The sequence below is a fragment of the Polyangium sp. 15x6 genome (genome assembly GCF_029960785.1).
In the GTDB taxonomy this organism is placed as follows: Bacteria; Myxococcota_A; Polyangia; order Polyangiales; family Polyangiaceae; genus Polyangium.
The window spans coordinates 1-57,671 of the sequence record NZ_JASBQE010000050.1 but is presented as its reverse complement, the minus strand read 5'-3'; the positions used below and the strand labels follow the sequence as shown (position 1 = coordinate 57,671).

Genomic DNA, 57,671 nt, shown 5'->3' with positions numbered 1-57,671 from the left:
GGCCGAAGCGCGCGACGCGGCCCGTCGGGCGGCCGCCCATGTACGCGCGCCAGGTGACGACGGGCTCGACCACCGGCACGTTTCCCGCCGATGCGCCGGTACGCGCGGCGTCATGGCGCGAGACGGGCCAGGTATCGGCTTCGGCGCGGCCAGGCGAAAGTCCCCCCGCGAGAACGACGAGCGCGCCGAGCAAGGCAGCACGAGACGAGCAGCGCATGACTCCTCCCTTCAAATGGGTGGATCTTGGTTGTTTGGCGGGCCTTCCACATTCAAGCGCGCCGTGCGAGGGCACTTCAACGCGGCGGGGCTCCGTGCTAGGCCTCGCGCGTGCCGTTTTCGCGCATCCTCGGCCAGGACGAGGCCATCCGGACCCTCGTGCGGGCCCTCGAGAGCGGGCGTGTCCACCACGCCTACCGCTTCGAAGGGCCCGACGGCGTGGGCAAGGAGATGGCCGCCTTCGCGCTGGCGCAGGCGCTCGTGTGCACCGGCGGCGACAAGCTCGGCTGCGGGCGATGCGACGCCTGCCAGCGCGCCGTGACGCTCGGGGCCGACCGCCCCGAGGTGCCGAAGCACCCGGACGTGATCCTCGTCGAGCGCGGGCTCTACCCGGCGGCGACGCTCGGCAAGAGCTCCGAGGAGGTGCAAGGGATCTCGGTGGAGCAGGTGCGCCGCATCGTGCTCCCCCACGCCTCCTACCCGCCCCACGAGGGCCGCGCGCGGATCTTCATCATCCGAAGGGCCGAGGAGATCACGGTGCAAGCCGCGAACGCGCTGCTCAAGACGCTGGAAGAGCCGCGGCAAGGGACGCACTTCGTGCTGCTCACGTCGCGGCCGGATCGCATGCTCGACACGATCCGATCCCGCACGCTGAAGATCCGCTTCGGGCCGCTCTCGGACGCCGTGCTGCACAAGATCCTCGATGCGAACGGGATGCCCGCGGGCCAGCAGGATCTCGCGATCGAGCTCGCCGCCGGGAGCGCGGCCGCGGCGCTCGCTCTCGCCGACGCCGAGCGCACGGCGGCGCGCGACGAGTTCGTCACGTCGATGCTCTCGGCCGTGGCGGCGCCGGATCTCGGGCCGGCGGTGGCGCTCGCGGAGGCGCTCGACACGAAGGACAAGGAGCGGCTGCGCGACGACCTGCGCGCCCTCGGCGCGGCGCTCGCCCGTTCGGCGCGTGGTCGCGCGGCGAGTGATCCGCGCGCGTCCGTGATCGACGCCCGGCGCTACGAGTTCGTGCTCCGCACGATCGGCTACCTCGAGCGGAACGCGTCGCCGAACCTGTCGATCATCCAGCTCGTGTCGGAGCTGCGCGACGCGATGCCTTGATCAGCCCTCGTCGCCCACGCGGCCCATGCGGTCGTACTCGCCTTCGTCGAGGCGGCGACCGGCCCACGCGAGGGACTTGCCTTCGCTCGTGACGACGAGCGCGACCTCGCGGCCGCCTGCCTCGTACATGGCGAGGATGCCCGACGGGCCGACCGTCGGCGCGCCCTGGCCGAGACGCTCGAACGTCACGGGCAAACGGCTCCGGCGTTGCATCGCCATGCCTCGGATTTCGAGCGTCCCCGGCGGCTCGGGCGGGGTGTCCACGGCCTCCGGGCTGAGCCAGAGGGCCGTGCGCGCGGCCGCCGGGAAGAGCGCCACGGCGTGGTGCGCGAGGCCCTCGGGCGCCACGAAGATCACGGCGGCGAGCGCTTGCTCCCGCGCCACGATCGCGCCCGCGAGCCAGCGCTCGTCGCCCTCCGCGGAGACGACGTCGCCGAGCGCGAACGCGAGCCCCTCGAGCGGATCGGCGGGCGCGGGCGCCTTCAGCGCGCGAGGCTTCTTCTTGTCGCCCAGCGCCTTGGTCTCGTCCGGACCTTCGAGTTCGCGCGCGCTCTCGCGGCGCCGGCTCGCGAGGTAGCCGAGGGACGCGGCCACGGCGGCCGTGAGGGCGATGGCGACGAGGCTCATGCGTTCTCCGTTCGGGGCGTCGTGCCGAGGATCGCCTCGTGCAGCGTCCGCGCGCGCCCCGTCGCCTCGGCGAGCCCCGCGTCCCCGCTCGCGATCGGCAAGAGCGCGCCGATGACCGCCGCGCCGTCGACGACGGCGCCCACCGCGGCCGCGTTCTCCAGCGTGATCCCGCCGATCGCTACGAGCGGACGCGCATACCCGAGCGAGCGCGCGTGCTCGGCGAGGGCCGCGAGGCGCGAAAGGCCGATCGGCGGCTCGGCGTCGTCTTTGTTTTGTGTCCCAAAGACTGGACCGATGCCGAGGTAGTCCGCGCCGTCGGCGATGCCGGCTTCGATTTGAGCCTCGTCGTACGTCGACAGTCCCACGGTGAACGACGCGCCCGTCCGCGCCGCGAGCGCGCGCACGAGCGGTACGGGCAGATCCGTTTGACCTACATGGATCCCCGGGCAGCCCGTGAGCAGCGCGAGGTCGGGCCGATCGTTCGCGTAGAGCGGGACGGAGGCGCGCGCGGCGAGCTTCGTGAGCTCGGCGAGGAGCGCGAGCGTGCGCCGCACGCCCGAGGTTTTGTCGCGGAGCTGGATCGCGGCGGGGCGGGCGGCGAGCACCGCCTCGGCGAAGGCGACGACGTCGATTCCGCGCCGGTCGAGCGCGGCGGTGTCCACGATGGCGTACAGACCTCGCATGCGGGCGCTCATTTGTACGCTAAGGTTGACGCCCTCGGAAGGAAAGCGGAAAGCCGCCTCTCGACCGACGCCGGAGCTCCCGTTGATACGACCCTCGCGCGCTTCCCTCCTCGCCTCGCTGTTCTGCCTCTCGAGCCTCGTCTTGCCGAGCGCCCACGCGGCGCCGCCCGCGAAGCCCGCGAAGGCCCAGAAAGCGCCCGAGCCGCCGCCGCTCCCGCCCGCGCAAGCGCGCCTCTGGATCGTCGCGCCGACGATGACGGGGCCGTGGACGATGCGGATCGACAACGAGGGCACGGTCCCCTTGCGCGTGCCCGCCGATCCGCGGCTGCTCCGGTTCGAGATCGAGATCGAAGGCGAGAAGAAGCCCACGACGTGCGAGCTGCCGAAGGCGCTCAAGCCGTCGAGCTTCCCCGAGAGCCGCGCGCTTCTGCTCGGCCCGGGGCAGTCGTACGTCGAGCCCTTCGAGCCGCGGCTCTTCTGCTTCGGCAAGGCCGCGGACGCGCTCCGGCCGGGCGTCACGTTGCACGCGCGCCTCGGCTGGGATCCGCCGAAGAAGACCTCGAAGAAGCCGCCCGAGCCGCCCTTCGCCGCCGAGAGCACCGAGCGCGAGCCCACGGTCGCTCCGCAGCCGCAGATCGTCGCGCCCGCGATCGTGCTCGGCGAGAGCCCGCCTCCGCCGCTGCAGGCCACGAACGGCAGCACGAACGGAACGAAGCCTGCGGACGGCAAGCCGGCCGCGACCGCGCCGATCGTCGACGAGCGCGCCGGCAAGCTCGAAATCACGGCCGACGCGTGGAAGGACGTGGCCGCGCCGAACGGGGTCTCGCTGACGGTGACCGCGAAAAACGCGGGGCTCCGGCCGATCTTCGTGGCGCTGCGGCCGTGGATGCTCTCGTTCCGCGTCGACGGGCCTTACGGGCACACGAAGAGTTGCCTCGGCGATCCGCCGCGCGGGCTGCCGCGCGACGCGTTCCGGAGCTTGAAGCCCGGCGCCTCGACCTCGTTCACCATCCTGCTCCACGAGGTCTGCCCGCGCGGCACGTTCCCGCGCCCGGGCCTCTACCGCGTGCACACCACGCTGAACGCCGGCGAGACCGTCGAGGGCGCCGAGGCCTACACGGCCGAGGTCTTCACGAAGACGCCCACGCTCCTCCGCCTCGCGTCCGCGCCCGAGCCCTTCTTCGCCGAGCCGCCCAAGGCCCTGCCCCCGCCTCCGCCGCCGCCCGCGGATACCTCCGCGTCCCCCGACGCGCCGCAATCCCCCGAGACGACGCCGTCCGCTGCGCCTGCCGCGCCTTCGGCGCCGGCTCCGGCCGATAAGTAAAACCCCCCCGCTCGGCCCCCCCGGCCGAGGCGTTACTTGTTCACGGGAATGCGGATCACGAGGCCACCCATGAGATCGCCTTCCTTGAAGTCCTTGCGCGGGCTGTCGGCGTGCTCGTTGTGGCAATTCGCGCACGCGGCGGCGACGGCCTTGTCCGGATAAACCGCGGTGAAATAGGTCTTGTCCGCGATTTTCTCCTCCGTGTAGTAGTTCTTGCCCGGGTTCTCCGCGACGAACTTGAGGCCCGCCTTCTCGGCGTCCGTCTTGGCCTTGTTCTGCTGGTTGATCGGCCACATCGAGAGGAGCGCGTAGGAGAAGTTCGAGTTCGTCTTCTGCGCGTGCTCGGCTCCCATGCGCAGCATCTGCGCCGGCAGCGGGAGCGTCTTCTCTTCCTTGAACCGCTCGGTCGCCTTGATCGCGTTCTCCTTCACGAGGCGATCGACGACCTGGCCCGCGTAGGTCGCGCGATCGGCCGCGATGACGGCGTAGAGCGCGTCCGCCATCTGCTGCGGCTGGATGCCCCCGCCGCCGCCACCACCCTGGCTACCGCAGCCGAACGCCGTCACGCCGGCGAGGGCCACGGCGCCGCACAACATCGCGCCCGCCTTCGAGTGTCCCATCTTCACGTCGTCCTTCTCCTTGCTCAGCGCTTCCCCGGCGCTGCGCGCTTCTCGACCATGTCCACGCTCGCCACGTGTTTCTTCGGGCGACCGGCGAAGTTGTGCCGGACGAGCTCCGGGTCCGCGACCGCGTCGAGCGAGAAGCCCACGCCGTGGCAGCTCGCGCAGACGTTGCGGACCATCTTCTCGCTCGGCCTCAAGTTGTCGTTCTGGTTGTGCTGCACCACGACAGCTCCACTCGACGACTTCTCGCGGGGCATGTGGCACGTTGCACACGATACACCCGTCCCGGGCGGAGCCGTGCGGTTTATCTCGGCCTCCCACAACTTGAAGTGCGGCGACCGCTGGTAGGACCGGCTGTGTTCGTCGTCGTGGCATCCGAGGCACGAGTCCACGGCCGCTTTCCGGGCATTCACGGAGTGCCCGCCGTGGCAGCTCTCACAGCCGACCTCGAGCTCCTTGGCCTCGGCCCGCATGGGCAAACGCGCGAGGGCCGGGCTCATCGGGCCGAGGCCCGCGGCGACGCGCATTCCGTGCTTCCCCAGGCCAAACCCCTTGTTTTGTTCGGCATGGCAGCCCGCGCAGATCGTCAGCGGGGGTTTGTTCACCCAGGCGAGGCCCTGCGTTCCGCCGTGACAACCGGAGCAGTTGATGCCCGCGCGCGCGTGCGCCGACTCCTCCCACTCCGAGACGAGCGCCGCCGAGAACGCCACCGTGCGCGGCGCGTCCTGATCCTTGCCGGCGAGCGACTTCGGCCCCTTCGCGACCGTCGCGACCCCGCGCGGCAAGACCTTCGCCGACGCGAGCAAGAAGGGCTCGCCGAGGTGCTTCTTCAGGTAGTCTTCCCAGAGCACGCGGTTGTCGTGGTAGTTGTGGCAGCCCGCGTCGCTGCACGTGGTAAACGACATCCCCGCGTGGCTCGGCCGCTCGGTGCCGACGTCTTCGTGGCACGTGACGCAGAAATCCACGGGGAGCGTGTAGCCCTCGCGGTGCGTCCCCTCGGGCCAGTGCTCGACGTGGCACGTGACGCAGCGGCGCGCGTCGATCTTTTCGAGGTTGCCGGCGTTGCGCGGGTCGTTGAACTTCGAGGCCGGATGCGAGTCGGCCGCGGTGCGCTGTTCGCCGTGGCAATTCGTGCAAGCGTCGTCCTTCACGCCGCCGAACGGGGTATGGCAGGACGCACACGCCATTTCGATTTGATGATGCCCGTGGGACGTCTGATCGGGCAAATAGAGCGTCTGGTCCTTTGAGGTGAACCGGAAGGCCCCGAAGCCGCCCACGAGCCCCGTGAGCAGGAGCCAGGCCAAGATCGAGGTACGCGTGCTCATCAGCAGGCCCGCCTCTCAGTAGTAGTACACGGCAAGCACATGGAGGGCGATCAGGATCGGCAACGGCCAGGTCAGGAGGAGGTGAACGTAGGAAGCCCGCAAACGACGGTCCCGCGCGACGAGGGGGCTCCACCGGGAGCTCACCGCGAACACGCCCCCCGCGAGCGCCCCGAGGAGCACCACGGCGAGAAAGTCGATCGCCAGGACGAGGTTGATCCGGGTCCCCGCGGAGAGGCCCGTGTGCAGGAAAAACAAGAGCATGGTCGCCGCGCCGAGGACCGCGTGGACCGTGCGCCAGACGGGCACGTCCGCGGACCGGAACCGCTTCCAGCGCTTGCGCAGCGAGACGCCGAGGCTCGCCACCGCGAGCCCGACGAGGGCGTAGCCGCTCACCTGCTTCGCGATCCCCGGACGCAGGAGCACGTCCAGGAAGACGCCCGTCCGGACGGAGCGCGAGGGGGTGAGCGAGGGGGCGAGGACCAGCACGAGGACCCAGGATAAAGCGACGACCGACGCAACGAGGAGAATCTTGCGACCGCGCTCCGGCGGAGCCTGGATCGAAGGCGCGATCGAGGGCCGCACCGGCGGCACCGAGGGGGTCTGGAGCGCGCCCGGCGGTATGCTGAGGCGCTTCGGAGGCACCCAGCTCCGCCGGGACATCGGCGCCCGATCCACGGCGGCGAGGCCCGGCGTGACGCTCGGCGTGAGCCCGTCACGCGAGACCGCGAGGACCCCGGCGATCTCGCCCTCGTCGACGCTCGCGAGGAGCGAGATGCGCGAGTAGCGGGTCGAGGAGCTCTCCTTGCGCTCGTCGATGTCGATGAGGCCCTCCATCGCGGAGAGCCGGCGCGCCGAGGAGGGCGGCACGTCCGAGGAGGCCGCGAAGAGGGGCGGCTCGATGATGGGCAAGGGGGCGAGCCTCGGCAAGGGCTCGTCGACCGAGATGATGGCCACGTCCGAGGGCGGGAGGATGACGCCGCTGGAGATCGGGCGCGACGAGGTCGGCGGCGCGGACGAGGGCGGGACCGCGTGGGAAGAAGGCGGCGGCAAGATGGACATGACGCGCACCGAGCCGGCCGGCGGGGTCGATCTGCGGATCGGGCCCTCGGCGGTGGCGCGCGCGGCGAGGCCGAGGACGAGGCCGGTCGCGGGCGTCTCGGGGAGCGAAGGCGGGAGCGCCTCGCCGCCGAGCCCGATGAGCGCGATGCCCGCCGGCGGGGTCGAGGTGCGGCGCGGGGTGCGCGGCGTGATCGCGATGCCCGAGGGCGGCGTGATCGAGGACGCGCGGACCGAAGGAGGCGCTTGGGCCTCCAAGGAACGCGGTGATCGCGGCACGACCGCAATGCCCGTGGGCGGCGTCGGCGCGGCGTCGTCCCGGCGAACCGGATCGAGCGCGAGGCGCGGCGAGCGCGGCGCGAGCTCGGTGCCCGTCGGCGGCGTCTTCACGGCCTCGCGGAGCGTGGTCTCCCCGAGTGTCGGTTTCGAGCGCGGCGCGATCTCGGTGCCGGCCGGCGGCGTCTCCGACGCGAGCGCGACGCCACGACGCGCGACGGGCGCTTCCTCCGGCGCTTCGAGCGCCTCGAAGGAAGCGGCGACGAAGTTCGCGGCTTGGATCGCCTCGGCCGGCGAAGACGGCGGGATCGACGAACGGAGCGTGCTCGGCGGCGGCAGGTCCACGGCGACGCGCGAGGAGGAGAGCGTCGCGCTGCGCATCGACACGGGGCCCGCGTCGCCTTCGTCCTCGGCCGGCGCGTGGATCATGCGGCCCCGCACGGACATCGGCGCCGGCTCGATGTCCTCGTCGTCCTCGACCACCACGGGCGCGAGGGGCGTCACGCTCCAGAGGCCGAGGCCCTGCGCGCTCGCGAGCTCCGGCGGCCGATCCGTGATGGTGATCGAGAAGCGGCGCGAGGCCGGCGCGATGTCGCGGACCGAGGGCTGTGCGAGCTCGAGCCCCGCGAGGGCCTCGAGCGACGACGGGATGCCATCGCGGCGCGAGCGCGGCGCGTCGCTGCCCGTCGACGACGGCACGGTGGCGAGCGACGAAGGCGGGATGACGCTCGTGCGTCTCGACGACTCGAGCCGCGACGAGGGCGAGAGCTCGCCGCGACGGCTCCGCGGCCCCTCCCCGCGCCGCGACCGGGGCCCGCCGTCGCCGCGACGGCTCCGCGGCCCCTCACGCCACGACGTGGGCATCGGCTCGAAGACGCTCACGGGTCCGTCCTGGCCGAGCAGCTCCGCGAGCAGCGGCTTGCACGAACCGCAGAGCGTGCCCGCGCCCGTCTTCGTCCCGAGCGCCTCGACCGACGCACACCCGCCCTCGATCGCCAGCGCGAGCGCGCCGCGCGTCACCCGCACGCAGCCGCAGACGATCGCCTCGGCCGGCCACTCCGTGACGGGCGAGGACTCGGACTTCGGCCACAGGTTGCCCGTGCCGCGGAACCTGCGCATGTCCCAGAACGAGAGCGGCAGCGGCGCCTTGAGCAGCTCCCGGATGCGGTCGAGGTTCTCCCACTCGCCCACGGTCACCGCGCCGATGAGCCGCCCGTCGCGGATCACGAGCTTGCGGTAGACGCCGCCGCCGCTGAACACGAGCGCGTTGCCGCCGAGGCGCTGATCGCCATCGTGCTCGCCGAGCGCCGCGACGGTCTCGCCCATCAGCTTGAGCTTCGCCGAGGTGTCGGCGCCCTCGAACTTGCGCTCGGCGCCGAGCAGGTTCGCCGCGGCCACGTCGACCATCTGGTAGCCCGGCAAGACGAGCCCGTACGTCGTGCCCTGGTGCGACGCGCACTCGCCGACGGCGAAGATCTGCTCATCGGGCATGCGCGTCTTCCGATCGATCGCCTGCAGCCGGTCATCGACCACGATCCCGCCGTCGCCGGCCATCTGCAGGCCCGCCGCTTTCGCGAGCTCGCCCCGCGGGCGCACGCCGGCCGCGAAGATCACCATGCCGACGATGAGCGTCTCGCCGTCGTCGAAGTGCAGGCGCAGCGCCATCGCAGGGGCGACGTCCTCGCCCTCGGCCTCGGGCTCGTCCGGGGAGCGCGGGGCAAGGGGACGGGACACGCCGTCGTCGCCGTACGCGCCGCCGGGTGGATCGAGCGAGACCTGCTCGATCCGGAGCAGCTTCTTCCCGCACCGGACCTTCACGCCCATCCGCTCGACCTTGTCGCGCAGGACCGCGCCGCCGTCGGCGTCGAGCTGCCGCGGCATGAGGTAGGGCGAGACCTCGACGACGTGCACGTCGAGCTCGAGATCGTAGACCGCCTTCGCCGCTTCCAGCCCGAGCAGGCCTCCGCCGATCACGGCGGCGCTCGTCGTCGGCGCGAAATCGCACGCGTACTCCTCGATGTCGGCGACGTCGTCGAGCGTGCGGTAGACGAAGACGCCTGGCAGATCGGCGCCCTCGATCGGCGGGACGAACGGGCGCGACCCGGTGGCGAAGACGAGGCGGTTGTACTCGACGCGCAGGCCCGAGCGTGAGCGCACCACGCTCTGCTCGCGATCGACCTCGACGATCGGATCGCCGAGGTAGAGCTCGATCCCGTTTTGCTGGTACCAGCTCTCGGGCGAGAGCGAGAACGTCGAGAGCGGGCGCCCGGCGAAGTACTCCGTGAGGTGCACGCGGTCGTAGGCCGGCACCGCTTCCTCGCCGAACACGAGGATGCGGATCTCGTCGTTCGCGCCGTACTCCACCATTCGCTGGCAGAGCTTCCAGCCGACCATCCCGTTGCCGATGATCACCAGGGTCTGGGACTGGTCGCTCAGATCCACCGTCGGTCTCCGCTCACCTCTACCCTCGGTCCTCGTGGCGGCGCTCGGCCCTTATACTCCATCCCCGTATTTCCCGGACGGAAGCGAAGGCTCGAAAAGACCACGCAAGCCGAATGGACAAGCGATGCGGCCCACGAAAATGGACCGCATTCCGCGCTCCCCTCCCTTGCCCGCGCCGCGAGGCATCGAGCCAGGCTGGGCTCGCCGCGCCGGTCATGCAACCCGAACCGCAAGCGCCCGGCGTGGGAGCAAGTTCCGGCATCGAGGCGTCAATCAATCGACGGACGGAACCGTGGCGTTCACCCAGGTGGCGACGCCCCGCGCGGCCGCGGGCGCCCGGAACGCCGCTGCCGACAGCTCGCGTTGCATGCAGTTTGCCGCGGCCTCGTAGCGCGCCTCCGTGCCGCTCGCGCTGATCGACGAGGGCACGATGTAGCCGTCCACGTCGATCTTGAAACGAAGCACGATCGTGTCGGGCGGCAGGATCTTGCCATCGGCGCCGCGGCAACGCGTGACGAGCGGGTAATAAAGCTGCGCGCGCGCTGCGCGCTCCACGGCCGGCGACGGGATCCCCTCGTGCACGTCGGGGCTCCCCTCCTGGATCTGGATTCGTTTGGCCATCCGCGGCGCGGCTACCTCGAGGCGACTGCCTGGGCCTTCGGGCGCGCCTTCCGTCTCGTCGCGGACGCCCGTCTCCGTACCGACGAGCGTCCCTCCGTCCGGCCCCGTCGGCGGAGCGGACGACTTCGGCGCGGCGGCGAGGATCTCCTCGAGCACGCCCGGCACGGGCGCCTTCGCGACGGGCGCGCCGCCGTCCTCGGGCTCGGCGAGCGGCAGGCGCGCGGCGACCTCGGGCGAGAACACGGACGAGGCAGCGCGTGGCGGAGGCGCGGGCGCGGGCGCGGGCTCGCTCGTGCACGCGACGAGCGAGGCGCACAGCAGGGCCGTGAGCACGAGGCCTCCGTTCTGCTCTCTTCGCACCACGCGTAGGGTCTACCGAAAGCGCGCGGCTTGCAACGGGCGCCCTTGCTCGTCCGTCTTCGGGTAGCATCCGCGGCCCGTGCGCGATCTCTGGAGGATCCTCCGCGTCGTCCGTCGCTCCTTGCGAGGCGGCCCGCTCGTCGGCTTCGTCCTCGCGGCGGGCCTCGCGTCGCTCGCGGGCGTCATGGCCGGCGTCCTGCCGGGCCTCGTCGGCGTCGCGATCGGCGCGATCCAGGGGCGCCCCGCCTCGCCGAGCCCTGGCCTCGCGGGCCTGTTCGCGCGCCTCGTGTCGGGACAGAGCCCGTGGCTCGTCATCGTGGCGACGCTCGCGGCCGTGACGATCAGCGTGGGCGTCACGATGGCGCAGAGCCGCAAAGGCTCCGAGCTCTCGGCCGAGCTCACGGCGGCGCTCCGCGTGGAGCTCGTGCGCGCGGCGCTCTGGGCCTCTCCGCGCGACGTCGACGCGGCCGGTGCGCGCGCGCTCGCGCCCAAAGGCGGTCCGCCGGCGCCGCCCGGCGTGAAAGCGCCGGCCGTTCGTGGCTTCGAGGCCGTGAAGCTCGTCATCGCGCGCGACGCGGCGGCCGTATCGGATTTTGCCGTCGCGGTCATCACGGGCTTGCCCCAGGCGATCGTCACGCTCCTCGTCCTCGCGTTCGAGCTCGCGACGGGCGGCGCGTGGCCCGTGCTCGTGGGCACGGCGCTGCTCTTCGTGCTCTCGCGCGTGCTCTCCGATCGCGCCTCGCGCCGCGTGGGCGAGCGCATGCAGGCCATGCAGCGATCGGACACGGCGGTCTTCGGCTCGCTCGGCGAGATGCTCGCGGGCACCGAGGAGCTGCGCCTGCTCGGCGCGCGGCAAACGGCGCTCACCGAAGTCCAAGACGCGGCACATCGCGCGGCCGACGCGCGCCGGAGCTTTGCCGCTGCGCTCGCGGCGTCGGGGCAGATCAAGAGCGTGCTCACGGCGATGTCGCCGCTCGTCATCCTCATCGCGCTCCGCCTCTCGGGCCGCGTGTACGAGGCCGGCGACGTCGCGAAGCTCCTGCTCGTCACGCCGCTCCTGCTCGCGCGCTTCGAGGCGCTCGACGGCCTCCGCTCGGGCCTGCTCGAGCGCGCGCCGCTGCTCGCCTCGCTCCGTGATCTGCTCGCCTTGCCCCCGCACCCGCCCGAGCCCGAGAGCCCGCTCCCGCTCGCGGCGATCGCGAGCGACGAGGTCGTCCTCGATCACGTCGGCTACCGGCCCGAGGGCGCGAAGGACGACGTGCTCTGCGACCTCTCGCTTCGCATCCCCGCGGGCGCGGTGGTCGCGATCTGCGGCGCTTCGGGCTCGGGCAAGTCCACGCTCGTGCGCTTGCTCTTGCGGCTCGACGATCCGACGCGTGGCAAGATCGAGGTCGGCGGCGTCGACCTCACGCGCCTCTCGCCGCAAGGCCTCTCGCGCCTCTTCGCGGTGCTCGGCCAGGCGTCATTGCTCTTCGAGCGCAGCGTCGCGGAAAACCTCGCGCTCGGCCTCGCCGATCCGCCGGACGAGGCGGCGATGCGGCGCATCCTCGCGCGCGTGCGGCTCGACGATCTGGCCGAGGACAAGGGCGGCCGGGGGCTCGAGGCGGTCGTGCGCAAGGTGCCGCCGAACTTCTCGGGCGGCGAGCAGCGTCGAATCATGCTGGCGCGAATGCTCCTCCGCGACGCTCGCCTGCTCGTGCTCGACGAGCCGGAAGCGGGGCTGCCGGCGGCCACGGCGGAGGAGCTGCTCGGCAGCGTGGTCGAGCTCTCGGCCGGGCGGACGACGATTATCGTCACGCATGCGCCGCACCTCGTGAAATCGACGTTCAATGTGGTGCTCGACAAGGGCCGCATTGCGGCAATGGGCACACACGAGGAGCTCGTTCGGACTTCGGAGACCTATCGGGCGCTGCTTTCGGAGGGACAACGAAAACAAGCGGCGCCGCCGGGACCCGGCGGCCCAATGCCGGCCCCGCCTCCTCGCCCGCCGCATTGACGCACGCCTTTGCGGCGTGGTCCGCTTTGGCATGACCTCTGCGCGTGCGCAAACCCTCCTCTCCCTTGGGCTCCTCGGTTGCGCGACGACGGCGCTCGTGCCGCTCGGCTGCGGGGCCACGGTCCGACAACTGACGCAGCAGGACGACCGCCCGCGCGTCCCCGATGCCACCGCGGAGCGCCTACGCGAATGCGTGGATGAGTTCGGTGGTGACCTTTCGTGGGGATGGCAAATGGCCCGACGGATTTTTATGAATACCACCTCGGCCCCCTGCGGAAGCTGCGTGACGAGCTCCTGGCCCAACGAAGGGGCGAACCAATCCCGGGGAAGAGGACGCGGCGGATCGACGAGGCGCGCCGCAGTACCCCGGACGAAGACCAAACCCCTTGAACTCCGCGACAAGCTCGAAGCCCAGCGAAAGGGCCCATGACCACGCCCCGCGCAGGCCCTCCCGCCACAGGCCACCGTCAACCTCTTGACACCCTCCCCCACCCCCCGTAGCCTCGGCCGCCGTTCAAAAGGAGAAAGGGTCCCCTCTATGCGCCTCCCCGACGAAGATGCCGCTTTCAGCCACAACGTCCATTACGGCCGTTACGTCTCGCGGCGCCTCCGCCGGGCCCAGCGGGCCGCGCTCGCGGCCGACGTCGAGGCGGCGACACTCCTCGTCCTCCAGCGCGGTCGTGAATGGGAAGACGCGAAGGGCCCCGTGCAGGACGCGCGCGCCGATCGCGACGCGGCCGACGACGAGCTCGATTCCGTCGCGCAAGACGCACGAGCGAACCTCGCCGGGCGCAGCGCCGACGCCGTCAAGAAGGCGCCGTATACGCTCATCTTTCCCGATGGAATCGGATATTATACCGCCGCCCCCATCGATGAAGAAAAGAAGCGGTACGACGAGCTCCAGAAACGATTGACCGAGCACCTCCCCGCGAATGACGAGGTCCGAAAGGACGCCGTCCTGAAGATCGCCGCCGGCCTCGCCGCCTTCGACGCCTCCGAGAAAGCACTCGCCACGTCCCTGACCGCGGAGTCGCTCGCCTCGACCCGGCTCGACGCCGCCGAGGAGGCTTTTCGGCGCATCATGACCAAGGTGTATGGTCTGCTCGTCAGCGAGCTCGGAAAACCCGCCGCGGAGAAGTTCTTCCCCAAGCCGAGCGGCGCGAGGCGGAGGAAGGGCGGCGGCTCGGAGGGCTGAAGAACGAGCGTCCCCACCCGTCGGGATGACGCGCAAGAGCTCCGGAGGACGATCCGAACGCGTCGGGATGGCGCGCGAGAGCTCCGGAGGACGATCCGGACACGTCGGAATGGCGCGCGAGAGCTCCGGAGGGCGCTCCGGATGCGTCGGAATCGGGCGGGCGACCCCTGGAGACACATCCCCCCGGTTCGGAAGATAGCGTCCTGCCTTGGCATGCCTCCTGTACCCATGGGTGCTACGCCCCGCGTCCCCCAGACGATCGAGGCGAGAAGGCAAGTCCATGCAACAGACGTTCGTCCGCAAGCTCCGATTCTTCCTGATGATCCTCTCCCTGCTCCTCCTGATCCCCGCGGGCTCGGCGCTGGCCCTGCCGAGCGTGGGGCAATCGGCGCGGCGGGTCGTGGTCGAGGATCCGGACGGGCGCGTCATGGATCTCGCGTTTCCCCGGAAAAAGCCGATGCTCATTCTCTACGAGGATCGCAAGTCGGCGACGCAAAACCGGGCGCTCAAGGACGAGCTCAACAAGCTCTCGGACACGAAAGCCGAGGCGAAGCAGATCCAGTTCGTGGCCATTGCCGACACGAGCGATTACCGCTCCTGGCCGCTGCGCGGCTTCGCCGAGCGCTCCGTGCGCAAGAAGGCCGTGGAGGTCGGGCAGCCGATCTATTGCGACTGGGATGGCCAATTCCGGAGCGCGTATGGCCTGCGGCGCGGCGTGAGCAGCGTGATCCTCGTCGGCAAGGACGGGCGGGTCGAATATGCGGCGGAGGGAAAGCTCGACGCCCCGGCGCGGAGCAAGCTTTTCGCGCTCCTCTGGGCGCAAGTTCGCTGAGGCTTGCAGCGCATCCGCGGCTGTGAGATCAACGCCGGTATGAAAACGGCGCCTCCCTCCCGCCTTCCCCGCCGCACCTGGCTCTTGCTCTCGCTCGGGATCCTCGCGACCGCCGCGGGGTGCAAGGGCTCCGCGGAGGGCGGGGGCGCGGCGGCGGGCAAGGTCAAGCTCACGCTCAACTGGGTGCCCGAGCCGGAGTTCGGAGGGTTTTATGCCGCCCGCGAGGCGGGCGCGTACAAGCGCGCCGGTCTCGACGTGGACATCATGCCCGGCGGCGCGGGCGTGCCCGTCCTGCAGATGGTCGCGAACGGCCAGAGCGACTTCGGCGTCGTCGGCGCGGACGAGCTCATCATCGCCCGCGCCCGCGGCGCCGACGTGATCCCGGTCTTCGCCACGTACCAGACATTCCCGCAAGCCATCATGGTCCACGCGTCGCGCGGCGCGAAGAGCATGGCCGACGTCTTCCAATCCGGCACCCTCGCGATCGAGCCCGGCACCGCGTACGCCGCTTATCTCAAGAAGAAATACGGATTCGACAAGGTGAAGGTCGTTCCTTACGACGGCGGCGTCGCCCGGTTCGTGCTGGACAAGGAATACGCCCAGCAATGCTTCATCACGTCGGAGCCGATCGCGGCGCGGAAGAAGGGCGCGGAGCCGAAGGTCTTTCTCGTCGCCGACGAGGGATTCGACCCGTATGGCACGGTCATCATCACGCGCAAGGCGCTCTGGAAGGAGAACCCGGACAAGGTCCGCGCGTTCGTGCGCGCCTCGCGGGAAGGCTTGCGCGCCTACCTCGACGACCCGGCCCCCGCGAATGCGGTGATGCAAAAGCTCAATACGACCATGGACGCCGAGACGTTCGCCGCGGCGGCCGCGGCGCAGAAGCCGCTCGTCGAGAACCCGCAAACGAAGAAGCTCGGGATGATGACGCGCGAGCGCTGGGACACGCTCGGCAAGCAGCTGCTCGACCTCGGCATCATCGACAAGGTGCCGCCGCTCGACGAATACCTCGTCGCGCTCGAAGACTGATCCATCGAAAACAGGACGCCGGTGCCCGAGGGCGGGACGTCGCTCCCCCCGTGAGGGGGCATCCGCGCGTCGCGCATACGACGCCCCATGCGCGCCAAAGAAGACGCGTTCCGTCCGAACAGCACTCGTGCGCTGGATTGGTTGCGCGGGGCGACATTACGGATCACACACGCATACGTGGTTCCGCGAAAATCGATCGTGGAATGAAACACGCCGTCTGGGCTTGGTCGCTCGCCGGTCCTCTGGTAATGTCGGCGCTGGGATAGGGGGTGGATGAGGAGCGGGGGGCGATGCCCGAATTGTCTGCGCAAGATTTTTTCCGAGCAGCCGAGATTCCCGAAGGCGCCATCCTCTCCGGCAAGGAGCTGGAGACGGCGTTCTGGCAGATCAAAAAAATGCAGCGGGAGTCACAGCAGCAGCAAGCGTTCTGGAAATCGGTGAACGACTCGCTCTCGGACGCGTACCAAAAACTCGCTTCGTTCCAGAAGGAGCTCGAGTCGTCCCGGGAAGCGCTGCGTCAGGCCAACGAACGGCTCGAAGAAAAGGTGCGGGAGCGGACGCTGGAGCTCACCGACAAGCTCGCCAAGATCGAGGAGCAACAAGAGACCATCCGCGCGCTCTTCACGCCCGTCATCCAGGTCTGGGACCACATCCTCGTATTGCCCATCGTGGGCGGGCTCGACGCGCGTCGGGCCTCCGACATGATGGGCAGCTTGCTCGAAGCGGTCGTCGACACGCAAAGCACGTTCGTCGTTCTCGACCTCACCGGCGTCGACGACATGGACACCGAGACCGCCGATCACCTCGTCAAAATGAGCCGCGCCGCCCGCCTGCTCGGCACCTCTTGCCTGCTCTCGGGGCTCTCGCCGCGCGTCGCGAGCGCCCTCGTCGGGCTCGACGTCGGGCTCGGCGAGCTCCTCTCGTTCGGCAAGCTGCAGGCCGCGCTGCAATTCGCGCTCCGACGCCTCTCCAAACCCACCGGCCAGAGCGCCTAGCGCTTCGAAGGGAGGTCAAAGCCATGCCCGACATCCTGCTCGTCGAGGACAACGAAATGAATCGCGACATGCTCGCGCGCCGCCTCGGGCGCCGGGGGTTTTCGGTGCGGATCGCGGAGGACGGGGGGACCGGCATCCGCATGGTCGAGGAGGCGATCCCGGACCTCGTCCTGATGGATATGACCTTGCCGGACATCGACGGCCTGGAGGTCACGCGCAAGCTCAAGGCGGACGCGCGGACGCGCGCCGTGCCGATCATCGTGCTCACCGCGCGCGCCATGGCCGAGGACCGCGAGCACGCCTTCGCGGCCGGCGCGGACGATTACGATGTCAAACCCGTGGACATCGATCGCTTGCTCGGAAAGATGCGGGCGCTCCTCGAGAGGAAGGCGTCATGAGCCACCCCGATCGCCCCGATACATCGCCCCCGAGCCGTCCCGCGCCGAGCGAGGAGGAGCTGCGGCGCCTCGTCGCGCACCTTCGTCACGAATTGCGGACCTCGCTCACGGCCGTGATCGGATACAGCGAGGACCTCCTGGAGACGCTGGAGGGCCCCGAGGAGATCCGCGCCGAGCTCAAAGCCTTGCGCAGCGCCGGCGCGGCCGTGCTTTCGCTCGTGAACGAGCGCCTCGGCGCGGAGTCGCTGCGGGATCTGTCGGCCCTCACGTTGCCGCGCCTCGTGCGCGATCTCGGCGACGCCTGCGCCGAGCCCGCCTCGGCCATTGCGCCCCTCTGCGCGCGCCTCGTCGCCGCGGCCGAGGGCGCCGGGCATTACGCCCTCATCCCCACGCTTTGCCGCATTCAGGCGGCGGGGGTCATGCTGAACGATCTCCTCGCCGGCTACGCGCTCGATCTTTTGCCCCACGCGCCCAGGATCGGCGGAATGCCGAAGGCCGCGGATCCGGCGAGCGAGGCGCGCCTCTCCGAGGCGCCGTCCGCCGAGCGGGGCCGTATCTTGCTCGTCGACGACAACTCCGTCACCCGGGACGTGCTGCGCCAATGGCTCGTCCGAAAGGGGCACGACGTCGAGGAGGCGAACGGCGGCGAGCCGGCGCTCGAGCTCCTCCGGACGCGTGAATTCGATCTGGTCTTGCTCGACCTCGTCATGCCGGATCGGAGCGGCATCGAGGTGCTCGACGTCCTCCGGGCGGAGGGCCGCCTCGGGCGCTTTCCGATCATCGTGCTCTCCGCGCTCGACGAGTTCGACGGCGTGGTCTCGGCGCTCGAGCGCGGCGCCGACGATTACGTGACGAAGCCCTTCCACATGGTGCTGCTCCGTGCGCGGATCCGCATGGCCCTCGAGCTCCGGCGGCACCGCGAGCGCGAGCGCGCCTACCAGGGAATGCTGGCGGAGATCCAGGGCGCGCGCTGACGCCACCGTTTCGGAAGAACGATGCAGCTCGTCAGGCAAATCGTCCGGGAGCGGCGCGAGTACAACGGCTGGGTCGCCAACGAGACGATGGAGGACTACTCGCTGCGGTACGCGCCGAGGTCCTTCCGCAAATGGTCCCCGCTCCTGCTCGGGAGCACCGCGCTCGGGGGCATCTCGTTCCTCGCGCTGGAGGCGATCGGTGGCTCGCTCGTCGTCCATTACGGGTTCCAGAACTCCTTCTGGGCGATCGTCGTCTGCAGCGCGATCATCTTCCTGACCGGCGTCCCGATCACGTATTACGCCGCGAAATACAACCTCGACATGGACCTTTTGACCCGCGGCGCCGGGTTCGGGTACATCGGCTCGACAATCACCTCGCTCATTTACGCCTCGTTCACGTTCATCTTTTTCGCGCTGGAGGCCTCGATCATGGCCCAGGCGCTGGAGCTCTGGCTGGGGATGCCGCTCGCGGCCGGCTATCTCGTGAGCTCGCTCTGCATCATCCCGCTCGTCCTCTTCGGCGTCACGCTGATCAACCGGTTCCAGCTCTGGACCCAGCCGCTCTGGCTGGTCCTCATGATCCTGCCGTTCGTCTACGTCTTCGAGAAGGACCCTTCCGCGCTCGCCGGCTGGACGAGCTTCGCCGGTGATTCCCCGAGCGGCCGCCATTTCGATCCGATCCTGTTCGGGCTCGCCGCGAACGTGTCGTTCTCGCTCATCGTCCAGATCGGCGAGCAGGTCGATTACCTCCGGTTCATGCCGGACAAGACGAAATCGAACCGCAAGGTCTGGTGGTTCGCCCTGCTCGCCGCGGGCCCGGGCTGGATCGTGCTCGGGGGCGCCAAGCAGCTCGCGGGCGCGTTCCTCGCCACGCTCGCGATCCGGCACGGCACGAGCGTGGAGAAGGCGCTGCAGCCGATCTGGATGTACGTGGCCGGCTACGAATACGTCTTTTCGAGCCGGAACATGATGATCGGGGCGGGCATCCTGCTCGTGCTCGTCTCGCAGCTCAAGATCAACGTGACGAACGCCTACGCGGGCTCGCTCGCCTGGTCGAACTTCTTCTCGCGCCTCTCGCACAACCACCCCGGCCGGGTGGTCTGGCTCGTGTTCAACGTGGCGATCGCGCTGCTCCTCATGATGTTCGGGGTCTTCCACACCCTGGACAAGGTGCTCGCGCTGTATTCGAACGTGGCCATCGCGTGGATCGGGGCCATCGTCGCCGATCTCGTGGTGAACAAACCGATTGGTTTGTCTCCAAAGTACATCGAGTTCAAGCGGGCGCACCTGTACAACGTGAACCCGGTCGGCTTCGGGTCGATGGCCGCGGCCTCGGTCGTATCCATGCTCTGCTACACCGGCCTCTTCGGCCCGGCGCTGAAGGCGTATTCGTCGTTCCTCGCCCTCGGCCTCGCGTTCGTGCTCTCGCCGCTCATCGCGGTGGCGACGAAGGGCAAATATTACATCGCCCGCACGAACGACCATTTCTCGAACGACAAGGCCCACGGCAGCGAGCCGTGCTGCATCTGCGAGCATTCGTACGAGCCGCAGGACATGGCCCATTGCCCTGTCTACCAGGGCTCGATCTGCTCGCTCTGCTGCACGCTCGACGGGCGCTGCCACGACGCCTGCAAATCGAAGACCGAGAGCCGCCGGCGCATCGCGACGTTCCTCGAAGGAAAACTCGCGCCGCGCCTCGCCTCGCGCCTTTTGCGCTTCGCCGCCGTCTATGCGGGCCTGGCGTTCGCGGCGGCGCTCGTGTTTTTCCTGTTCCACCAGGCCTCGGCCGTGACCGGCGAGGCGCGCGCCGCGCTCGGGCGTACGCTGACCGGGCTTTATGCGGCGGTCGTGGTGCTCGTCGGCGTGGGCGCGTGGTGGCTCGTGCTCTCGTGGGAGAGCCGCGAGCTCGTCGAAGAGGAGCTCGACCGGCAAAACGTCGAGCTCGAACAGGAAATCAAGGAGCACGAAAAGACGGAGGGCGCGCTCCGACAAGCGCGCGCCGAGGCCGAGACGCTCGCGAGCGCGGCGGAGGCGGCGAACCATGCGAAGAGCCAGTTCCTCGCGAACATGAGCCACGAGCTGCGCACGCCGCTGAATGCGATCATCGGTTACAGCGAGATGCTCGAGGAGGAGGCCGACGAGGGCGGGTACAAGGCGATCGTCCCCGACCTCGGCAAGATCCGGCAGGCGGGCAAGCAGCTCTTGATGCTCGTCGACGACGTGCTCGATCTGTCGAAGATCGAGGCGAACCGGATGGTCCTCGATCCCACGCCGTTCGACCTCGCCGCGCTCCTCGAAGAGGTGCGCGGGACGGTGCAGCCCATGGTGGATCGCAATGGCAGCAAGCTGATCGTCGAGGGCGCCGCCCAGCCGATCGAAATGGTCGCGGACAAGAAGCGCGTGATGCAGACGCTGAACAACCTGCTCAGCAACGCGGCCAAGTTCACGAAGGGCGGGCGTATCGTGCTCTCTGCGTCGCTCCACGAGGCGGGAAACCGGCCTTGCGTGCGGCTCGTCGTGGAGGACGAGGGCATCGGGATGTCGCCCGAGCAGCAAAGCCGGCTCTTCCAGCCCTTCACGCAGGCCGACCTCTCGACGAGCCGCAAATACGGGGGGACCGGGCTCGGCCTCTCCATCACGAAGCGGCTCGTGGAGATGATGGACGGGACGATCGAAATGAAGAGCGCGCTCGGCAAGGGGACGACGTTCACGGTGACCCTGCCGCGCACGCCGGCGCCGCGCGAGGCGGAGGATATTTAGGCGGAAGCAGACGGCGCTCGGGCGCCGACGTTCCAGCAGGCGGCCGTGAAGCGGACTTCGGCTCCGTGCACGTAGGGATCAAAGGCGGCGCGGACCGTTTCGATGACCTGCGTGCGCGTCCGTTCGTCCGACTGTTGAAGGAGCAGGCCAACGGGACCGAGCCGGCTCAGGTAACGGACGAGCTCCTTCTCGGGCAGGATGCATTCGACATCGATGGGCCGGATCTCGATCTCGGCCCAGCCGCTCTCTTCGAGAATGGTGTGCACCCGGCGCTGATCCGCGAAGGCGAATTGCCCCGGCGCATCCGGACGGCGGGCGGGGAGGTTCGGCAAGAGCGGCGCCGCGGCGCGCTCGGCCGTCGTCATGAAGGGGTTTTCCGTGGCGCTCCGCCAGGCGATGAACCGGAGCTCGGCGCCGTCCCTCGCGGCGCGTCGCAGGTTCGCAAAGGCCCGGACAGGGTCGTCGAAGAACATGACGCCGAAGCGCGAGATGATGTTGTCGTAGCTCGCAGGCTCGAATGCGTGGCTCTGCGCGTCGGCGCGGACGAAGCTCGGCGGCGTGTGTTCTCGTTCGGCGCGGGTCCGGGCGGCGGCGATCATCGGCTCCGAGATGTCGATGCCGACGCAGCGGCCCTTCGCTCCGAGCTTCCGCGCCACGGCGAGCGTCGTCGTGCCCGTGCCGCAGCCGACGTCGAGCACGCGGCCTCCGGATTCGGCGGAGACCGCTTCGACGAGTAGGTCCTCGAACGGTTCGAACATCTGGTCGAGCAGCGCCTGGGCATCGACCCAGGCGCGTCCGGCGAGGCCGTTCCAAAGCTTCGCCTGCTCGTTGTCCGCATGTCGCGTTGCATCCATGGTCCTCTCCTTTTCCTTGCCTTCGAGAAGCAGGAGCTGCACCATGCCAGTTCAAGTCGACTTGAGGTCAAGAGGGTGAGAAACCTGGACATCGTCGAGGTGGCGCAGCGGTCCGGCGTTCCTGCCTCGACGCTGCGGTTCTATGAGGAAAAGGGGCTCATCGCCTCGATCGGCAGGCGGGGCCTGCGCCGTCTGTTCGAGCCCGGCGTGCTGGAGCGGCTGGCGCTGATCGCGCTGGGGCGCGCCGCCGGCTTTTCGCTCGACGAGATCGCGCTCATGTTCGCGCCGGACGGGCGACCGCACATCGATCGGCAGATGCTCGTGGCCAAGGCGGACGAACTCGACAAGACAATCCGTGAACTGAGTGCCATGCGCGACGGCCTCCGGCACGCCGCTGCGTGCCGCGCGCCGAGCCACATGGAATGCCCCACCTTCCGCCGCCTGCTTCGGGCCACCGCATCTGGAGCTCTCGGAGCGCGAAAAAAGAGGGCTCCGCGGCCACCACGAAACGGGACTAATCGCGGGTGAAGACCTCGGTGTGCTCGAGCTTCAGGTCACATCCATTCGAGTGCATGGGCGCCCTCGTGTCGGTGAAGATCTGGCTGCGCCGCACGACGAGCCGCGTCCCCGGGCCCTCGCAGCGCAGGCCGGAGCGATACGAATAGCGGCCGATCTCGAGCCCATCGAGCACGACGTTCGCACCGCCCCGCACGCTCAATCCGCCCACGTCCTCCTCGGTGACCTGCGCGATCCCGCCCTCGCCGGCCGGTCCGTAGACGGTGAACGCCTCGCCGGCGCTGACGTGGAATGGCAAATAGAACCCCGGCGCGACACGGATCACCTTTTTCCCGCTGCCCAGCGCAGGAATGGCGTCCCGGATCTGGCAAAATGGATCGTGCCTCGCGCCCGTGGCGCGTTCGCATTCTTCGTAGTCGACGACGACCTTGCGGCCCACGTAAAGGACGTCTCTTTCGGGGATGCACCGGCCGCCCTGGTAAAGGTCGCACACGTCGCTCGCGCAGTGTGCGTGACGATTGCACGGCGAGCAGACACCCTGGACGCAGCCGAGCCCCGCGGCGCAATCGGAGCCGACTTCGCAGCGTCGCGCGATCGCGGATACGTCCTCGGCGAGGGATTCGGTTTCTTCGGCGAGGAATTCGGGGTCTTCGGTGAAGGATTCGGGATCGCCGCCCGAGCAGGCGGGGAAAAACAGGATGACGAGGAGGTATTTCAGTACGTTTCGAGGAGACATCGGGGGGGCGGCTGGCAAGGTCCGCGCCGCGCCCCCCGGCCCTTCAACCCTCGTTCTTGCCGACGGCCGACTTCCCCCGAACGGCGGCCCAGTAAAGCGCGGCCGCGATCGCGCCGAACGCGATCACGCCCGAGAGGTTCGAGGTCGAAAACTGCGTGAACACGGTGGAGAGGTCGAACTTGTGCTCCATGCCGAGCCCCGCGACGAGCGCCGCGACGAGGCCCGCGATCGCGCCGCCCGCGATGTATCCCGAGCTGAGCAGCGTGCCCGGGCTGAACTCCTCGTCGCCGCCCGCCTGCCCGCGCTTCCTGTCGACCAGCCACCGCACGATGCCGCCGACGAAAATGGGCACGCTCGTCGAGATCGGCAGGTACACGCCGACCGCGAACGGCAGCGCCGATACGCCGCAGAGCTCCATCACGATCGCCAGCATCACGCCGATGAGCACGAGGCTCCAGGGCAGCTTGCGCGTGAGAATGCCGTCGATGATCAGCGCGAAGAGGCTCGCCTTCGGGGCGTCGAGCTTCTTCACCTCGCGCAGCTCGTAGACGAGCTTCCCGTCCTCGCCGAGGTACCGCCCGGCGTGCATCGCCCCGCCTTCGGCCACCTCGAAGACCGTGTACGATTTGCGATCCGGGCCGAGCATCGTGCCCTTGCTCGCCGCGTTCTCGGGCACGGCGACGTCGCCTTCGAGCTTCTTCGGCTCGTGCGGCACGCGCCCGCCGATGCCGGGGTCGATGACGAACGCCACCTTCCCCGACTCCTCGACCAGGTATTTTCCTTGCGGAATGGCCGCGCCCGAGTTCGGCTGATAAGCGACGCGATAGTCCTTCCCGTCCGGACCCTTCTCCACCTGCGCGGTGATCGACTCGACCGGAATGGGCACGTCGTACGTCTCGGCGGCCCGCGTCGTGTAGGACGCATTGAGGAAGAGCAGCGTGTAGCCGATGACGAGCGCGCTCGTCACGACACCGACGAGCAGGCCAATCTGCTGCCTTCGCGGCGTCGCGCCCACGAGATACCCCGTCTTCAGGTCCTGGCTCGTCGCACCGCCGTTCGAGGCCGCGATGCACACGATCGCCGCCGTCGAGAGCGCCATCGCCCGGTGCTCCACGCCGACCCAGCCCATCGCCAGGAAGAGCAGGCACGTGATGAGCAGCGTCGCCACCGTCATGCCCGAGATCGGGTTCGACGACGAGCCGATCTCGCCGCAGATCCGCGAGGAGACGGTCACGAACACGAAGCCGAAGAGCATGATCAGAATGGCCGTGGGCAGCGTGATCCCGAGCATGGGCGCGAGCCATATCGCGAGCAGGAGCGCGACGAGGCCATACACGACCACCGAGAACGGCAGGTCCTTCTCCGTGCGCGGCACCTCCTTCGCCGCCTTGCCCGCGCGGAAGCTCTTGATGCCGCTCCGGAACGCCTTGACGATCGTGGGCAGCGCGCGGCCGAGGCTGATGAAGCCGCCCGTCGCCACCGCGCCCGCGCCGATGTAAAGCACGTACCGGCTGCGGATGTCGTTCGGCGACATGTCGCGAATGAGCGTCGTCGCCGGGAAAATCGGGCTATCGATCCTGTCGCCGAAGAACGCGATGAGCGGGATGAGCACGAGATACGCGAGGACGCCGCCCGCCATCGTGGTGCTCGCCGTTTTCGGGCCGATGATGTAGCCGACGCCGAGCATTTCCGGCGTGAGCTCCCCCGCGACGCTCGCGCCCTTCCAGCTCGTGAACCGATGGGCGGGGTTCATGTTGAAGAGCTTCAGCGGGTCGCCGAGGAGCTTGTACAGAAACCCGAGCCCGAAGCCCGCGAACACGGTCTTCGCGTTCGTGCCGCCCGTCTCGCCCACGACGAGCACGTCGGCGCAGGCCGTGCCCTCGGGGTATGTCAGTTTTCCGTGCTCCTCCACGATGAGCCCGTGCCGGAGCGGGATCATCATCAGCACGCCGAGCAAGCCGCCGAGCACGGAGAGCAGGAGCACCCGGCCCGCCGCGAGGTCGTAGCCCATGAGCAGGAGCGACGGCAGCGTGAATGCCACGCCCGCCGCGATCGACTCGCCCGCGGAGCCCGTCGTCTGGACGATGTTGTTCTCCAGGATCGTCGCGCGTCCGAAGAAGCGGAAGATCGTGATCGACATGACGGCGATCGGAATGGACGCCGAGACGGTCAAGCCGACCTTGAGGGCGAGGTAGACCGAGGAGGCGGCGAAGACGATGCCGAGCAGCGCGCCGAGCGCCACGGCGCGCACGGTGAGCTCGCGTGGGCTCTCGCGCGCGGGTACATAGGGCTCGTGAGGCGCGTGCGAGGCCGATGCATCGGGGACGGCGGCCTCGGCATCGGGGACGGGGGAGGACGCGGACATTGCCGCACCCTATCAAATGGACAGGGGGATGTCTTCCACTCTCACACGCTCAACGAGATGCGAGGTCCTCGGCCTGCAAGATGGCATTGATGCGGACGGCGGCGGCCGCCCCTTCGGCCTGCGCCACGCTGACGAGCTGGACCCGCGGCGAAGCGTCACCCACCACGAAGACGCCTTCGGATTCCGTGCTCCCGTGGAACTCCGCCTCCGTCGTCCCGTCGCCGTTGATCTTGCAACCGAGCTTCGTGGGCAGGTCCGATCGAGGCACCTCGCCCGTCTTCAGGAAGATCGCCCGCCGCGGCACGACCTCGCAGTCCTCGAGCACGACCCGCGAAAGCTCCTCGCCGTCGCCTTCGAGCCGCGTGATGGGCGTCTCCCGCAATCCGATTCGATGTTTTTCGAGCAGGCGCCTGTCGTCGTCCGTCAGCGCGGCTGGGCCGTGCGTGAAGACGACCACGTCGTCGCTCCAGCCGAGGAGCAGCAATGCAGCACGAATCGCGCGGTGCGCGGGGCCGAGGACGCCGATCGGCTGGTCCCGGCATTCCCAGCCGTCGCAGATCGGGCAATGGTACACGCCGCGCCCGTAATACTTGATGATGCCCTCGATCGAGGGAATGACGTCGAGCATCCCCGTCGCGAGCACGATCTTGCGCGCCTCGACCCGGCCGCCGTCCGCGAGCTCGGCCTCGAATCCATGCCCGCTCCGGCGGACGTCGCAGACCTCGACGTCGCGAATCGTGACGCCGTATCGCCGGGCTTCCTCGCGCCCGCGGCGCAAGAGCTCCGCCGGGGGCAAACCGTCGTGCCCGAGGAGCCCGTGAATGCCTCGCGCGGGCGCATTGCGAGGGGTCCCGGCGTCGCAGACCAGCACCTTGCGACGGCAGCGCCCCAGAATCAGCGCCGCACCGAGTCCGGCCGGACCTCCGCCGACGATGAGCACGTCGAAGCGTTCCACCCCCCTCGCCTCCCCTCGGTTGAACCGCCCCGAGGGAAACCTGGCACCGGGAGTGGCCCGCGGGAAGCCCAGCCAGGCCGCCAGACGCAGGAATCAGGATCCGGGGTCCTGGTGCATCCGTGATCCAGGTGGATAAGTGGAGATCCAGGTTTGTCTTACGTACCTGAGGCGTCGGAGCCTCACCCCCCCGGGAGCTCGGTTCAGATCCGGCGGGCGCCGCGGAAGCGCTGCGGGTACGAGCCCGTGCCGTCGACGCCGCCGTTGAAGATCGACCAGCCGCCCGTGTTGCCCACCGTCGGGCCGTTGGCCGTCGTGCGGCTCGAAATGAAGCGGTAGTTCCCGCCGCTATCGCGCCCCACGAACATGCCGACGTGGCTGATCGCGCTCGGATTCTTGCCGCAGAGGATGGCCGTGGCGATCGCGTAGTTGCACGACGTGTCGAAGAAGACGAGGTCTCCCGGCTCGATCGAGGCGAGCTCGGTCGTGGTCGGGGCGCCCTGGAAGGAGGGCGCGCCGGCGGGCTGCGTGCGGAAGGGGACGATGATCTTGCCCGTGCCGGACCGGTACATGTCCTCGCTCGAGCGCGGCAGGTGACCGGTGAGCGACTTCAGGGAAAGCGGGATGCTCGCGTCCTTCCCTTCGAACGTGAAGTTCGTGCGGCTGCCCCAGACGAGGCGCATGTAGCCCGAGCAGTCGAGCGCGCCTTCGAACCCGAGGTCCGGCAGGATCTTCAGCGCGTCGATGGGATCCCAGTCGATGCCGAGGAAGTCATGGAAATCGGCGCCGAGCGCGTACCGCGCGTCCTCGGAGCCGCCCTCCACGTAGTCGTAGGAGATGGCGAGCACGTCGGTCGTGCCGGCGTCGCAGTTGACGCCGCGGGCCGCATTGAGCCACGCCGAGAGCATCGTCTCCGAGGTCTTCTCCATGTCGAACGGCTCGCTCAGCGTCCGCACCCACGACGTCGTCGTGACCGTGGCGACCGACTTGTCCCCCGCGTCGAACGTGCGCGATGCCCCGATCATCCGCACCGAATACCCGCCCTGCGTGAACCACGCGACCGGCTCGCCGTCGATCGACGCGATCTTCGTGTCCCCCGATTTCGTGAACGTGAACGTCGCGACCTTCGCGCACGGCCCCGCGTCTTGCGGTTCGTCCTCCGTCTCCACGACCGGCTCGTCGTCGGGCGGCGGCGTCGTCGTCTCGTCTCCGCCCGTCTCGTCGGGCTCGTCACCGTCCGTGATTTCCACGTCCTGGCCCGCGGGGGGGGGCGCATCTTTTCCACCCCCGCCGAAGCAACCGGTGAGGGTCGCGGCGAGCGTGATTCCGGGGACGAGGACGCTGGCAAAAGACCGAAGTGCAGCGAGCATCGTGGCCATGGGGGGAACCTCCGAGGGTCGGGGTTTCGCGGCGCCGGGGCTTCCGCGCCTGCCGCCGGGGGAGGCGGCGTGGTTCGGCTACGATAAGCTGCAAGGGGTGTGCCGGCCGAATTTGCGGATCAGAACCGACGCGCGCCGCGGAAGCGCTTCGGGTAGGTCCCGGAGATGCCGGTGGCATTGTTGAAGACCGACCAGCCGCCCGTGTTCGCGACCGTCGGGCCGTTCGCCGTCGAGCGGGACGAGAGGAAGCGGGCGTTGTTCGCGGAGTCCTGGCCGACGTAGATCCCGGTGTGGCTGATCGAGGTCCAGTCCGTGCCGCACGAGGGGGAGGACACCGCGTAATCACAGCTCGAATCGAAAAATACGATATCGCCGACCTGGATGGCCGAGAGCTCCGTCGTCGTGGGCGTGCCGTTGAAGGCGACGGCGCCCGTGGGCTGGGTGCGGAAAGGAACGATGATCTTGCCCGGCCCCGATTGATATTGATCCTTGCTCGCGCGGGTGAGCGTGCCCGGCACGTAAAACGACATCGGGATCTTCGCCTCCAGGCCGCTATAAAGAAAATTCGCGCGGAAGCCGAAGACGAGCCGCAAGAAGCCCGAGCAATCGATCCTGCCGAGCTGGGTGGCATCCGCCGCGACGATGTTCCCGTCGGCGGGGTCCCACGAAAGGCCAAGATAATCGTGGAAGTCCGCGCCGTTCGCGTAGGCAGCGTCCTTCGAGGCGCCCTCGATGTATTCGTAAGCGACGGCGAGGATGTCCGAGGTCCCCGTCACGCAATTGACGACGCGCGCGGCGTTCAGCCATGCGCTGCGCGCCGTGGTCCCCATCGTGACGGGGTCGAAGGGCGTGGCGAGCGTGCGAATCCACATCGTCGTGGTGACGGAGGGCACGCCGGTCACCCCGGCGGAGAAGGTCCGCGAAGGACCGGTCATCCGGACCGTATAGGAGCCTTTCGTGAACCAGGCGACGACGGTCGTGTTGATCGAGGCGGTCGTGACGTCCCCCGACGTTGCATATTTGAAGGTGGCCACCGTGGTACACGCCGCACCCGCCTGGGGACTCGGGTTACCACTGCTCTTCTTTCCTTTGGCATCGACATCGTCCGGCTCGACGTCCTCGGGTTCGTCCTCTTCCTCGAACGCGGCCAGCTTGGATTCGTCGTCGCCGTCGTCCTGCCAATCGTGGCCGAACTGCGCGATATCATTCGGCTCCTCCTCGTCGAGGATGCAGCTCGGCAGGGTCGCGGCGATCGTCGCACAGGGGAGAAGAGCGGCGGAAATACGGAACAGGGACAGGCTCTTGGCCATGACACACCTCACCTCCGACACTGCGGAGACGTGCACGCCGGGTGGGGGTGCGGCGCCGGACGTCGTTACGCAGTGACCATCTCCAGCGTAACCCGACCGCCGTCGCGTTCCTTCATTTTCCGCGTCGAATCGAGCGCAGGCGCGAGGTCCGTGAACTGGATCTCACTTCATGACCGAATTGGTGGCGCAGCGTAGATTCTCATGGTCGCCCGTCCGCCGGCGGTGGTAACCTGGCGGGTTCTCGGTTCGCCCATTTCGAGGCCCGGGGCGGCGCGGGAGGGAAAACGGCGCGCCGCGGCCCCGGGCCATGGTATCGTGGTCGGTTTCGCGGATCACTCGTCGAAGAGCGAGAGCTGTCGCTTCGGCCGCTGGAACGTGGTCTTTGCCTCACGGGTGATCCGCTCCCGGTTCAGGCCGAGCCGCGCGCAATGGGCCTCGAACATCCGCACGATCATCGCCCACCGGGGCCCGAGCCCCGAGAAGCGCGCCCCGAACGCGCTCTCGTTCATCTTCCCGCCGCGCATCTCCTGGATCGCATTGCGAATTTTCTGCACCCGGAGCGGGTACGCCTCGGCGAGCCGCTCCTCGAAGACGGGCAGGACCTCGGCCGAGAGCCGGAGGGGCTGCAGGAACGCCGCCTCCGCCCCCGCCTCCCGCGCGCGTTCGAGGAGCTCCGCGATGTCGGAATCGTTGAGCCCCGGGATGACCGGCGCAATGGCGATACCGACCGGGACGCCCGCGTCGGCGAGGGCGCGCATGGCGCCGAAGCGCAGGCTCGTCTTGCTCGCCCAAGGCTCGATCTTGCGCCCGTCTTCGTCCTCGGCGAACGGGATGCTGAGGAACACGTGCGCCCGCGCCCGCCGGGAGAGCTCCGCCAAGAGGCCCGCGTCCCGCGCCACGAGGCGGCTCTTCGTGATGATCGAGACCGGATTCGTGAAGGCGAGGCAAACCTCCAGGCATTGCCGCGTGAGCTCGTAGCTCGCCTCGAGCGGCTGATAACAATCCGTATTTCCGGACAGGACGATCCCGTCGCCGCGCCAGCTCGGCCTCTCGAACGCCTCGCGGAGCAGGCGCGGCGCGTTCGTCTTGACCACGATCTTGCGATCGAAATCGGTGCCCGCGCCGAAGCCGAGGTACTGGTGGCTCGGGCGGGCATAACAGTAGGCGCAGGCGTGGATGCAGCCGCGGTAGGGGTTCAGGCTGAAGCGGAAGGGCAGATCCGGGCTCTCGTTCTCGGAGAGGATCGAGCGGGCCTCCTCCTCGAAGACCTGGAGCGTCGCGTTCGGCGGCTCGTCGAGCCACTCGACCTCGGTCTTCGCCCAGGGGTTCGGCGGGTTCTGCACGGGGCGCGGCATGCCGCGCATCCTAGCGCGACGGCCCCGGTTTGTCTGCTCGGATGTTCAGTCCGGCAAACTCACGCGTACGCGCGGAGGAACGCGAGGAGCGGCGGGTTCACCTGATCGGCGTGGGTGAGGTTCGACGCGTGGGCGGCGCCTTTCACCGTGACGAAATTCTTGCAACCCGAGAGTTTGTCCGCGAGCAGGCGGCCGCGCTCCATCGAAATCGCGAGGTCCGCGTCGCCGTGGAAGACGATGGCGGGCTGCTTGATCTCCGCGAGGCGATCGGTGATGTCCTCGCGCTCGATGAGGGCGAGCGTGGGCGCCACGAGGCCCTCGATCGGGGTCTTTCGCCACGTCGAGACCCACGGCTCCCAGTGCTCGGGCGCGCCGAGGATGAGGCCGGCGATCGCGTGGACGATCGGATCGATCGGGCCTTGCTGCCGCCAGGTCTCCAGCATGCCGCGGTTCCCGGCGAGGGTCTCGGCGTCGTCGACGCCGCCCTGCGTGTTGATGAGGACGAGGGCCTTCACGCGATCGGGCCACTTCAAGGCGGCGCGCAGCGCGAGAAAGCCGCCCTGGGACATGCCGCCGACGACGGCGCGCTCGATGCCGAGGTGATCGAGGAGCCGAATGCAGTCCTCGACCGAGTCCCAGTAGGTGAAGCGATTGCCGTCGCTCTGCGTGCGGCCGAAGCCGCGGGCGTCGAAGCGGATCACGCGGAACTCGGGCGCGAGGACCGAGATCTGCGGATCGAACATCGTGAGATCCATCAAGAAGCCATGCGCGAGGACGACGGGCGGTCCGTCGCCGCCGGAATCCTCGTAGAAAATCTTCTGGCCATTCAGATCGACGTGGGGCATGGCATGAAAGAAAACCGAAAGGGGCCTTGCGGTCAAGATGCGGCGCCTCTCGGAGAGAAGGAGCGGGGAGACACATGAGCGGATCGGTCGTGGCCATCACGGGCGCGTCGGGCTTCCTCGGCCGGGCACTCACAAAGCGTGCGCTCGCCGCCGGCAGGACGGTGCGAGGGCTCGATCTCGCGCCGGAACGGGAGGGCGGCCCCTCGATCGAGCTCGTCCGCGGCGACGTCTCGGATCCGGCGGCGTGCGCGGCGCTCTGCGCGGGGGCGGAGATCGTCTATCACACGGCCGCGGTCGTTCGAGAGTCGGGCCCGATGGCGCTCTTCGAGCGGGTGAACGTGGGCGGCACGGGCGCGATGCTGGTGGCGGCGCGGCGCGCGGGGGTGCGCCATTTCGTGATGATCTCGTCGGTGATGGTGCACGGCTTCGATTACCCCGACGGCGTGGCCGAGGACGGACCCGTGGGCGGCCTCGACAATCCCTATTGCGCGACGAAGATCCGAAGCGAGGCGCTCGCGCTCGCGGCGCACGAGCCGGGCGTGCTCGACGTCTACGTGGTGCGGCCCGGCGACATCTATGGCCCGGGCTCGATCCCCTGGACGGAGCGGCCCACGCGCATGATGGCGGCGCGGTCCTGGATTTACGTCGATAGCAAGGCCCGTCACGTGAACCACGTATACGTGGACAACCTCCTCGACGCGATCGACCTCGTCCTCGAGACGAAAAAGAGCGGCCTGCCTTTCACGGTCACCGACGATCGGCGCACGACGGCACGCGAATTTTTCAGCCACTACCAGCGATTCCTGGGCCTGCGCGGGCTCCCCGATCTCCCCGCGCCGCTCGTGCTCCGCACGGCCTCCGCGCTCGATCGCGCGGCCTCCGCGCTCGGGCGGGAGCTCGAGATGAACCGCGAGGCCGTGCGGTACGTGCTGCGCCGCGGGCAATACGGGATCGAGCGGATCAAGTCGATCGGCTACCGGCCGCGGATCGGGCTCGACGAGGGAATGGCGAGGAGCTTCGCCTGGCTGCGCGCCAAGGGATACGGCTGACGTTCTGCGTTCTACCAGGGAAATCCCGAGGGCTCGTTCGGTGGAATCCCGAGCCGTCCGAGCATTGCCATTGCCGGATGCATCGTGTATGGGCAACGCGAGATGGCCTCGTCGGGCACCGGCACAGAAGAAACCTCGGATGCGGCCGCGGCGGCCCGAAGAAAACTCCTCTCGGACGCGACGCGCGCGTTCGCGGGGGCGAGCCTCGATCTGGAGGTGCTGCTCCAGACGATCGCCGAGCAGATCACCTCGGCCCTCGGCGATTCGTGCTCGGTCAGCCTGCTCTCCGAGGACGGGACCGAGCTGCATTACGCCGCGATCAGCGATCGGGACCCCGAGCGTGAGGCCTTCGCCAAGGAGCTGTTCGCGAAGTACCCGCAGCGCGTGACCGAAGGCATGAGCGCGCATGTCCTCCGCACCGGCAAGGCCGTCCTCTCGACAGCGCACGACCTCGCGCAGCAACGCGCGCGCCTGCGGCCCGAACACCGGCAGATCCTCGATCGTTACACGCTCCACGGGCAGATCGTCGCGCCCCTCTCCGTGCAGGGGCGCCCCACGGGGTTCGTCGCCGTCGGCCGTTACACGCCGCGGCCGCTCGACGAGGCGGATCTCACGCTCGTGGAGGCGCTCGCCGAGCGCGCGGGCATGTCGATCGAGCACGCCCGGATCCACCACGCCCGCGAGGAAGCGCGGCGCGCGGCCGAGGCGAACGCGGCCCGAGTCGCTTGCCTGCATTCGGTGACCGCGGCGCTCGCCGAGGCCATCACGCCCGAGGACGTCGCGAATGTCGCGCTGAAGCACGGGATCGCTGCCCTCGGCGGGGTCGCCGGGTCAATTTACCTCGCCGACGGCGACGCGGGCGCGCCGCTCGTCTTCGCCATGCAGGGCTACCCCGAGGTCATCCAGACGAAATTCGTGGGAACGCGGATCGCGGTGGGCCCCTCGACCGACGCGCTCGCGACGGGCGCCGCGCTCTTCTTCGAGGAGGCGGAGAGCTTCCTCCAGGGTTATTCGAACCTCGCCGATGTCGCGAGACAACACGGCTATCGCGCGCTCGCCGTCGTCCTCCTGCGAACGCCGCGGGAGGTCCTCGGCACGCTGTCGGTCTGGTTCGCCGAGGAGCGGCGGTTCGTCCCGGCCGAGCGCGAATTCATCCAGCTCGTGGCCGATCAATGCGCGCAGGCCATGGAGCGCGCCCGGCTGCACGATCGGGATCGTCGCGAGGCGCGACGGCTGCAATTGCTCATTGCCCAGACGCCGGCGATCCTCAACATCCTGCGCGGGCCCGACCTCGTCTTCGAATTCGCCCACCCCCTCACGGTGCGCGCGCTCGGCGGGCGTGAGCTCGCGGGCAAACCCGTCCTCGAGGCGATCCCGGAGCACGAAAAGCAGCCCTTCATGGAGCTTTTACGGCACGTCTACCGGACCGGCGAGCGAATCGAAGGAAAGCAGGCCTTGGCCCGCTTCGACCGGCACAATCATGGCGTGCTCGAAGACTCTTACTGGGATTTCGTGTATCAGCCGACCCGCGACGACGCCGGCCGGATCGACGGCGTCATGACGATGGATATCGAGGTCACCGACCAGGTGCTCGCGCTCCGCGCGGCCGAGGCGGCGCGCGCGCGGCTCTCGGCCGCCGAGGAGCGGCTGCGGCTTTCGCTCGACGCGGGGGCCATCGGGATCTGGGATCTCGGGCTCGACACGGGCCAGGTGGAGGCGGACGCGCGGTGTCGGACGGCGATGGGGCTCCCCGCGGAGGGGGAGCTCGATCGAGAGTCGTTTTTCCAGCACGTACATTCCGAGGATGCGGATCGCGTGCGGGAGGCGGTGCGCCGCGCGCTCGAGCCCACGAGCGACGGGACGTTCTTGCAAGAGTTCCGCGTGCAGGGAAACAGCGACAGCGAGATGCGCTGGACCGCGCTGCGCGGGCGCGTGATGTTCGACGCCGAGGGCCACCCGACGCGCTTCGTGGGCGGGGCGGCCGACATCACCGGCCGCATGCGCGCGGAAGACGAGCGCGCGCAGCTCCTCCTCCGCGCGCAAATGGCCCGCGACGAGGCGGAGCAAGCGAGCCGCAGCAAGGACGAGTTTCTGGCCATGCTCGGCCACGAGCTCCGCAATCCATTGTCGCCGATGCTCACTGCGCTCCAGCTCATGCAGATGCGCGCGCCGGACGTGCTCGTCAAGGAGCGCACCATCATCGAGCGGCAGGTCGGGCACCTCTCGCGGCTCGTGGACGATCTGCTCGACGTCTCCCGGATCGCCCGGGGCAAGATCGAGCTGCGCCGAAAAACCCTCGAAATGGCGGAGGTGCTCGGCAGGGCGGTGGAGCTCGCGAGCCCTTTGCTCGAAGGGCGCAAGCATCGGCTCTCGGTATCGGTCCCCCCGTCCGGGCTGCCCACCCACGGCGACGAGCAAAGGCTCGTGCAGGTCTTCGCCAATCTGCTCACGAATGCGGCGAAATACACCGAGCCCGGCGGGGAGGTCGAGGTCGAGGCGGAGCGACAGGGCGACGAGGTGAGCGTGCGGGTGCGGGATTCCGGGGTGGGGATCGCCGGGGAGCTCCTGCCGCACGTGTTCGATCTGTTCATTCAGGGAAAACGCACCCTCGACCGCTCGGAGGGCGGGCTCGGGCTCGGGCTCGCCATTGCGCAGAGCCTGGTAAAACTCCACGGCGGGACCATCCTCGCCGACAGCGAAGGGCCGGGCAAGGGAAGCGCATTCACGGTGCGCCTGCCGCTCGGGGAAAAACCCGATGCCGGGCGGGATGCGTCGCGCGCGGGTAGGAGGGACGACGCGTGGTCCGCGCACGCCGCTGCGCCCAAGCGAACGCGGCTGCTCGTCGTCGACGACAACGGCGACGCCGCCGAAATGCTCGCGGAGGGGCTACGCGCGTTCGGCTACGAGGTCGTGGTCGCGAGCGACGGCCTCTCCGGGCTCGCGCTCGCCCGGGAGACCTCGCCGGATCTCGCCGTGCTCGACATTGGTTTGCCGGTGATGGATGGCTACGAGCTCGCGCGTCGGCTGCACGAGATTCCGGGCATGGCGAGCTTGCCGCTCGTGGCGCTCACGGGTTACGGGCAAATCGGCGATCGCCTCCGCACGCAGGAGGCCGGGTTCCGGGCGCACCTCGTCAAGCCGGCGGAGCTTGCGCAGGTGGTGTCGCTTCTGGCGACGCTGGGGGTTCCTCCGCCGGTCTCGTCGCCGCGCGCGGCTCGGGAAGCTCCGCGGCCATGATCTTCTCGCGGCGGGCGAGGAAAAGCGCCACGCCGAGCCAGAGGCCCGCGAGCGGGACCGCGACGAGCGATATCCCCGAGGAGGACAAACCGAGCGAGAGCAGGCCCTTGTGCGCCCACGCGCTCGCGGCGTCGCCGCCGCGGAACACCACGGTATCGATGAAGCTCTTCGCCTTGTATTTCGCTTCCCGGGGCAGGACGGTATAAAGCACCTCGCGCGCCGGGCGCTCGATCGCGTATTGTGCCGCGCGGCGGAGGCCCTCGACCACGGCCACGACGGCGAGCGACGGATAGACGGCGAGCGCCGAGAATCCGAGGCCGGAGAGGACGGGGAGCACCACGAGCGCCGCGGCGAGGCCGAGCCGGGTCATCAATCGGCCCGTCAGAAAGAGCGAGAGCACGGCGGAGAGGACGTTCACGGCCGTATCGTTCCAGGCGAAGAGGGCCGTATGCGCGGCCGCTCCCTCTGCCGCGCGGCGGACGAGGTCCGTCTTCTGGAGATAGAGGAACGTGTTCATCGTCGTGAGGAGGAGCATCGCGAGCGCGATGCCCGCGAGGTACGGCGACGCGACGATGAGGCGAACGCCGGCGAAGAGCGAGCCGCCGACGGGTTTGTCCGAGGAGGCGCGGGGCCCCGATTCGTTCCGGGCGCCGGCGTGGTGCTCGGCGCGCCGCGCGCAGAAGACGCAAGCTTCGAGGGTGACGGCCGAGAGGATGAGCAGCCAGAAGAGGTGCGTTTGTCCGAGTCGCTCACTGACGGCCGCGGTCACGAGCGGGCCCACGATCGCGCCCGCGCTGCCGCCCGCGGCGATGATGCCGAAGAGGCGTTTGCCCTGCTCGCTCGTGAAGACGTCGACGAGGAAGCTCCAGAGGACGGAGACGACGAACAGGTTGTAGACGCTGGTCCAGACGAAGAAGACGCGGCCGATCATCGGGCGCGGGACGCCGAGGGAGGCGAGCGCGAAAAAGAGGAGGAGGTTTGCCGCGAAGAACCGGTGGACGACGGGAACGAGGCGGCGGCGCGAGAGGCGCGTGACGAGGGCGCCGTAGAGCGGGACCGCGCAGAGCATCACCACGAACGTCGCGGAGAAGAGCCAAGGCAGGGCCTTCTCGCCGCCGGCGATGCCCATGGCGTCCCGGAGCGGGCGAATGAGGTAATACCCGGAGAGGAGCAGGAAGAAGTAGACGAACGCCCACACGACGGCGCCGATCTCCTCGGGGCGCACGGCGACGACGCGCTGAACCAGGCGCAAGACGAACCCTCGCTGCATCGCGGGCATCATGCCCGAACGGCGCGCGGCGGGTACGGGGAATGCCGGTTCTTTTTTTGCTTCACGAAGGCGCGAGCGCCGCGGCCGCGACCTCCGCGTCCACGAGGCGGCGTTTTCCCGAGGCGAAGCTCTGCTCGGTCTCCGGGCCGCGGCCCGCGATCACGACCACGTCCGAAAGGCCCGCGTCCGCGATCGCCCCGCGGATGGCCTCGGCGCGGTCGAGGACGACGCGGACACCCGGATGATCGCCGAGCCCCGCGCGGATTTGTTCGGCGATCGCCGCAGGATCCTCGCTCCGGGGGTTGTCGCTCGTGAGCACGATCCGATCGGCGCGCCGCGCGGCTTCGCCCATGAAAGCGCGTTTGCCGCGGTCGCGATCGCCGCCGGCGCCGAAGACCACGACGAGGCGGCCCGCGGTGAGGCGACGCGCGGTGGCGAGCGTGCGGGCGAGCGCGTCGGGCGAATGCGCGTAATCGACGACGGCGCGTGGCCCCTCGCCGAGGACCTGGAATCGACCGGGCGGCGCGGGCACGCGAGCGATCGCGTCCGCCGCGTCGGCCGGAGGGACGCCCGCCTCGATCGCGGCCGCGAGCGCGGCGAGGGCATTCTCCAGGAACGGCTCGCCGATCGCGCGAATGCATATTTCCTGCGGCATGTCGCGATGACGTGACGAGGGCGCGAGCCTGCCGCGCGTGCCTTCCCAGCCGACGGAGATTTCCTCGGCCACGAGATCGGGCCGAAGCGCCGGCCTCCCCGGCGCGCGGGACGGGAGGCCGTACGTGACGGTCCGCGCGCCTTTCGCGACGACCTCGGCGAGCAGCTCCGAGGCGGGATCCCAGGCATTGAGGATCGCCGCGCCGCCCGCGGGCAGGTGCACGAAGAGCTGCGCTTTGCTCGCGAGGTAATGCTCGGGCGAGCCGTGCGCGTCGAGGTGATCGCGCGTGAGGTTCGTGAAGACGGCGAGGGAGATGGGCCAGGCCTTGGCAAACCCGAGCGCGAGCGCCTCGCTCGTGGCCTCGACGGCGGCATGTCGCGCGCCCTTTTCGTAGCCGTGGCGCATCGCTTCGAGGAAGTCGTCGTGCGTCGCCGGGAACGGAAGCGGCGCGTCGTCGAGGAAGGCGCCGAGCGTGGTGACACGCAGGACGGGCCGCGCGAGGCAAGCGAGCGCGGCCGCGAGGTAGGTGGTGGTCGTGGTCTTCCCGTTCGTGCCGGTGACGCCCGCGGTGGTCATGCGGCGCGAAAAGCGGGGCGGCGGCGGGAACATGGGCGCCGAGCCTAGTACATCGTCCCGGAAATTCGTAGTGGCTCGCGCGCTCGGCGCGAGCATCCAGCCGAAGGAATCGACGAAGGGGTCGAGCGGGGGCTCCCGTTCGTGGCCTGCGCGATGCGCAAGTGTCTCGATCGCCCTATGAACCGCAGGCGCGCCGATCGCCTCCTATTCGCTGGGGACGCCCGCGCCGTGCCCCTCTTGCAGCAGTACAACGTCCACGCCTACATCCGGGTTCCCCTCCTCGCGCGCGAACGATGCCTCGGGGTCATGTTCCTGCTGGCGACCGCGCCCCAGCGTCATTATGGCCCGGCCGACCTGGCGCTGGCCGAGGAGCTCGGACGCCGCGCCGCGACCCGTCCGCGAACCTCACGCCAGCGCGGCTCGAGACGATGCTCCAGGTCCTTCATCGGCAGGTGGCGCGGCTCGGGCATCTGGTCGACGAGCTGCTCGACGTCTCGAGGCTGCACAGCGGACGGCTGACGCTCACCTTCGAGCCTGTCGAGCTCTCCGCCCTGACCCGCGAGGTCGCCGGGCGAATGGCTCCGCAGCTCGCGACAGCCGGCTGCCGGACGGAGCTCGACATGGACGAGCCGGTGGTGGGCTTTTGGGACAGGTTTCGCCTGGAGCAGGTCGTGGTGAATCTCCTGTCGAACGCGATGAAGTACGGCAAGCATCAGCCCATTCACGTGACCGTGCGCAGGCAAGCCGCCTCGGCGTTGCTCGTCGTCCGGGACCATGGAATCGGGATCGCGGAGAAAGATCAGGCCAAGATCTTCAATCGCTTCGAGCGCGCGGTGCCGGCGCAGAATTTCGGGGGCCTCGGCCTCGGGTTATACCTGGTACACTGGGTCTTGACCTCGCATGGCGGGTCCGTCCGGGTTGATAGTAAGCCAAACGCCGGAGCGACGTTCACCGTGGAGCTCCCTCTGCGTCCCCCGGGTGTGGACCCCCCCGAGGAAGCTCGCCCGCCGCGGGGCTGAGACGCGAAAGCCCGATCGACGGGCGCAATTTGCTATACGATGGTCCCGCGCCGCGCCTTTTCCCGGCGTGATTGGAGAACTTCATGAAGACGTCCTTGCTTGCGGCCCTCCTCGCCTCCGCGTCGCTCGCCGCGTTGCTCGCTCCGAGCGACGCCCACGCGTGTGGCGGCTGCGTGGTCCCGCCCATGGTGAACACCATCGTGAACGCGCATCGGATGGCGCTCTCGGTCTCGCCGAAGCAGACGGTGCTCTGGGATCAGATCCGGTACGACGGCGACCCCGAGACATGGGGCTGGCTTTTGCCGGTGAAGCCGGGCGCGGTCATCGAGATTTCCACCAACGCCTGGTTCGAGACGCTCGACGCGGCGACGTCGACCACCGTGTTCGCGCCGCCGATCCGCTGCAACAATGGCCCCGATTTCGATTGCGGGTGCGCGCAGGCCGATTTCGCCGCGGGGAGCGCGGGCGAGCTCGGGCCGGGCGGCGGAGGCGTGACCGTGGTGCACCGCGGCACGGTGGGGCCGTTCGAGACCGTGACGCTGAGCACCGAGACGCCGGGCGTGCTCGACGATTGGCTGACGGCCGCCGGATACACGATCCCCCCGGAGACGGCGCCGGTCATCGACGCGTACATCGACGAGGGATTCGATTTCATCGCGCTCCGGCTGCAGCCGGGCAAAGACGTGAACGAAATGAAGCCGGTCCGCGTATGGCAACCCGGCATCAGCCCGACCTTGCCGCTGCGCATGGTCGCGGTCGGCACGGGCGCGAACGTGGACATCACGTTGTTCTTGATCACCGAGGGGCGATGGGAGGCGAAGAATTTCGCGAATGCGCTCGTCCCGGCGGATCTCGTGTCGTGGGATTTCGCGACGAACGCTTCGAATTACGGCACGCTGCGGGAAAAGACGCTCGCGGCGAACGACGGCGCCACGTGGATCACGACATTCGCGAAGCCGCAGGCGCTGCTCGCGCCGATCGACAGCGCGGTGCGGGGGAAGGTGCCGATCACGCTGACGGTCGACGAGTTCGGCTTCCCCTCCCGCTCCGTGAACACGATCGCGGAGGGGTACATCGGCCAGGGCGTGCTCAACGAGGAGGCGACCGACGAGTCGTGCGTGACGAGCTTCAACACGTTCGCGATCGACAACCGGATGGTCGTGGATCCGTGTCCGGCAGGCGTTCCGTCGAATGATCCGTCCTGCGGCGAGGTGGCCGCGGGGGAGATCGACGCGCGGCTCTTCGAATGCGGCGAGAACGACGCGCTCGTGGATTCGACGCTGGACGACGTCGCGACGGCGCTGAATGGACTGCACCCGAAAGACGTGTGGCTGACGCGGCTCGAAGCGAGGCTGCCGCGCGCGGCGCTGGCGAAGGATCTGGAGGTCGAGCCGTCGGAAGCCCAGGTCGAGGTGGAGCACGAGATCCGGGCGCGGTCGTCGAAGAACGTGGAGACGATCTGCCCGTCCGGCGTGGCGCTCCTGCCCGAGAACGGCAATGGCTCGAACAAGGATCGCGGCACGTTCGTCGTGGTCCTCTCGACGCTCGGCGCGGGCATGCTCGCCCTCGCGCGGCGGCGCCTGCGCGGCGCGCGTTCTCCCCTGCCCGCCTGAGCATTGCGCGTCACGTCCGCGCCGGCGCGTAGGCCGCGCCGCGCGGACGGCAACCGCGTTGCAGCGCCAGTTGCTCTTGCGTAGAGTCACGTGGTGGTGCGCAACATCCTGGCCGGAAAGTACGAGATCCTTCGGCAAATCGGCGCCGGCGGGATGGGCGTCGTCTACGAGGCGAGGTGCGTCACGGACGACGCGCGCGTGGCCGTCAAAGTGCTGCCCGCGTTCATGGTGATGAAGGACGACTCGCGCCTCGCGCGCTTCCACCGGGAAGCGAGGACGACGGCGTCGATCGATAGCGATCACGTGGCCCGGATCCTGGAGACGGGCGAGGACCCGGACACGAACGAGGCATTCATGGTGATGGAGCTGCTCCAGGGCGAGGACCTGGAGCGGCTGCTCTCGCGGGCCCCGCGGCTCGACCCCGCGATCGCGGTGAACATCGTCGGGCAGGTGTGCACCGGGCTCGCGGCCGCGCACGCGACGCGGATCATCCATCGCGACATCAAGCCCGCCAACCTGTTCCTCGCCCGCGGCGAGGACGGCGGGATCACCGTGAAGATCCTCGACTTCGGCATCGCCAAGACCAAGGCCGAGCCAGGCGCCGATACCACCGGAATGACCCGATCGGGCTCCATGCTGGGCTCGCCGCTCTACATGTCCCCGGAGCAGGCGCGCGGGATCAAAGAGATCGATTTCCGCACGGATGTCTGGTCGCTCGGCGTCGTGCTCTACCGCGCCCTCTGCGGCACCGCGCCGCACGAGGGGATCAGCGCCTTCGGCGATCTCATCATGGCGATCTGCTCCCGCGCGCCCGAGCCCGTGCAGGCGCGCGCCCCGTGGGTCTCGCCGGAGATCGGGGCGGTCGTGCACCGCGCATCGCCGACGCCGCCACGGCCTCCGGGGGGCGGAGGGCCACGGCGCTCGCGGACGCCGCGGCTTCCGGCGCGACGGCCATCGTCGGGGCCTCTGCGGCGGGCGTTTCCTCCTTCGCGCTGCTCCCCGGGGCCGTGCTCCCGTTTCCCGCGAGCATCCGCGCCATCGCGCCCACGGATCCGATCCCCACGACCAGGAGCAGCGCGAGCACCGGCAAGGACGACCTTCCTCCGGACCGCGTGCTCGGCGGCGGTTTGGCCCTGGTAACCGCCGTGCGCTCCACCGTATCGGCCGATCCCTCCGCCTTGACGACCCGTCGCTCGTCTCGTTCCGGTATCAGCCCATCACGGACACGTGGGAGACCACGCCGCCCCCGCAGGGAGGCAGCCCCGAGGCGTACGACCTCGCGACGCCGCAGCTCGTCGCCATCCCGGCGAACAACACGGCGCTCCTTTTCAACGGCAACGGCGCGCAGATCTACCGCCCGAGCGGCGCTCAGGAATGCAAGAGCGACGACACGTGCGCCACGGGCCATTGCGTGGACGGCGTCTGCTGCGAATCGGCCTGCGAGCTGCCCTGCTACTCGTGCTCGCTCCCCGGGCGCTACGGTCAGTGCTTCGTGGAGCCGGCGGGCGTCGATCTGCACGGCGATTGCTCGCTCGGAAACACCTGCGTGGCCACGTGCGACGGCGCAGGCAACTGCATCGATGCCACGGAAGCCGCCATGTGCGTTCGCCCCGAGTGCGTCGACGAGGTGACGAGCCTCGGGCCGGCATTCTGTCAGGGCCCGCTCCTCGGCTGCGCCGTCGAGGAGCGCGTGAACCTCGATTGCACACCGTACATCTGCGCTTTCACCGTGGGCACCTGTCGCGAGAGCTGCACCAAGAACGAGCATTGCGCGAACGGCTTCGGCTGCAACGTCGACGGGCGCTGCGTGCCCCCGCCGCTCCCCCAGTATGGCGGCTGCAACGTCACGGCCCCCGAAGGCGAGGGCAACACGCCATGGCTCGTTCTGGCCGCGGCAGGCGCCCTCGGGCTCTGCCGCCGGCCGCGGCGCCGCCCCGGATCACGTCACTCCACCGAATACATGCAATAATCGATCGAGCAGCCCTCGGTCACGCAGGCGAGCATGTTCTCGCGGTTTTTCCTGTTCACGGACGAGAGGAGCGCCTGGCAATCCTTCATCGCGAGCCGGCCGCCGCAAGCCTTCACGGCGGGGGCGCACGCCGATTGCGTGGAGGGCTCGACGCACGACGCCTTGCGCACGGCCGACATCCCGCACTGGTTCGCGATGTCGAAGCTGCAGAGCGACTGCTTGCCGCTCTTCGCGAGCAGGCAATCGACGGCCTTCTCCGCCACGCGCGGCTTGAGCCCCTGCGCGAGCTTGCCACACATCTCGCGGGTATCGAAGAAGCTCTCGCATTGAGGCCCCGGCGCGCGCAGGGTGTCACACCCCTTCGGCGCCGGGCCGCCGTCGTCGCACACGGAGGGCTCGTCGGTGGACGAGGAACCGGCCCCTTCGAGCGTCGCGCGGACCTCCTCGCTCGGCTCGCCCACGCCCGGCTGGCCCGGCGAGCCCGCGGCCGTGCGGGATTCGGCGGGGTTGTCCTCCCCGGGCAACGTCACGACCGGCGCCGCGACGACGGGATCACCGGCCCCGGGCTGCGCGGCGCCGCCGCACGCGCCGGAGGCCATCGTCGCGGTGAGGAAGAGAAACCGGGAGCGGTCGATCTGCATGGCAGCGAGAGAACATCGGAGCGGGGCGCGGCCGTCAAGGGGTGAGGCGCGCGCGGCGCGTCAAAAGACGCTGCGGCCGAAGATCTGCGAGCGTCGGGGGCGCGGGGCGAACGGGACGACGTACGGGTGCGGATCGCCGTCGGGCAAGCCCTCGGCATTCCGCGCGGCGTGCTCGCGGAAGATCGCGACGTCGCGCTCGATGTCCTTTCCGAGGCGCGGATCGCCGCCGAGGTAATCGCGGAAGAGGCCGAGCCGGAGGGTGGCGACGAAGGCCGGATCGACGATGGCCACGTTGCACTCGCCCTCGTATTCGAAGCCGCGGTCGTTCACGTTGCAGCTCCCCACCGTGACGAAGGCGTCATCGACGAGCAGCAGCTTGCCGTGGAGGTCGACCTCCTGCACGCGTCGCTTGCCGCGCCCGTCGCGGCCGGCGCAGCGGAGCGAGTAGAGCTCGAAATCGGGGATGGCCTCGCGGATGCGCTCGAAGCAGGCGTGGCTCCACGCGCCGATGAGGGGGTGGTTCGCCTGCGCCTCGCTCGTGATGACGAGGACCGAGAGGCGCGGGTTCTTCCGGGCTGCTTCGGCGATCGCCTCGCTGACGTAGGTGGACCGGAAATACTGATCCTCGATGTAAATGAGGCGGCGGGCGGCGGCGACGGCGCGGAGATACACGTCGAGGATGCCGCGCTCGGCGTTCGGCGCGGGCATCGTGCGGACGACCTGCACGGCCGAGCGCCCGGGCGCCTCGGGGAGCACGGCGGGCTCGGGCGCGGGCACGTACGTGGAGCGCTCGGCGTTCGGCGCGCCGCGCTCGAGCAGGCGATTCCATCGCTCGCGGAAGTTCTCTTCGAGGTGGGCGACGCTCGGGCCCTCGATACGGGCCACGAAATCGTGGCGGGGCGGGTGGTCCGCGGCGCAGAGCCCCTCCTTGACGCGGGCGCGGAACGAGCTCGACCGCGAGAATCGGCACCGGCTCGGCTCGAACAGACGGTGATGGCGGGTGTCCCAGTCGTTCTGGCGCATGTTCATCCCGCCGCAAAACCCGATGCGGCCGTCGACGACCACGGTCTTCTGGTGAAACGAGCCGATCTGCATCTCGCCGAGCAGACGATTTCCGAGCGCATGACGTTCGTCGAAGAGCGGGCGCTCGGTGGGGTTTTTCTCGGTGAGGACCTCGAATCCGTCCCCCTCGGTGAGCGCGACGCGCCGCGCGTCGCCGGGAATGGGCAAGAGCGGCGGTTTCCAGAGCAGGAGCTGGACGGTGACGGACGCCTGGGCCCGGGATTCGAGGATGCGCTGGATGGTATAGGCCTCGCGGTCCTCGGGCTCCGCGAGCGGATGGGGGCGCAAGAGCTCGAGCTCCGGCTCGTAGACCCACGTGGTCACGCGAATCGAGCGTCGCGCGTCGAGGAGCGCCTCGGCCACCGCGCGCCAGCCGTCCTCCCCGTCGACCAGCATGTCCACACGATTGCCGAGCGTCGGAGGATAACCGATGTGGGAAAACCACACGTAATCGAGGACCACGTGGGCCGTGACGCGACCTTCCGCGCAATCGACGCGCTCGACCCGGGATCGCACCCCTTCGAGGCCGCTCATCGCGGCGAGCACACTCCCGCATTTGCCGGGTGTCAGGAAAAGCGTGGTGCGGAGCGACCGGAGCTCGAACGGCGAGGCCCCGGGCTCCACGATGAGCTCGTAATCGCCGCGCCGCGGCAAGACGACGCGGCTCCACCCGGGCGCGAACTCCTCCGCCACCGCGGCCCCCCGCGGGCCGAGGACACGCACGGATGCACCCTGGACAGGCGCGCCGTGAGGCGTCGTGACCAGGACTTCCAGCGCGGCCCGTTCCCTCGGCATACGCCCTCCCCTAAGGAAAGCCCTAGAGCCGGGCGGGCGGACTCGAAAGCGTGCATACGCGAGCAAAACCACGAACCGCTGCGTACGTACGTTCGCAAGAAACGGGAATGCTACCGTCCCGAAAAAAACCGGTAGTATGAGGACACCGGAGGATTGACCTACCGATGAAGGCAGGTGAGCAGCGCGCGGAAGCGCCGTTGGCGGCGAGGGAGGATACCCTCGGGACCATCCCGCCAGGTTCGGGCGCGGTGTCGACCGCCGCGACCTGGCTCGACGAACTGCTCGTGAGTGAACACCTGCACGTGGCTTTCCAGCCGATCGTGGACCTCGGCACCGGCGAGGTGATGGGGCGCGAGGTGCTCGGGCGCCTCGGCCCGGGTGCGTCCGAGGCACACGCGCGTGGTGTGTCGGGGCCGCAGGCGCTCCTCGAGATGGCGCACTCGCACGGAAAGCTCGTGGCCGTCGACCGTCGCTTCCGTGAGATCGGGATCGAGACGCTCGCGCGCGTCGGATCCGAAGGCGTGTTTTTCCTGAACGTCGATCCACGGGTGATCGACGACCCGGCCTTCAGCGCGGGGTTCACGCGGCGGCTGCTCGAAGAGCATGGGGTCGCTCCGACGCGCATCGTCCTCGAGCTGACGGAGTCGGGGGCGGTGCTCGACAGTGACCGTCTCGAACGGATCGTCCGGCACTACGCGAGCCAAGGGTTTCGGATTGCGCTCGACGACGTGGGCGCGGGCTACGCGTCGCTCACGGCGCTCGTGCGCGTGCGGCCGCATTTCTTGAAGCTCGACAAGGCGATCGTGCGGCACCTGGCGGGTGATCCGCTGCGCGCGCATCTCGTGCGGGCGCTGGCGGATTTCGGGCGGCGCGCGGGGATCCAGGTGATCGCGGAGGGCATCGAGGACGAACACGATCTGCACGCGCTGCTCGCGTGCGGCGTGGAGCTCGGCCAGGGCTATCTGCTCGCGAGGCCTGCGCCGGAGCTCTCCGCGCTGTCTACGACCGTGAAGGATCTCGTGCGGCGCGCGGCGCGCCAGACGGAGCGGGATGGCCGGTCGATCCCGCCGCCGCGCACGATCAGCGCGCTGCGCGGATCCCATGCGTCCGTGCTGCCGACGACGCCCGCGGGAGAGGTCGCGGAGACGCTGCGGCGAGCGACCGCGTTCGCGGCGCTGCCGGTGGTGGACTGTGAGGGACACGTGCTCGGACTCGCGACGCGGGAGCGGCTTCTGGACGAGCTCACGCACACGCGCCGCGGCGGTCGTCCGATCGCTACGCTGATGGATCCGCATCCGCTGCGGGTGGACCAGGCGACGCCCTTGCCGGTCGCGCTGCGGCTTGCGACGTCGCGGGACGAGCCACGCACGTACGATCCGGTGATCGTGGAGCATCACGGGCGGTACCTCGGCATCGTGACGATGCAGGTGTTGATGCGGGCGATCGCGGACGGAGAGTTCTAGCTTCACTGCCCGAGCGGCTTCGCAGCGCACCAGACCCCGCGTGCAAGCGTTGCAAACGCTGATCGCAACGCACGAGACCCCGCGTGCAAGCGTTGCAAACGGGTTTCGAACGTTCGTTGCGCCGTCTGCACGCGTTGCAAACGGCTCTTCGAACGTTCGTTGTGCCCTCTGCACGCGTTGCAAACGGCTCTTCGAACGTTCGTTGTGCCCTCTGCACGCGTTGCAAACGGCTCTTCGACGTTCGTTGTGCCCTCTGCACGCGTTGCAGACACCACCCGGAGCGCGCCGAGCTCGGTTTTCACGCGCCCGACGAGCTCCCTCCCCGTCGCCAGCGTGAAATCCACCCCGAGGGTCTTGCCACCGGCCCGTCGGAAGAACTGCGCATCGCGCAGTTCTTCCGCCCTCGGTCCAGGCCTGGCCTGCAAAGGGGGCGGACAGCTACAAAAATTTCCCCGCATCGACTGCGCTTCGCGCAGTCGATGCCCAGAGGTCCAGGGCTTGCCCTGGTTCGGGTCGAGGGGCGAACAGCCCCCGCGGGGCCCGGGGCAGCGCCCCGGCGCGGCGCCTCCCCGTTGCAGTCAGATCGTGCTTTCAGGCCCGTAACAGGCCCCGACGAAACCGCAGTGCAGCTTGCGACATCGATCGAGGGGGACGGGGTCGAAACGGTCGGCCCAGCGTGCTTCGGCGAAACGTTCGCCGAGGGTCCTGAGCTCGTTCGCGAAGTGGTCGTGCTCTGCGTTCGTGATGGTGCCGTCTTCGCCCTCGGCGGCGAGGAAGATCGGCTCGGGCGAGGAGCCTGCGAGGAAAACGACGCCTGCGCGGATGCGCCGCTCTGGCTCGCGGCGGTGCATGCTCAGCGCGTAGGCGTGGAGCTGGAAGGCGTAGACCGACAGGTCGGAACGCGGACGCGAGAGCTTGTAGTCGATGACGTCGACGGTCCCGTCCGGACGGAAGACCACGAAGTCGACGGCGCCGCGTAGACCGAGGGCGCGCGGGGAACCGTCGGGCGCCGCGGACAGGCCGATCGTCAGGACGAAGGGTTCTTCGCGCAGCATCCGGAGGCCTTGATCACGGATCGCGCGGGTGTAGGGACCGTCGAGGAAACGCGCGATGCCTTCGGCGATGCGTGACGCCTCGGGCATCTCGGGACGGAGACCTGCGAGGGCGAGACGGCGCCGGACGTCGGCGACGTCGACGGAGCGGCCGAAGGCTTCGCGTGGCCAGCGTTCGAGCACGCCGTGGGCTGCGAGGCCGCGGATGCGCGGGTCGAGATCGGCCTCGGTGTCGATCTCGACGGGCTCGGCCGCGGGATCGCCGGGCAGCTCCACGTAGCCGGTGCTGATCGGCTCGTCGAAGCCCATGAGCTGACGCAGGCGGAAGCGACGCGCGCAGCCCTGGAAGAGCGAGAGCGGGGTCGTGGCGATGGAGATCGTGCGCGTCGGCGGACGCTCCGGCCAGGGCGGCGCGGGGCCCGTCGGGGAGACGGCGCCGTGCCGCGCCTCGCGAGGCTGCGCGTGGGGATCGGCGAGCAGGGCCGAGGCTTGCTCGCGGCGCGTGATCGCGTCCTTGATCGCGGGCTTCGTGAGCCCGTCTTTGAGGGACTCGAACGCGGAGCCGCCCTTCGCGCGCTTGCGAGAGCCTTCCGGCGGATCGGGGACGCCGATCATGACGAGGGCGCGCTTCGGCCGCGTCATCGCCACGTACGTGAGGCGCTGCCGCTCGGCGAGCTCGCGCGCGCGGGCGAGCTCGTCCGCTTTCGCCTGCGCTTCGGTGCGGAGCGAATCGAGCACGGGCCGCTCGCCTCGTTCGAGCCGCGCGAGCATGGTGTCGGAGAGCGGATCCGGCCGCGAGGCGTGATGCCGCAGGATCAGCGTGGGCTTCGGGCCTCCGAGCGAGGCGATCCCGAGGCCCGAGGGCCGCGGCGACACGCCCGCGTCGAGGTCGAGGACGATCACCACGGGGAAGTCGAGGCCCTTGCTCGCGTGGATCGTCATGAGGCGGACGGCGTCTTCCTCCTCGGCGAACGTGGCCTCGTCGCGCTCGTCGGAGTCGTCCCGCATGCGGCGATCGAGCCAGCGGACGAAGCCCGGGAGCGAGCCGCCGCGGCGACGCGCCACGCCGAGGAGGCGATCGACGTGGCCGATGCGCATCTCGGGCCGGGGCATCGAGGCGAAGACACGATCGAGGTCGAAGGCCGCGACGGCCGCGCGGATCGCTTCGCCTGGATGAAGGCGCAAGGCCGCGCGGCGCAGCTCGACGAAGCGGCGGACGAAGTCTTCGAGGCGCGTGCGATCCGCGGGTCCGAGCTTCTCCCAGGCGGGCAAGGTCGGCAGCAGGCGCGGGGCGTCCGATCGTTCGAGCGGCAAGGACAGACCGGTTTTCGGCGCGCCCAACCACGCGAGGGCGGCGTCCGACAAACCGACCGCGGGGCCGCGGAGCACGGTCGCGAGCGCGAGGCGGTCGCGGCGATCGACGAGGAGGCGAAGGACCGCGGCGACGTCGCGGACCTCGGAGGTGTCGAAGAGCGCGCGGCCCGCGACGACGTGCGGGACGTCGATGCGAGCGAGCGCGAGCTCGAGGAGCGGGAGGGTCTTGCGGCGACGCGCGAGGATGGCGATGTCGCGGAAGGAGCCCTCTCCGCTGCGGACGAACCGCGCGGCGAAGGCCGCGGCGACGAAGGCTTCACGCATGGAGCGCGTGGCGCCGCGGACGACGGGCTCGGCGTCGGGCGGCGAGGCGCCGTCGTCGTCGACGAGCACGACTTCGCCCGTACCGACCGCTTCGGTGACGGGGACGAGGTGATCGGCGGGGCCGTAGACGACCTCGAAGTCGCGCGGAGGCGCGTCTTTCGGGGCGTGGAAATCGTGGGCGGAGAAGGCGTTGACGAAGTCGAGGATCTTGCCGCCGCTGCGGCGGCTCTCGCGGAGGGCGACGAGGTCGGCGCGGGCCTCGGGGGCGCAGATCTCGGGCGCGAGGGCGAGGGCCTCGCGAGCGAGCGGGCCGCAGAGCTCGCCCGTGATGCGCGAGAAGACGGCGACGTCGGCGCCGCGGAAGCCGTAGATGGATTGCTTGCGGTCGCCGACGAGGAAGAGGCCGTGCCCGACGAGGTTTTCCGCGATGGGCGCGCGGCCGGGTGGGCGAGCGCTGTCCTCGCGCTCGCGGAGCAGATAGACGATGTCGCGCTGGGCGCGGCTCGTGTCCTGGAACTCGTCGACGAGGAGCGCGTCGATGGAAGCGCGGACCTGCGCGGCGATCTCGGGGCGATCGCGGAGGCCGTCGCGGGCCATGCGGAGCATGTCGCCGAAGCTCAGGAGGCCTTCCTGGCGGCGGAGGGCGCCGAGGCGGGTGCGCGCGTCCTCGAGGAGGGCGACGATGCCACGCTCGCGAACCGAGAGATGCGGCGCCTCGCGGAGGATGGCGACGAGGCCCGCGGCGCGCTCGGCGTTGCTGTCGCCGGGGAGCTCTTCGCGGAAGGCGGCGAACTCCTTGTCGGCGTCGCTCGTCTTGCCACGCATGGCGATGCCGAAGAGGTCGCGGAGCGGCTCTTCGGCCGCGGCCGGGAAGAGCTCGCCGGGGCCGCCCTGCGCGAGGGCGCGCGCGAGGACCGCGGCCGCGTCCTTGGTGCGTTGTCCGCCCGCGACGCAGGTGGCGACGATGGAGTCGAGCGAGGCGCGAAGGGAGCGCGCGCCGCCTTCGTGTTCGGCGAGCAAGAGCTCCGAGGGCAAGAGGCCTTCTTCGTCGAGGCGGTCGCACAGGCTCGCGACCTGCTTGCGCGCGCCCCACACGCCGTTCGCGGCGGCGACGAGCGCGCGCGCGGCCTCGGCGCGATCACCGCCGGCCGAGAGGGCGGCCGAGAGCGCTTCGTCGACCGCGAGATCAGCGAGCGCCTGCGCCTCGTCCTCCTCGACCACGCGCGCTTGCGGATCGACGCCGAGCGCGAGCGCGTGCGTGCGGACGATCTGCTGCGCGAGGCCATGCAACGTGTCGATGCGCGCGCCCGCGGAGCGACCGAGCGCGTCGGCCGCGCGGCGCTTGAGCTCGGGGATCGAAGGCGGATCCGAGATGGCCGCGCGCCGGGCCTCGATGATCGCCGCGAGCTTCGGCGCGGGAGCTTCCTCGTCCCACGCCGCGATCTCGGAGAGCGCCGCCTGCACGCGGGCCGCGATCTCCTGCGCCGCGGCGCGCGAGAAGGTCGTCGCGACGATCCGCTCGGGCGGGATCGGCTCGGCGGGTTCGTCGCCGTCGGCCTTCCCCATCGAGGTGAGCCCGAGCGTGAGCAGGACGTAGAGCGCCGTGAGCCGGTACGTCTTGCCGGTGCCCGCGCTCGCGGCGACGACGATGTTGCGCCGGAACGCGTAGAGCAGCGTGTCTTCGGGGGGCAACGTCATCCGCCGCCCTCCTCGTCCGCCTCGCCCGGCACCACGGCCGGCCTCCGGCAGACGTCCCGCGCGTCACACCGATCGCAGAGATCCCCCTTCACGGGACGCGGCTCGATGTGGCCGTCCCACAGCGAGAGCACCACCTTGCGGGCCGTGCGCTCCGCGTCGATGCGTTTGTCCGCGATCGCGCGCCGGTCCATGTCCTTCGCCGGTGAGGCCTTGATCTCGCCACGCTTGTCCGCGCCGAGGTAGAGCGCCTGCACCTCCTCGGCGCCCGTCGCCCGCGCCACGGCGGCGGCGTAGAGCGGCAGTTGGAGGTGCAAGGTTCCCTGCTCGCTCTTGCTCGGAATCTGCCCCGTCTTGTAGTCGACGACGCGCGCCGCGCTCTTGCCGCCGTCGCCTCGATCCACGCGGTCGATCTTGCCCTCGACGAACACCGACGGCCCCGGCGCCCGGTCTCCCTCCCCTTCCCCCGGCATCGGCGCGATCGGGAGCGCGTCCCACGGCGCCTCGCCCGACGGGCCGAACGGTTGTTCCGCGAGCGCGAACGAAAAACCCTGCTCGTCGAGCCCGTGCGCGACGAAGCCGAGCGCCACGTCGACGGCCGCGATCAAGAGCTCGCGCCGCAGCGGCGCCGCCTCCTTGTCCGCGCCGACCGCGCGCATCGCCGCCTCGCGCGCGGCTTCGAGCGCCTTGCGCCGGTTCGCTCGCCCGCCCGCCTCCCACGCCGCCTGGAACGCCGCCGCCGTGGCCGCGTGCACCTGCGTGCCCCGCTCGCGCGGATCCGCCGCTTCGAGCGCGTCCTCCTGGCGACGTGTCTTCCACACGCGCCGCGCAAACCCCGCGAACGCGCAGCCCGCGGCCTTCTCGATGTGCGTGACCGCGATCGGCCGCGAGGGCATGTCGCCGCCCACGCAAGCGCGGAGGTGCGCGGCGAGCTCGGGATCGGCGGCGTCGATCCGGCCCGTGAAGGGGCCTGCGTCCGCGCGCGGATCGAGGAAAAACGCGAGGCGCGCGCGCTCGATGGAGACACGATCCGCGATGAGCGGCGCCGGGAGCGAGCCCGCCGAGAGCGCGACGAGCTCGGCCCCGCGTGGATCGATCCGCGAGGCCGCCCGCGACACACGCGAGGAGGGCTCGACGCGCTCGGCGATCTGCGCTTTGAGCGCGCGCGTGACGGTCGGGTGCGGGGAGGCTTCGTCGTCGGTGGTGCTGTACGCGAGCACGACGCGCCGCGCCCCGCCCATGGCCCACGCGAGCTCGGCGCGGCGGATGCGGTCGCGCTCGCGTGACGTCGGCGGACGCGCCGAGGCCGGCAGCGTGGACCAGAGCCGTTCGTCGATGAGCCCGCCGTCCGCCTCCGGCCCGTACCCACCCGGCCCGAGGCCCGTGACGATCAGGACCTCGTACCGGATCCCACAAAGCTCGGAAGGTCGGGCGATCCGGACGGCGCTGGCGCGGCTGCCGCCGCCGTCGGACCGGCCCTGCGTCGCGCCCGCACGACGCACCTCGGCATAAAGCTCTTCGACGCGGGCCGGCGCAGCCTCGAGGCCGAGCATGGCGGCCGCTTCGACGACGGCGCGCGTGGCATCGCGAATGACCCGCACCGCCGCTTGTCCTTCGCCAATGGCCTTGAGCGCGAGGGATCGACCGCGGAGCGCCTCGACGCGGAGCGCCGCGCCGAGCTCGCCCATCGAGGGCCGGCCGAGATCGAGCTTGTCGCAAAGCGTGCCAAACCTCGCGGCAATCTCGGCCCGGGTTTTTCCGCCCGCGAGGAGCGCGACGCTCTCCAGCATTCGCGTGAGGGCCTCCGGCATCCAGGCCTCGTCCCCATCCCCCGCGGCTTCGATGACGGTGCGGAGATTGTCGACGAGGAGCGTGCCGGTGCGATCGACCTCGACGGGGACGTCGCGAAGCCTGTGCGCGAGCAATGCGGCCTTCGCCTCGGCGTCGCGCTCGGCGCGCTCGGAGACCCAGATACCGGAATGAAGGCCGGGGGCGCGGAGGATATCGATGACACGTTCGCGGGTGACGGGTCCCGCCGCGAGCGCGAAGAGGCCGAGCGCGGCGCGGCCCTCGGGCGAAGCGTCGGGCGAGGGGCCACGGGGCTCGTGAAAAGGAATGCGGGCGTCGGAGAGGGCGGCGCGGAGGGGATCGAGGGTGGCGTCGTCGAGGGCGGGGACGAGGATCGCAATGGATTCGGGCGGGACGCCGCTGCCGAGCGCGGAGAGGACCTCGGCCGCGACGGCGCGCGCTTCCCCCTCGGGGCCGGCGGCGCGCAATACGAGGGAGGCGGCGCCGTCATTGAGGGGGCTCCAATCGATGGAGGGGCCGAACGTGAGCTCGGCCCAGCGTTTTTCGAGGACGGTGGCGACACCGCCGACGGCCTCCTCGTCGAGGTCGGTCGGGTCGAACAGGGAATCGCCCGAGAGGAGCGGCATCTCGACGACGAGGCCACGTCCACCGGCCTCGCGTGCGCGGGCATGCAAGGCCTCCAGCCAGGAGAGGTCGTCGGCCTCGAAGGCGAGGAGGCCGGAGAGGGTGACGTCGTAGGCCGACATTTCCTGGAGGAGGGCGTCACAAGGGCCGCGGCGGAGGGCGCGAGACAGGACGAACCCGGCGCTGCGCGGGTCGACGAGGCTCTTTTGCGCGAGGATTTCATCGGCGCGGCGCATGACCTCGGCGAGGAGCGCAGCCTGGGGTCCCTCGGCCTGGAAAAGGTGGTCCGGCCGAACGCCGGCGCGGCGGAGGCGGCCGAGGGCGGAGTCGATGACGTCGGCAAACGCGACCCGCTCGGCCGGTGCGTCGGGAAGCTCGAGGCCGGCGACGGGGCCCGCTTCGAGGGCGACGCGGGAGACGAGGCGGGTGACGGCGTTCGAAGCGAGGCCACAATCCGGCTCGACCATGGCGAGGGCGCCCTGCACGAAGGCGCGCAAGGTCCTGGCGCCACGAGCAGCTTGGCCCGGCGCAGCAAGAGCGAGCTCGACGTGGCGATCGGTCGGCGCGAGAAACAGGGGCGCCTTTTTGGCAGGGGGGGGATCGCGCGGCAAGAGGTTTCCCGGGGGGACGGCCGGTGAAACGGGGGACGGGGCGGGGGGGTTTGCCAGGGTTGGGGGGAACGAAGCTCCAGGGCTCCGAGGGCGCACCTCCGTTGGCGAACGCACAATTACTCACCGAGGGCTGCGTCCTGCAACACGCCCCGAGAGCGTTCGTCTCAGGGACCGGGGGCAAACGTCCCGGGCAAACCCGCGGTTCGTCTCAGTACGTACGGCACCTTGACGACGCTGACAAACCATGTTTTTCTGCCTTCACTTTGATAGGCAGCACCATCGACGACAAGTATTCCGTCGTGCGTGCGCTCGGTGCGGGTGGCATGGGCTCCGTGTTCGAGGCCCGTCACGTGGGAACCGGACGCCGCGTCGCCGTCAAGGTGATGTCGGACGCGCTGGCGACGAACGACGAGATGCTCGTTCGGTTCCAGCGCGAAGCGCGCGCCCTGGGAGCCATCGAGACGCAGCATATCGTCCAGGTCTTCGACCTCGGGGTCGACCGTTCGTCCGGGCACCCGTACATGGTGATGGAGCTCCTCACGGGCACGGATCTCGACGCGCACATCAAGCGCACGGGTCCCTTGCCTCCGGATCTCGCCCTGCGTGTCGTCGCCCAGGCTTGCCTCGGGCTGGAAAAGGCACACGCGGCGGGGATCGTGCATCGCGATATCAAGCCTGCGAACCTGTTCCTGGCCGAGCGTGACGGCGGGGAGCTCGTGGTGAAGCTCCTCGACTTCGGGATCGCTCGAATGCGGAAGCACGACCCCGAGGCCGTCACGACCGGCGAGCTCACGCAAACGGGCGCGACGATCGGCTCTCCTCAATACATGTCGCCCGAGCAAGCCAAAGGCCTCCGAAGCCTGGACCATCGCAGCGACATCTGGTCGCTCGGCGTGGTGCTCTACAAGGCGCTCTGCGGAAAGACGCCGCATCACGTTCACAAGGTGCTCGGGCAGCTCATCGTGGCCATCTGCACCGAGCCCGCGCCGCCTCTCCAGGATCTCGCCCCCTGGGTCCCGCCCGAGATCGCCGCAATCGCGCACAAAGCGCTCGCGCTCGACCCCGACCAACGTTACGCGAGCGCGGGGGACATGCTGGCGGCCATCCAGCCGTTTCTGCAGGGAGGGACGGGCCTCCGCAAGGAGCTGTTCGTCCCGCTCCCCGAACGGGAGCGACTCCACGCGGCTCCGCGGCTGCCCATGGGCGGCCGCGCGCCGATGCCGTCGACGACGGCCCCCCCGCTCGCAACCTCGGGTCCCCTGCGCGACCTCGAACCTGGTTCTCCTCGGGCAAGGACACGAACGGCCACGATGGTGTTCGCGGGGATCGTCATGATTGCGATCTCCGCGGTGACGCTGTTGACCTTCCGCTTCACTTCCTCCGATCCTCCCCGCACAGAGGCTCCGACGAGCGCTGCAGCGGCGCCTGCAGCATCCCCATCGTCCAAACCTGCCGAGCCGACGGCTCCAGCGAGCCACCGGGTGCCGGAGCCTGCGCCGGCCCAGCCGGAAGCGATCACGAAAGCCATGACGAGCGCGGCCCCCCCTGCGGTATCTCCTTCTTCCCAGGGTTCCCCGTCCAAATCCCTCCGCACGGAGAAATCGCCCAAGCCGAACGAATCGGCCGATATGACAGTGCGACCCCAGTTCTGAGGCGCAGGCATTGCCAAGGAACATCCATCCATGCGCAACATCCATGGTTTCCTCCGGCTGCTAGGTCCGACGCTGGCGACGTTTTTCCTTGCTCCACACGCGCTCGCCCAAACGTCGGGACCCACCTGCGAAGATCGCGACCTGGCGATTTCACATTTCAAGCGAGGGACAACGCTGTACGAGGCGAAGAACCTCGAAGGTGCGCTCGCGGAATTCCGAAACTCACGTGCGGCGTGCCCGTCCGAAAACAATACGCTGAACATCGTGCTCCTCTTGAAGGAGCTCGATCGACCCGTGGAGGCGCTCGAGATGCTCGACGTGCTCGCGCGCGATTTCCCGACGCTCCAGCCGAACAATCAAGCAACCGCGCAAGCGCTGCGCAACGCGCTCGAACGCATCGTCGGGACGGTGGTGTTCGACGGGGACCATCCCGGCGCGACGATCATCGTGGATGGCAAGAACGTCGGTACGATGCCGCAAGCTCAGCCGATGCGTCTGCCGATAGGAATGCATACGGCGAAGATCGAGCTGCCCTCGTATCAGCCGCTCGAAACCACGTTCGTCGTGCTCCCGAAGGAGAACGCCCGGGTCGCCGTGGCCCTGGCCCCTGCACCGACCTCGCCCCCGGAGCCGCCGAAACCAGCGCTCGCCGTCCACTCGGTCCACGCCGGAATCGGGCTCGCGATCAGCCCGAGCCTCGGGGGGACGGTGACCGATTGCGACGAGGCCTGTGGCGCAGGTCCTGGGATCGGCGCGCTCCTCAGCGGCGGTTACCGTTACAGGTTCACGTCATCCTTGTACGTCGGCGCGACGGCCGGTTACCTCTTCCAGTGGCAACCGCGATCCCGGCTCGGCGCGACCGTGGTGGTCGACGGCGTCCGGCAGGTCGCGGATGTCGAGGACGACCTCTTCTTGAACGCGTTTTTCGCCGGACCCGAGATTTATACGTCTTTCACGGCAGGCGGCGGCCACTTCGACGCCGGCTTCACCCTGGGGATCATCGGCGGCCCTCTCGTCAACGCCCGCGCGGCGCAGAACGGTCGCGCTACATTCGACGGTTCGTCCACGTTCGACCTCGTGCCACCGGACGAGACGCCGGTCAGCGGCTTCGCAGGCGTCGTCCTCCTGCTCCAGGGGGCATGGCGTACGCCCTGGACCCTCGCGCCCGGTTGGCCGATTCTCTTGAGGCTGGGACTTCTGGGGTTCGCTCCGACGAACGTACCGCAATACGAAGCGGCGTTCACCGCAAGATCCAGAGCCCCGCAGGCCCAGGATCAAGTCGCGAACTTCAGCGAGCGCGTCATCGGGAGCTGGCAACTCGTCATCACGCCGGGGATCACGGTGTACCACGACCTCTGAGACGGAGGAGATCAAGGCAAAGCTCGCGCGGGCACAGGCGGAAGAGTCGGGGGAGGGGTCTGGGGAATGAGGAGCGCGGGGGGTCGGGCGGGCGGCAGGCCAGGCGGCCAGCAGCCTGTGCGCCTCGGCGGTGGCGGCCGGCACGTCGAGGCCGGTCGTGGCCCTGGCCGGGTCCGGGTCCGGGCAATACGTGGTGATCGTGTCCTGGTAGCGCAGCGGGTAGCGGCGCAGGACGTCGCACTGCGGCCCCGACAGGGCCTCGATCGCAATCGCCTGCGGCCGCCATGCGGCCAGCCGGTCGAGCAGGGGGCGCAGGCCGGCCGGGTCGAAGCGCTTGGGCAGCTGCGACAGGTGCGAGGATCCCAGCACCAGTACCTCGTTCGCCGGGCCGCCGGCAGGACCTTTCAGTTTGCTCGGATCGAAATCGGGCTGCTGCGCGCAGGCGCCGGCGGACAACAGGAATGCAAGAAGCAGGGTGCTGGGGCGGGCCATGATCAGATGTCCGTGTGTTCTGGATGTCCGATCCTAGAGGGGCGAAAAACCTCCGGTCCAGCAAAAACGGATACGGACGTCAAAGCTATGCGGGACGGCTGGACGGGCGCTAGCACTACTCTGCCACATCCACCCACACGTTCATATCGGCACGAGCGCCCGCACCGTCGCTCCGCACCGCGCGCATCTTTGGGGCGCAGCGAGCCTTTGAATCAGTCGCCGCCGGATTTCCGGTA

The 57,671-nt window shown here is 69.6% G+C and carries 42 protein-coding genes and 1 pseudogene (1 of these 43 running past the window's edge); 21 read left to right on the top strand and 22 right to left on the bottom strand.

The genetic code is table 11. The annotated features are described in order from the left end of the window. A protein-coding gene (locus QHF83_RS30915) for a VCBS repeat-containing protein (protein ID WP_282421579.1) crosses the window boundary here: on the bottom strand, positions 1-217 show its start. The gene continues 3,386 nt to the left of window position 1, outside the view; only the first 217 of its 3,603 coding nucleotides appear in the window; its start codon is at positions 215-217; the stop codon falls past the left edge of the window. A gap of 110 nt (positions 218-327) precedes the next feature. Here QHF83_RS30915 and QHF83_RS30910 point away from each other — a divergent pair, with 110 nt between their 5' ends. Next, positions 328-1,326, top strand: coding sequence for a DNA polymerase III subunit delta' (locus tag QHF83_RS30910; protein WP_282421578.1), 999 nt, complete (start codon positions 328-330; stop codon positions 1,324-1,326). Here the strand turns inward: QHF83_RS30910 and QHF83_RS30905 are convergent, their stop codons facing one another. Next, positions 1,327-1,953 carry a hypothetical protein gene (locus QHF83_RS30905; RefSeq protein WP_282421577.1) on the bottom strand — a complete coding sequence of 209 codons (627 nt, stop codon included), beginning with the start codon at positions 1,951-1,953 and terminating at the stop codon, positions 1,327-1,329. Continuing rightward, complete coding sequence (locus QHF83_RS30900; RefSeq protein ID WP_282421576.1) at positions 1,950-2,636, bottom strand: thiamine phosphate synthase; 687 nt, start codon at positions 2,634-2,636, stop codon at positions 1,950-1,952. The genes QHF83_RS30905 and QHF83_RS30900 overlap by 4 nt, the downstream gene beginning before the upstream one ends. A gap of 82 nt (positions 2,637-2,718) precedes the next feature. Here QHF83_RS30900 and QHF83_RS30895 point away from each other — a divergent pair, with 82 nt between their 5' ends. Further along, the gene (locus QHF83_RS30895; RefSeq protein WP_282421575.1) at positions 2,719-3,960 is read left to right on the top strand and encodes a hypothetical protein; all 1,242 of its coding nucleotides are present in this window, start codon (positions 2,719-2,721) and stop codon (positions 3,958-3,960) included. A gap of 32 nt (positions 3,961-3,992) precedes the next feature. On the opposite strand, the gene QHF83_RS30890 is transcribed toward QHF83_RS30895, so the two are convergent. The 4 genes from QHF83_RS30890 to QHF83_RS30875 form a co-directional block, all read right to left on the bottom strand. Further along, complete coding sequence (locus QHF83_RS30890; RefSeq protein WP_282421605.1) at positions 3,993-4,580, bottom strand: DUF3365 domain-containing protein; 588 nt, start codon at positions 4,578-4,580, stop codon at positions 3,993-3,995. 23 nt (positions 4,581-4,603) lie between these two features. After that, the gene (locus QHF83_RS30885) at positions 4,604-5,908 is read right to left on the bottom strand and encodes a cytochrome c3 family protein (protein ID WP_282421574.1); all 1,305 of its coding nucleotides are present in this window, start codon (positions 5,906-5,908) and stop codon (positions 4,604-4,606) included. 15 nt (positions 5,909-5,923) lie between these two features. Then, positions 5,924-9,682 carry an FAD-dependent oxidoreductase gene (locus tag QHF83_RS30880; protein ID WP_282421573.1) on the bottom strand — a complete coding sequence of 1,253 codons (3,759 nt, stop codon included), beginning with the start codon at positions 9,680-9,682 and terminating at the stop codon, positions 5,924-5,926. A 273-nt stretch (positions 9,683-9,955) separates the two neighbouring features. Beyond that, the gene (locus QHF83_RS30875) at positions 9,956-10,666 is read right to left on the bottom strand and encodes a hypothetical protein (RefSeq protein WP_282421572.1); all 711 of its coding nucleotides are present in this window, start codon (positions 10,664-10,666) and stop codon (positions 9,956-9,958) included. A gap of 76 nt (positions 10,667-10,742) precedes the next feature. Between QHF83_RS30875 and QHF83_RS30870 the strand changes: the two genes are divergently transcribed. From QHF83_RS30870 to QHF83_RS30835, 8 genes are all read left to right on the top strand, one after another. Continuing rightward, on the top strand, positions 10,743-12,659 hold the full coding sequence (locus tag QHF83_RS30870; protein WP_282421571.1) for an ABC transporter ATP-binding protein: 1,917 nt from the start codon (positions 10,743-10,745) through the stop codon (positions 12,657-12,659). A gap of 538 nt (positions 12,660-13,197) precedes the next feature. After that, entirely contained in the window at positions 13,198-13,854 is a 657-nt protein-coding gene (locus tag QHF83_RS30865) for a hypothetical protein (protein ID WP_282421570.1), read from the top strand. Positions 13,855-14,134: 280 nt separating this feature from the next. Beyond that, positions 14,135-14,686 (top strand): YtfJ family protein, encoded by a 552-nt coding sequence (locus QHF83_RS30860; protein WP_282421569.1) that lies wholly within the window; start codon positions 14,135-14,137, stop codon positions 14,684-14,686. Positions 14,687-14,725: 39 nt separating this feature from the next. After that, positions 14,726-15,715, top strand: a complete 990-nt coding sequence (locus tag QHF83_RS30855) for an ABC transporter substrate-binding protein (RefSeq protein ID WP_282421568.1) — start codon at positions 14,726-14,728, stop codon at positions 15,713-15,715. Between the two features lie 290 nt (positions 15,716-16,005). Then, a complete protein-coding gene (locus QHF83_RS30850; RefSeq protein ID WP_282421567.1) occupies positions 16,006-16,710 on the top strand; it encodes an STAS domain-containing protein in 705 nt (234 codons plus the stop codon). 23 nt (positions 16,711-16,733) lie between these two features. Continuing rightward, the gene (locus QHF83_RS30845) at positions 16,734-17,108 is read left to right on the top strand and encodes a response regulator (RefSeq protein WP_282421566.1); all 375 of its coding nucleotides are present in this window, start codon (positions 16,734-16,736) and stop codon (positions 17,106-17,108) included. Further along, positions 17,105-18,082 (top strand): response regulator, encoded by a 978-nt coding sequence (locus QHF83_RS30840; protein ID WP_282421565.1) that lies wholly within the window; start codon positions 17,105-17,107, stop codon positions 18,080-18,082. The genes QHF83_RS30845 and QHF83_RS30840 overlap by 4 nt, the downstream gene beginning before the upstream one ends. A 21-nt stretch (positions 18,083-18,103) precedes the next feature. Continuing rightward, positions 18,104-20,842, top strand: coding sequence for an ATP-binding protein (locus QHF83_RS30835; RefSeq protein WP_282421564.1), 2,739 nt, complete (start codon positions 18,104-18,106; stop codon positions 20,840-20,842). On the opposite strand, the gene QHF83_RS30830 is transcribed toward QHF83_RS30835, so the two are convergent. Further along, positions 20,839-21,696 carry a class I SAM-dependent methyltransferase gene (locus QHF83_RS30830; protein WP_282421563.1) on the bottom strand — a complete coding sequence of 286 codons (858 nt, stop codon included), beginning with the start codon at positions 21,694-21,696 and terminating at the stop codon, positions 20,839-20,841. The genes QHF83_RS30835 and QHF83_RS30830 overlap by 4 nt on opposite strands. A gap of 75 nt (positions 21,697-21,771) precedes the next feature. Between QHF83_RS30830 and QHF83_RS30825 the strand changes: the two genes are divergently transcribed. After that, positions 21,772-22,224, top strand: a complete 453-nt coding sequence (locus QHF83_RS30825; RefSeq protein ID WP_282421562.1) for a helix-turn-helix domain-containing protein — start codon at positions 21,772-21,774, stop codon at positions 22,222-22,224. Here the strand turns inward: QHF83_RS30825 and QHF83_RS30820 are convergent. The 7 genes from QHF83_RS30820 to QHF83_RS30790 form a co-directional block, all read right to left on the bottom strand. Continuing rightward, a complete protein-coding gene (locus QHF83_RS30820) occupies positions 22,211-22,948 on the bottom strand; it encodes a hypothetical protein (protein ID WP_282421561.1) in 738 nt (245 codons plus the stop codon). The genes QHF83_RS30825 and QHF83_RS30820 overlap by 14 nt on opposite strands. Before the next feature lie 43 nt (positions 22,949-22,991). Further along, a complete protein-coding gene (locus QHF83_RS30815) occupies positions 22,992-25,313 on the bottom strand; it encodes an oligopeptide transporter, OPT family (RefSeq protein ID WP_282421560.1) in 2,322 nt (773 codons plus the stop codon). Positions 25,314-25,362: 49 nt separating this feature from the next. Further along, entirely contained in the window at positions 25,363-26,268 is a 906-nt protein-coding gene (locus tag QHF83_RS30810) for an NAD(P)/FAD-dependent oxidoreductase (protein WP_282421559.1), read from the bottom strand. 200 nt (positions 26,269-26,468) lie between these two features. Further along, positions 26,469-27,644: a hypothetical protein gene (locus QHF83_RS30805; RefSeq protein WP_282421558.1), complete on the bottom strand. Its 1,176-nt coding sequence runs from the start codon at positions 27,642-27,644 to the stop codon at positions 26,469-26,471. Between the two features lie 119 nt (positions 27,645-27,763). After that, on the bottom strand, positions 27,764-28,954 hold the full coding sequence (locus QHF83_RS30800) for a hypothetical protein (RefSeq protein WP_282421557.1): 1,191 nt from the start codon (positions 28,952-28,954) through the stop codon (positions 27,764-27,766). A 332-nt stretch (positions 28,955-29,286) separates the two neighbouring features. Further along, complete coding sequence (locus QHF83_RS30795) at positions 29,287-30,309, bottom strand: PA0069 family radical SAM protein (RefSeq protein WP_282421556.1); 1,023 nt, start codon at positions 30,307-30,309, stop codon at positions 29,287-29,289. Between the two features lie 59 nt (positions 30,310-30,368). Further along, entirely contained in the window at positions 30,369-31,154 is a 786-nt protein-coding gene (locus QHF83_RS30790; protein WP_282421555.1) for an alpha/beta hydrolase, read from the bottom strand. A gap of 74 nt (positions 31,155-31,228) precedes the next feature. Here QHF83_RS30790 and QHF83_RS30785 point away from each other — a divergent pair, with 74 nt between their 5' ends. Then, positions 31,229-32,203 carry an NAD-dependent epimerase/dehydratase family protein gene (locus QHF83_RS30785; RefSeq protein WP_282421554.1) on the top strand — a complete coding sequence of 325 codons (975 nt, stop codon included), beginning with the start codon at positions 31,229-31,231 and terminating at the stop codon, positions 32,201-32,203. A gap of 102 nt (positions 32,204-32,305) precedes the next feature. After that, positions 32,306-35,440 (top strand): ATP-binding protein, encoded by a 3,135-nt coding sequence (locus QHF83_RS30780; protein WP_282421553.1) that lies wholly within the window; start codon positions 32,306-32,308, stop codon positions 35,438-35,440. Here the strand turns inward: QHF83_RS30780 and QHF83_RS30775 are convergent. Both QHF83_RS30775 and murE read right to left on the bottom strand, forming a co-directional pair. Continuing rightward, complete coding sequence (locus QHF83_RS30775) at positions 35,337-36,710, bottom strand: MFS transporter (protein ID WP_282421552.1); 1,374 nt, start codon at positions 36,708-36,710, stop codon at positions 35,337-35,339. The genes QHF83_RS30780 and QHF83_RS30775 overlap by 104 nt on opposite strands. A 61-nt stretch (positions 36,711-36,771) precedes the next feature. After that, positions 36,772-37,974, bottom strand: a complete 1,203-nt coding sequence (gene murE / locus QHF83_RS30770) for a UDP-N-acetylmuramyl-tripeptide synthetase (protein WP_282421551.1) — start codon at positions 37,972-37,974, stop codon at positions 36,772-36,774. A 120-nt stretch (positions 37,975-38,094) separates the two neighbouring features. Here murE and QHF83_RS53540 point away from each other — a divergent pair, with 120 nt between their 5' ends. The 5 genes from QHF83_RS53540 to QHF83_RS30750 all read left to right on the top strand — a co-directional run bounded on the left by QHF83_RS53540 (position 38,095) and on the right by QHF83_RS30750 (position 42,542). Then, entirely contained in the window at positions 38,095-38,460 is a 366-nt protein-coding gene (locus QHF83_RS53540; protein WP_348980483.1) for a GAF domain-containing protein, read from the top strand. Continuing rightward, a complete protein-coding gene (locus QHF83_RS30765; RefSeq protein ID WP_348980482.1) occupies positions 38,370-38,960 on the top strand; it encodes a HAMP domain-containing sensor histidine kinase in 591 nt (196 codons plus the stop codon). Before QHF83_RS53540 ends, QHF83_RS30765 begins: the two co-directional genes overlap by 91 nt. An 83-nt stretch (positions 38,961-39,043) precedes the next feature. Next, positions 39,044-40,573, top strand: coding sequence for a DUF2330 domain-containing protein (locus QHF83_RS30760; protein ID WP_282421550.1), 1,530 nt, complete (start codon positions 39,044-39,046; stop codon positions 40,571-40,573). Between the two features lie 93 nt (positions 40,574-40,666). Continuing rightward, positions 40,667-41,713 carry a serine/threonine-protein kinase gene (locus QHF83_RS30755; protein ID WP_282421549.1) on the top strand — a complete coding sequence of 349 codons (1,047 nt, stop codon included), beginning with the start codon at positions 40,667-40,669 and terminating at the stop codon, positions 41,711-41,713. Between the two features lie 271 nt (positions 41,714-41,984). Beyond that, positions 41,985-42,542, top strand: coding sequence for a hypothetical protein (locus QHF83_RS30750; protein ID WP_282421548.1), 558 nt, complete (start codon positions 41,985-41,987; stop codon positions 42,540-42,542). Here QHF83_RS30750 and QHF83_RS30745 read toward each other — a convergent pair. Beyond that, on the bottom strand, positions 42,518-43,183 hold the full coding sequence (locus tag QHF83_RS30745; RefSeq protein WP_282421547.1) for a hypothetical protein: 666 nt from the start codon (positions 43,181-43,183) through the stop codon (positions 42,518-42,520). The genes QHF83_RS30750 and QHF83_RS30745 overlap by 25 nt on opposite strands. 60 nt (positions 43,184-43,243) lie before the next feature. After that, positions 43,244-45,040, bottom strand: a complete 1,797-nt coding sequence (locus QHF83_RS30740; protein ID WP_282421546.1) for a phosphatidylserine/phosphatidylglycerophosphate/cardiolipin synthase family protein — start codon at positions 45,038-45,040, stop codon at positions 43,244-43,246. Between the two features lie 164 nt (positions 45,041-45,204). Here QHF83_RS30740 and QHF83_RS30735 point away from each other — a divergent pair, with 164 nt between their 5' ends. Further along, the gene (locus QHF83_RS30735) at positions 45,205-46,503 is read left to right on the top strand and encodes an EAL domain-containing protein (RefSeq protein WP_282421545.1); all 1,299 of its coding nucleotides are present in this window, start codon (positions 45,205-45,207) and stop codon (positions 46,501-46,503) included. Between the two features lie 578 nt (positions 46,504-47,081). On the opposite strand, the gene QHF83_RS30730 is transcribed toward QHF83_RS30735, so the two are convergent. Together QHF83_RS30730 and QHF83_RS30725 are read right to left on the bottom strand one after the other, a co-directional pair. Further along, positions 47,082-50,891 carry a UvrD-helicase domain-containing protein gene (locus tag QHF83_RS30730; protein ID WP_282421544.1) on the bottom strand — a complete coding sequence of 1,270 codons (3,810 nt, stop codon included), beginning with the start codon at positions 50,889-50,891 and terminating at the stop codon, positions 47,082-47,084. Continuing rightward, on the bottom strand, positions 50,888-53,818 hold the full coding sequence (locus QHF83_RS30725; protein WP_282421543.1) for a PD-(D/E)XK nuclease family protein: 2,931 nt from the start codon (positions 53,816-53,818) through the stop codon (positions 50,888-50,890). The genes QHF83_RS30730 and QHF83_RS30725 overlap by 4 nt, the downstream gene beginning before the upstream one ends. A 413-nt stretch (positions 53,819-54,231) precedes the next feature. Between QHF83_RS30725 and QHF83_RS30720 the strand changes: the two genes are divergently transcribed. Beyond that, positions 54,232-55,584 (top strand): serine/threonine-protein kinase, encoded by a 1,353-nt coding sequence (locus QHF83_RS30720; RefSeq protein ID WP_282421542.1) that lies wholly within the window; start codon positions 54,232-54,234, stop codon positions 55,582-55,584. A gap of 30 nt (positions 55,585-55,614) precedes the next feature. Then, positions 55,615-56,943, top strand: coding sequence for a PEGA domain-containing protein (locus tag QHF83_RS30715; RefSeq protein ID WP_282421541.1), 1,329 nt, complete (start codon positions 55,615-55,617; stop codon positions 56,941-56,943). A 90-nt stretch (positions 56,944-57,033) separates the two neighbouring features. Here the strand turns inward: QHF83_RS30715 and QHF83_RS53535 are convergent. Next, a pseudogene (locus QHF83_RS53535) lies at positions 57,034-57,435 on the bottom strand (hypothetical protein); the annotation flags it as partial. Positions 57,436-57,671: the final 236 nt, after the last annotated feature.

Excerpts from the sequence above, each read along its gene's own strand:
- QHF83_RS30905 (WP_282421577.1), bottom strand. The coding sequence starts at position 1,953 with ATGAGCCTCGTCGCCATCGCCCTCACGGCCGCCGTGGCCGCGTCCCTC.
- QHF83_RS30900 (WP_282421576.1), bottom strand. The coding sequence starts at position 2,636 with ATGCGAGGTCTGTACGCCATCGTGGACACCGCCGCGCTCGACCGGCGC.
- QHF83_RS30890 (WP_282421605.1), bottom strand. The coding sequence starts at position 4,580 with ATGGGACACTCGAAGGCGGGCGCGATGTTGTGCGGCGCCGTGGCCCTC.
- QHF83_RS30885 (WP_282421574.1), bottom strand. The coding sequence starts at position 5,908 with ATGAGCACGCGTACCTCGATCTTGGCCTGGCTCCTGCTCACGGGGCTC.
- QHF83_RS30865 (WP_282421570.1), top strand. The coding sequence starts at position 13,198 with ATGCGCCTCCCCGACGAAGATGCCGCTTTCAGCCACAACGTCCATTAC.
- QHF83_RS30860 (WP_282421569.1), top strand. The coding sequence starts at position 14,135 with ATGCAACAGACGTTCGTCCGCAAGCTCCGATTCTTCCTGATGATCCTC.
- QHF83_RS30855 (WP_282421568.1), top strand. The coding sequence starts at position 14,726 with ATGAAAACGGCGCCTCCCTCCCGCCTTCCCCGCCGCACCTGGCTCTTG.
- QHF83_RS30850 (WP_282421567.1), top strand. The coding sequence starts at position 16,006 with ATGCCCGAATTGTCTGCGCAAGATTTTTTCCGAGCAGCCGAGATTCCC.
- QHF83_RS30845 (WP_282421566.1), top strand. The coding sequence starts at position 16,734 with ATGCCCGACATCCTGCTCGTCGAGGACAACGAAATGAATCGCGACATG.
- QHF83_RS30840 (WP_282421565.1), top strand. The coding sequence starts at position 17,105 with ATGAGCCACCCCGATCGCCCCGATACATCGCCCCCGAGCCGTCCCGCG.
- QHF83_RS30835 (WP_282421564.1), top strand. The coding sequence starts at position 18,104 with ATGCAGCTCGTCAGGCAAATCGTCCGGGAGCGGCGCGAGTACAACGGC.
- QHF83_RS30830 (WP_282421563.1), bottom strand. The coding sequence starts at position 21,696 with ATGGATGCAACGCGACATGCGGACAACGAGCAGGCGAAGCTTTGGAAC.
- QHF83_RS30820 (WP_282421561.1), bottom strand. The coding sequence starts at position 22,948 with ATGTCTCCTCGAAACGTACTGAAATACCTCCTCGTCATCCTGTTTTTC.
- QHF83_RS30815 (WP_282421560.1), bottom strand. The coding sequence starts at position 25,313 with ATGTCCGCGTCCTCCCCCGTCCCCGATGCCGAGGCCGCCGTCCCCGAT.
- QHF83_RS30805 (WP_282421558.1), bottom strand. The coding sequence starts at position 27,644 with ATGGCCACGATGCTCGCTGCACTTCGGTCTTTTGCCAGCGTCCTCGTC.
- QHF83_RS30800 (WP_282421557.1), bottom strand. The coding sequence starts at position 28,954 with ATGGCCAAGAGCCTGTCCCTGTTCCGTATTTCCGCCGCTCTTCTCCCC.
- QHF83_RS30795 (WP_282421556.1), bottom strand. The coding sequence starts at position 30,309 with ATGCCGCGCCCCGTGCAGAACCCGCCGAACCCCTGGGCGAAGACCGAG.
- QHF83_RS30790 (WP_282421555.1), bottom strand. The coding sequence starts at position 31,154 with ATGCCCCACGTCGATCTGAATGGCCAGAAGATTTTCTACGAGGATTCC.
- QHF83_RS30785 (WP_282421554.1), top strand. The coding sequence starts at position 31,229 with ATGAGCGGATCGGTCGTGGCCATCACGGGCGCGTCGGGCTTCCTCGGC.
- QHF83_RS30780 (WP_282421553.1), top strand. The coding sequence starts at position 32,306 with ATGGCCTCGTCGGGCACCGGCACAGAAGAAACCTCGGATGCGGCCGCG.
- QHF83_RS30775 (WP_282421552.1), bottom strand. The coding sequence starts at position 36,710 with ATGCAGCGAGGGTTCGTCTTGCGCCTGGTTCAGCGCGTCGTCGCCGTG.
- murE (WP_282421551.1), bottom strand. The coding sequence starts at position 37,974 with ATGTTCCCGCCGCCGCCCCGCTTTTCGCGCCGCATGACCACCGCGGGC.
- QHF83_RS53540 (WP_348980483.1), top strand. The coding sequence starts at position 38,095 with ATGCGCAAGTGTCTCGATCGCCCTATGAACCGCAGGCGCGCCGATCGC.
- QHF83_RS30765 (WP_348980482.1), top strand. The coding sequence starts at position 38,370 with ATGCTCCAGGTCCTTCATCGGCAGGTGGCGCGGCTCGGGCATCTGGTC.
- QHF83_RS30760 (WP_282421550.1), top strand. The coding sequence starts at position 39,044 with ATGAAGACGTCCTTGCTTGCGGCCCTCCTCGCCTCCGCGTCGCTCGCC.
- QHF83_RS30745 (WP_282421547.1), bottom strand. The coding sequence starts at position 43,183 with ATGCAGATCGACCGCTCCCGGTTTCTCTTCCTCACCGCGACGATGGCC.
- QHF83_RS30740 (WP_282421546.1), bottom strand. The coding sequence starts at position 45,040 with ATGCCGAGGGAACGGGCCGCGCTGGAAGTCCTGGTCACGACGCCTCAC.
- QHF83_RS30735 (WP_282421545.1), top strand. The coding sequence starts at position 45,205 with ATGAAGGCAGGTGAGCAGCGCGCGGAAGCGCCGTTGGCGGCGAGGGAG.
- QHF83_RS30730 (WP_282421544.1), bottom strand. The coding sequence starts at position 50,891 with ATGACGTTGCCCCCCGAAGACACGCTGCTCTACGCGTTCCGGCGCAAC.
- QHF83_RS30715 (WP_282421541.1), top strand. The coding sequence starts at position 55,615 with ATGCGCAACATCCATGGTTTCCTCCGGCTGCTAGGTCCGACGCTGGCG.